The 57,671-nt window shown below is 41.7% G+C and carries 52 protein-coding genes and 1 pseudogene (1 of these 53 running past the window's edge); 44 read left to right on the forward strand and 9 right to left on the reverse strand.

All coding sequences use genetic code 11. The features are described from left to right. The 4 genes and pseudogenes from A3I9_RS13630 to A3I9_RS0111270 all read left to right on the forward strand — a co-directional run. A pseudogene (locus A3I9_RS13630) lies at positions 1-696 on the forward strand (pLS20_p028 family conjugation system transmembrane protein); the annotation flags it as partial. A 447-nt stretch (positions 697-1,143) separates the two neighbouring features. Next, positions 1,144-2,454, forward strand: a complete 1,311-nt coding sequence (locus A3I9_RS0111260; protein ID WP_018377599.1) for an ISLre2 family transposase — start codon at positions 1,144-1,146, stop codon at positions 2,452-2,454. A gap of 331 nt (positions 2,455-2,785) precedes the next feature. Continuing rightward, positions 2,786-3,217 carry a BlaI/MecI/CopY family transcriptional regulator gene (locus A3I9_RS0111265; protein ID WP_018379126.1) on the forward strand — a complete coding sequence of 144 codons (432 nt, stop codon included), beginning with the start codon at positions 2,786-2,788 and terminating at the stop codon, positions 3,215-3,217. A 12-nt stretch (positions 3,218-3,229) separates the two neighbouring features. After that, positions 3,230-3,439: a heavy-metal-associated domain-containing protein gene (locus A3I9_RS0111270; RefSeq protein WP_018379127.1), complete on the forward strand. Its 210-nt coding sequence runs from the start codon at positions 3,230-3,232 to the stop codon at positions 3,437-3,439. An 18-nt stretch (positions 3,440-3,457) separates the two neighbouring features. On the opposite strand, the gene A3I9_RS0111275 is transcribed toward A3I9_RS0111270, so the two are convergent. Next, the gene (locus A3I9_RS0111275; RefSeq protein WP_018379128.1) at positions 3,458-3,847 is read right to left on the reverse strand and encodes an HIT family protein; all 390 of its coding nucleotides are present in this window, start codon (positions 3,845-3,847) and stop codon (positions 3,458-3,460) included. Positions 3,848-3,968: 121 nt separating this feature from the next. Here A3I9_RS0111275 and A3I9_RS0111280 point away from each other — a divergent pair, with 121 nt between their 5' ends. Continuing rightward, the gene (locus A3I9_RS0111280; RefSeq protein WP_018379129.1) at positions 3,969-4,562 is read left to right on the forward strand and encodes a DUF6287 domain-containing protein; all 594 of its coding nucleotides are present in this window, start codon (positions 3,969-3,971) and stop codon (positions 4,560-4,562) included. A 59-nt stretch (positions 4,563-4,621) separates the two neighbouring features. On the opposite strand, the gene tyrS is transcribed toward A3I9_RS0111280, so the two are convergent. Beyond that, the gene (gene tyrS / locus A3I9_RS0111285; protein ID WP_018379130.1) at positions 4,622-5,878 is read right to left on the reverse strand and encodes a tyrosine--tRNA ligase; all 1,257 of its coding nucleotides are present in this window, start codon (positions 5,876-5,878) and stop codon (positions 4,622-4,624) included. A gap of 106 nt (positions 5,879-5,984) precedes the next feature. Between tyrS and pbp1b the strand changes: the two genes are divergently transcribed. The 3 genes from pbp1b (at position 5,985) to rpoC (ending at position 16,231) form a co-directional block, all read left to right on the forward strand. After that, positions 5,985-8,357, forward strand: coding sequence for a penicillin-binding protein PBP1B (gene pbp1b / locus A3I9_RS12885; RefSeq protein ID WP_018379131.1), 2,373 nt, complete (start codon positions 5,985-5,987; stop codon positions 8,355-8,357). A gap of 294 nt (positions 8,358-8,651) precedes the next feature. Next, a complete protein-coding gene (rpoB, locus tag A3I9_RS0111295; protein ID WP_018379132.1) occupies positions 8,652-12,212 on the forward strand; it encodes a DNA-directed RNA polymerase subunit beta in 3,561 nt (1,186 codons plus the stop codon). 383 nt (positions 12,213-12,595) lie between these two features. Beyond that, complete coding sequence (gene rpoC, locus A3I9_RS0111300) at positions 12,596-16,231, forward strand: DNA-directed RNA polymerase subunit beta' (protein WP_018379133.1); 3,636 nt, start codon at positions 12,596-12,598, stop codon at positions 16,229-16,231. Positions 16,232-16,462: 231 nt separating this feature from the next. Here rpoC and A3I9_RS13660 read toward each other — a convergent pair whose 3' ends face one another. Next, a complete protein-coding gene (locus A3I9_RS13660) occupies positions 16,463-17,428 on the reverse strand; it encodes an excalibur calcium-binding domain-containing protein (protein ID WP_018379134.1) in 966 nt (321 codons plus the stop codon). A gap of 154 nt (positions 17,429-17,582) precedes the next feature. Between A3I9_RS13660 and A3I9_RS0111310 the strand changes: the two genes are divergently transcribed. Continuing rightward, positions 17,583-17,930, forward strand: coding sequence for a DUF1033 family protein (locus tag A3I9_RS0111310; protein WP_026217451.1), 348 nt, complete (start codon positions 17,583-17,585; stop codon positions 17,928-17,930). Positions 17,931-17,950: 20 nt separating this feature from the next. Here A3I9_RS0111310 and A3I9_RS0111315 read toward each other — a convergent pair whose 3' ends face one another. After that, the gene (locus A3I9_RS0111315; protein WP_018379136.1) at positions 17,951-18,907 is read right to left on the reverse strand and encodes a S66 family peptidase; all 957 of its coding nucleotides are present in this window, start codon (positions 18,905-18,907) and stop codon (positions 17,951-17,953) included. An 88-nt stretch (positions 18,908-18,995) separates the two neighbouring features. On the opposite strand from A3I9_RS0111315, the gene comGA reads away from it, so the two are divergent. From comGA to A3I9_RS0111360, 9 genes are read left to right on the forward strand one after another with little or no spacing between them, the layout of a single operon-like run. Beyond that, positions 18,996-19,946, forward strand: a complete 951-nt coding sequence (gene comGA / locus A3I9_RS0111320) for a competence type IV pilus ATPase ComGA (protein ID WP_018379137.1) — start codon at positions 18,996-18,998, stop codon at positions 19,944-19,946. After that, positions 19,867-20,895, forward strand: a complete 1,029-nt coding sequence (gene comGB, locus A3I9_RS0111325; protein ID WP_083903986.1) for a competence type IV pilus assembly protein ComGB — start codon at positions 19,867-19,869, stop codon at positions 20,893-20,895. The genes comGA and comGB overlap by 80 nt, the downstream gene beginning before the upstream one ends. Before the next feature lies 1 nt (position 20,896). Next, positions 20,897-21,211: a competence type IV pilus major pilin ComGC gene (gene comGC, locus A3I9_RS0111330; protein WP_018379139.1), complete on the forward strand. Its 315-nt coding sequence runs from the start codon at positions 20,897-20,899 to the stop codon at positions 21,209-21,211. After that, the gene (comGD, locus tag A3I9_RS0111335) at positions 21,171-21,599 is read left to right on the forward strand and encodes a competence type IV pilus minor pilin ComGD (RefSeq protein WP_052310514.1); all 429 of its coding nucleotides are present in this window, start codon (positions 21,171-21,173) and stop codon (positions 21,597-21,599) included. Before comGC ends, comGD begins: the two co-directional genes overlap by 41 nt. Next, positions 21,571-21,864 (forward strand): competence type IV pilus minor pilin ComGE, encoded by a 294-nt coding sequence (gene comGE, locus A3I9_RS0111340; RefSeq protein WP_026217453.1) that lies wholly within the window; start codon positions 21,571-21,573, stop codon positions 21,862-21,864. Before comGD ends, comGE begins: the two co-directional genes overlap by 29 nt. After that, positions 21,848-22,288: a competence type IV pilus minor pilin ComGF gene (gene comGF, locus A3I9_RS0111345; protein WP_018379142.1), complete on the forward strand. Its 441-nt coding sequence runs from the start codon at positions 21,848-21,850 to the stop codon at positions 22,286-22,288. Before comGE ends, comGF begins: the two co-directional genes overlap by 17 nt. Next, on the forward strand, positions 22,266-22,631 hold the full coding sequence (comGG, locus tag A3I9_RS12890; RefSeq protein ID WP_018379143.1) for a competence type IV pilus minor pilin ComGG: 366 nt from the start codon (positions 22,266-22,268) through the stop codon (positions 22,629-22,631). The genes comGF and comGG overlap by 23 nt, the downstream gene beginning before the upstream one ends. A gap of 58 nt (positions 22,632-22,689) precedes the next feature. Further along, positions 22,690-23,640 carry a class I SAM-dependent methyltransferase gene (locus A3I9_RS0111355; RefSeq protein WP_018379144.1) on the forward strand — a complete coding sequence of 317 codons (951 nt, stop codon included), beginning with the start codon at positions 22,690-22,692 and terminating at the stop codon, positions 23,638-23,640. Positions 23,641-23,695: 55 nt separating this feature from the next. Then, positions 23,696-24,889, forward strand: a complete 1,194-nt coding sequence (locus A3I9_RS0111360) for an acetate kinase (RefSeq protein WP_018379145.1) — start codon at positions 23,696-23,698, stop codon at positions 24,887-24,889. 55 nt (positions 24,890-24,944) lie between these two features. On the opposite strand, the gene pepA is transcribed toward A3I9_RS0111360, so the two are convergent. Continuing rightward, positions 24,945-26,012: a glutamyl aminopeptidase gene (pepA, locus tag A3I9_RS0111365; RefSeq protein ID WP_018379146.1), complete on the reverse strand. Its 1,068-nt coding sequence runs from the start codon at positions 26,010-26,012 to the stop codon at positions 24,945-24,947. 176 nt (positions 26,013-26,188) lie between these two features. Between pepA and A3I9_RS0111370 the strand changes: the two genes are divergently transcribed. Genes A3I9_RS0111370 through ytpR form a run of 3 tightly spaced genes read left to right on the forward strand, consistent with a single transcriptional unit; the run spans position 26,189 to position 27,413 of the window. Beyond that, positions 26,189-26,476 (forward strand): DUF4651 domain-containing protein, encoded by a 288-nt coding sequence (locus tag A3I9_RS0111370; RefSeq protein WP_018379147.1) that lies wholly within the window; start codon positions 26,189-26,191, stop codon positions 26,474-26,476. Further along, positions 26,470-26,787: a thioredoxin family protein gene (locus A3I9_RS0111375; RefSeq protein WP_018379148.1), complete on the forward strand. Its 318-nt coding sequence runs from the start codon at positions 26,470-26,472 to the stop codon at positions 26,785-26,787. Before A3I9_RS0111370 ends, A3I9_RS0111375 begins: the two co-directional genes overlap by 7 nt. 2 nt (positions 26,788-26,789) lie before the next feature. Beyond that, a complete protein-coding gene (ytpR, locus tag A3I9_RS0111380) occupies positions 26,790-27,413 on the forward strand; it encodes a YtpR family tRNA-binding protein (RefSeq protein ID WP_018379149.1) in 624 nt (207 codons plus the stop codon). A gap of 42 nt (positions 27,414-27,455) precedes the next feature. Here ytpR and A3I9_RS0111385 read toward each other — a convergent pair whose 3' ends face one another. Both A3I9_RS0111385 and A3I9_RS0111390 read right to left on the reverse strand, forming a co-directional pair. Continuing rightward, positions 27,456-28,235 (reverse strand): DUF2785 domain-containing protein, encoded by a 780-nt coding sequence (locus tag A3I9_RS0111385; protein ID WP_018379150.1) that lies wholly within the window; start codon positions 28,233-28,235, stop codon positions 27,456-27,458. 98 nt (positions 28,236-28,333) lie between these two features. Beyond that, the gene (locus A3I9_RS0111390; protein WP_018379151.1) at positions 28,334-29,044 is read right to left on the reverse strand and encodes a class I SAM-dependent methyltransferase; all 711 of its coding nucleotides are present in this window, start codon (positions 29,042-29,044) and stop codon (positions 28,334-28,336) included. 81 nt (positions 29,045-29,125) lie between these two features. Between A3I9_RS0111390 and A3I9_RS0111395 the strand changes: the two genes are divergently transcribed. The 6 genes from A3I9_RS0111395 (at position 29,126) to A3I9_RS0111420 (ending at position 34,763) form a co-directional block, all read left to right on the forward strand. Continuing rightward, a complete protein-coding gene (locus A3I9_RS0111395; protein WP_018379152.1) occupies positions 29,126-29,518 on the forward strand; it encodes a single-stranded DNA-binding protein in 393 nt (130 codons plus the stop codon). A gap of 183 nt (positions 29,519-29,701) precedes the next feature. Continuing rightward, positions 29,702-30,493, forward strand: coding sequence for a Cof-type HAD-IIB family hydrolase (locus A3I9_RS0111400; RefSeq protein WP_026217454.1), 792 nt, complete (start codon positions 29,702-29,704; stop codon positions 30,491-30,493). An 11-nt stretch (positions 30,494-30,504) separates the two neighbouring features. Further along, a complete protein-coding gene (locus tag A3I9_RS0111405; protein WP_018379154.1) occupies positions 30,505-31,470 on the forward strand; it encodes a substrate-binding domain-containing protein in 966 nt (321 codons plus the stop codon). Then, a complete protein-coding gene (locus A3I9_RS0111410; protein ID WP_018379155.1) occupies positions 31,467-32,786 on the forward strand; it encodes a sensor histidine kinase in 1,320 nt (439 codons plus the stop codon). Before A3I9_RS0111405 ends, A3I9_RS0111410 begins: the two co-directional genes overlap by 4 nt. Next, a complete protein-coding gene (locus A3I9_RS0111415) occupies positions 32,783-33,463 on the forward strand; it encodes a response regulator transcription factor (protein WP_018379156.1) in 681 nt (226 codons plus the stop codon). Before A3I9_RS0111410 ends, A3I9_RS0111415 begins: the two co-directional genes overlap by 4 nt. Next, positions 33,456-34,763: an ABC transporter substrate-binding protein gene (locus A3I9_RS0111420; protein ID WP_018379157.1), complete on the forward strand. Its 1,308-nt coding sequence runs from the start codon at positions 33,456-33,458 to the stop codon at positions 34,761-34,763. Before A3I9_RS0111415 ends, A3I9_RS0111420 begins: the two co-directional genes overlap by 8 nt. 176 nt (positions 34,764-34,939) lie before the next feature. Here A3I9_RS0111420 and A3I9_RS12895 read toward each other — a convergent pair whose 3' ends face one another. Further along, positions 34,940-36,787: a leucine-rich repeat domain-containing protein gene (locus tag A3I9_RS12895; protein ID WP_018379158.1), complete on the reverse strand. Its 1,848-nt coding sequence runs from the start codon at positions 36,785-36,787 to the stop codon at positions 34,940-34,942. Between the two features lie 279 nt (positions 36,788-37,066). On the opposite strand from A3I9_RS12895, the gene A3I9_RS0111430 reads away from it, so the two are divergent. The 15 genes from A3I9_RS0111430 (at position 37,067) to A3I9_RS0111505 (ending at position 54,562) form a co-directional block, all read left to right on the forward strand. Then, positions 37,067-37,504: a PTS sugar transporter subunit IIA gene (locus A3I9_RS0111430; protein WP_018379159.1), complete on the forward strand. Its 438-nt coding sequence runs from the start codon at positions 37,067-37,069 to the stop codon at positions 37,502-37,504. Positions 37,505-37,549: 45 nt separating this feature from the next. Beyond that, positions 37,550-38,044 carry a PTS sugar transporter subunit IIB gene (locus A3I9_RS0111435; RefSeq protein WP_018379160.1) on the forward strand — a complete coding sequence of 165 codons (495 nt, stop codon included), beginning with the start codon at positions 37,550-37,552 and terminating at the stop codon, positions 38,042-38,044. Positions 38,045-38,086: 42 nt separating this feature from the next. Then, positions 38,087-38,935 carry a PTS mannose/fructose/sorbose/N-acetylgalactosamine transporter subunit IIC gene (locus A3I9_RS0111440; protein ID WP_018379161.1) on the forward strand — a complete coding sequence of 283 codons (849 nt, stop codon included), beginning with the start codon at positions 38,087-38,089 and terminating at the stop codon, positions 38,933-38,935. A 1-nt stretch (position 38,936) separates the two neighbouring features. Continuing rightward, the gene (locus tag A3I9_RS0111445) at positions 38,937-39,770 is read left to right on the forward strand and encodes a PTS system mannose/fructose/sorbose family transporter subunit IID (RefSeq protein ID WP_018379162.1); all 834 of its coding nucleotides are present in this window, start codon (positions 38,937-38,939) and stop codon (positions 39,768-39,770) included. A gap of 16 nt (positions 39,771-39,786) precedes the next feature. Beyond that, on the forward strand, positions 39,787-40,071 hold the full coding sequence (locus tag A3I9_RS0111450; protein ID WP_018379163.1) for a hypothetical protein: 285 nt from the start codon (positions 39,787-39,789) through the stop codon (positions 40,069-40,071). 220 nt (positions 40,072-40,291) lie between these two features. Continuing rightward, complete coding sequence (gene groES / locus A3I9_RS0111455; protein ID WP_018379164.1) at positions 40,292-40,576, forward strand: co-chaperone GroES; 285 nt, start codon at positions 40,292-40,294, stop codon at positions 40,574-40,576. A 126-nt stretch (positions 40,577-40,702) separates the two neighbouring features. Further along, positions 40,703-42,325, forward strand: coding sequence for a chaperonin GroEL (groL, locus tag A3I9_RS0111460; protein ID WP_018379165.1), 1,623 nt, complete (start codon positions 40,703-40,705; stop codon positions 42,323-42,325). Between the two features lie 447 nt (positions 42,326-42,772). After that, positions 42,773-43,186 (forward strand): 30S ribosomal protein S12, encoded by a 414-nt coding sequence (gene rpsL, locus A3I9_RS0111470; RefSeq protein ID WP_018379166.1) that lies wholly within the window; start codon positions 42,773-42,775, stop codon positions 43,184-43,186. 17 nt (positions 43,187-43,203) lie between these two features. Continuing rightward, complete coding sequence (rpsG, locus tag A3I9_RS0111475) at positions 43,204-43,674, forward strand: 30S ribosomal protein S7 (protein ID WP_018379167.1); 471 nt, start codon at positions 43,204-43,206, stop codon at positions 43,672-43,674. Positions 43,675-44,190: 516 nt separating this feature from the next. Continuing rightward, on the forward strand, positions 44,191-46,272 hold the full coding sequence (fusA, locus tag A3I9_RS0111480) for an elongation factor G (RefSeq protein ID WP_018379168.1): 2,082 nt from the start codon (positions 44,191-44,193) through the stop codon (positions 46,270-46,272). Between the two features lie 379 nt (positions 46,273-46,651). Beyond that, positions 46,652-50,041 (forward strand): EndoS/ChiA family endoglycosidase, encoded by a 3,390-nt coding sequence (locus tag A3I9_RS0111485; protein WP_156809205.1) that lies wholly within the window; start codon positions 46,652-46,654, stop codon positions 50,039-50,041. A 594-nt stretch (positions 50,042-50,635) separates the two neighbouring features. Continuing rightward, positions 50,636-51,646 (forward strand): type I glyceraldehyde-3-phosphate dehydrogenase, encoded by a 1,011-nt coding sequence (gene gap, locus A3I9_RS0111490; RefSeq protein WP_018379170.1) that lies wholly within the window; start codon positions 50,636-50,638, stop codon positions 51,644-51,646. Positions 51,647-51,786: 140 nt separating this feature from the next. Next, entirely contained in the window at positions 51,787-52,476 is a 690-nt protein-coding gene (locus A3I9_RS0111495) for a GntR family transcriptional regulator (protein WP_018379171.1), read from the forward strand. A 34-nt stretch (positions 52,477-52,510) separates the two neighbouring features. Beyond that, on the forward strand, positions 52,511-53,707 hold the full coding sequence (locus tag A3I9_RS0111500; RefSeq protein WP_018379172.1) for an iron-containing alcohol dehydrogenase: 1,197 nt from the start codon (positions 52,511-52,513) through the stop codon (positions 53,705-53,707). A 12-nt stretch (positions 53,708-53,719) separates the two neighbouring features. Then, complete coding sequence (locus A3I9_RS0111505; RefSeq protein WP_018379173.1) at positions 53,720-54,562, forward strand: aldo/keto reductase; 843 nt, start codon at positions 53,720-53,722, stop codon at positions 54,560-54,562. Between the two features lie 98 nt (positions 54,563-54,660). Here A3I9_RS0111505 and A3I9_RS0111510 read toward each other — a convergent pair whose 3' ends face one another. Next, on the reverse strand, positions 54,661-55,212 hold the full coding sequence (locus tag A3I9_RS0111510; RefSeq protein ID WP_018379174.1) for a TetR/AcrR family transcriptional regulator: 552 nt from the start codon (positions 55,210-55,212) through the stop codon (positions 54,661-54,663). 156 nt (positions 55,213-55,368) lie between these two features. Here A3I9_RS0111510 and A3I9_RS0111515 point away from each other — a divergent pair, with 156 nt between their 5' ends. Together A3I9_RS0111515 and A3I9_RS0111520 are read left to right on the forward strand one after the other, a co-directional pair. Beyond that, on the forward strand, positions 55,369-57,246 hold the full coding sequence (locus A3I9_RS0111515) for a heavy metal translocating P-type ATPase (protein WP_018379175.1): 1,878 nt from the start codon (positions 55,369-55,371) through the stop codon (positions 57,244-57,246). 75 nt (positions 57,247-57,321) lie between these two features. Further along, a protein-coding gene (locus A3I9_RS0111520; protein WP_018379176.1) for a phosphoglycerate kinase crosses the window boundary here: on the forward strand, positions 57,322-57,671 show its start. 847 nt of this gene lie beyond the right edge of the window; only the first 350 of its 1,197 coding nucleotides appear in the window; it begins with the start codon at positions 57,322-57,324; its stop codon lies beyond the right edge, outside the window.

A 57,671-nucleotide genomic window follows, 5' to 3' on the forward strand; every position in this document is an offset into this window, starting at 1 on the left:
AGTCTAGCCATGGGTGCTGGACAACTAGGGATGGATGTCGCTAGTAAAGCTCCAGGAGCCATTGCTGCAGGAACTAAGAAATTTGGGGATAGTCTAGCTGTAACAGGTGGAGGTCTTCGAGGAGCCTTCAATGCTGTGAGAGACCAAGGTGTCGCAGGTGCCACCAAAGGAGGAGTAAGCAACATGGTTGATTTAGCAGAGGTTATGGGTAAAGAAGCTATCGGTAAGACCAAAGATTTTGCAGGTGGAGTAGCTGATCACTTAGGGCAAAAAGAACAAGCAGCTCATGATGCGGTATACCGAGGTCTGAAGGATTATAGTCTTCCTGAAGAACCAAAACCTGTCTCTCCATTTGATCCCGATGCCTTAACAGGATTTGATGGTCCTAGCGATATGAATGAAGATGCTGGACCATCTGGAGGAGGAATCTCAGATCCTACCGTAGCTCCTACTGAACCATCAGGAGAAGCTTTTGGAGGCATTAGTGAACCAACTCCGCCAGCTGGAGAAACTGCTCCTTTCAATGTGACGAATAATATTCCTCAAAAACCTGCACTAGAATCTTCTTCCAAACACAATTTCCAGCAATCTATGAATCAAATGCACTACATGAACCAACAATTACAGCAATCGGCTCAACGTATGCAAGGGCAATCACATATCAGAGGTGCTGAAATCGAGGAAGACGATAGTTAGTGTTGACGTTTTTTCTCAAAAAAGGCAGAGTGTTAACATGGCATTGAAGACTTGAATATGGTAAAATATAATAAATGAGAGGATAGTGTAGGACGACTGGTAACAGATCGTTCTAATGGTACGGGTGCGGGACTGCCTTCAGCTTCGGGCTGTAAAGACCCCAGACTACCATTGGTCCTCTCGTTTTTTTTGTTGCTATAAAAATGTATTCTTGCTAGAATATAAGAAAACATTGGCAGGAAAATCAGGTTGAGCTTGTTGCTCAACGGGCTGCGGTGCTGTCCCTGGAGATTCGTCTCCTAAAAAACTGGAATTGCGATTCAATAGTTCGCCCCAAATGTTTAGCTCTTGGCATTGCCCAGGAGCTTTTTTTGTAGAATTAAAATAAATTTGCCTTCTGTTCTATCTGCTTTGTACAATAGCTTTATTGCTTTGGAGGTAGCAGATATGATTGACGAGAGAGAACTTAAGGAACAATTACTCGAAAACACCAACAAGGGCTTCCTAAGTTGGGTCAAGACCTATGATGAATCATTAGTCCCATCTATGCAACAAAGAGGCTATACTTGTATCCACTCTATGGAGCGGACAGTCGCTTTTACATTTGGAGAATTTACCTTCAGAAGACGTCGATGGAAGAAAGGGGATACCTGGATTGTACCGGTGGACGAAAAATTGGGGTTAGAGAAAAATACCAGGTATTCTAAAGAATTCATGTATCAAGTGGCTAAATTGTCTACCATGATGTCTTATGACAAGGTTGTCCGTGTGATTGAGATGACCTATCACATTGTTATTACAAAGCCAACGGTTGTCAAAGCTGTTAAGCTATGTGCTGACTTACTGGAAGAACAAAAAGATTATCAAAACTATCAGGAAGATAATATCACTAAAGAAAAAGTAGATATTATTTATGTTGAGGGGGACGGAGTGATGGTCAAAACTAGTGAGGAAGATCTGGAGAATCGTCGTATTGATCTCTCCCATTTTGTTGTGCATACAGGAAGTCAGAAAGTGGGAAATAACCGATTTGAGCTCCAAGACAAGAAAGAGTTTGTTTCTCTTAGTAACCGCCAAGCACGTGATCAGGTATTAGATTATCTTTACCACCATTTCGAAATGACTAAAGATGCCCTCCTTATCACAAATTCAGACGGTGGGCATGGCTATACTCCCTATGTTTTTAAAGAAATGGCTAAAGCTCTTAGGATAGGTCGTCATGAGCATTTTTGGGACGAATACCATGTGAATCAAAAGCTCCAGACCTTTTTTAAACCCTATCCAGATGAACTCTTGGATAAGGCTTTTCAGGCCATCCAAGAACATGATAAAAGCCTCCTGCGTACGGTATTGGACACGACAGAAGGCCTTATAGAGACAGAGGAGGAATGGGAACAGTTTGACAACTTTAAGCGTAAACTTCTTCAAAATTTTCAATATACCAAACCAGCAAAATTGAGAGGGTTTAGCCATTCAGGAATTGGTATCATGGAAAGTCAGCATCGAAAAATCACCTATCGCATGAAAAAGGGTGGGAAGTATTGGACGATCAGAGGGGCTGAAGCGATGAGTCAGATGATACTATTGGATGATAAAGACGAGCTTAGAGAACTCATGTTAGGGTCATGGCGAGAAGACTATCATAAAATTCAAGCACTAAAAGGTTTGTCTGGAGGTGAGATTAAACGCTTAGAATCAAAAAAATCTAGTCAACCCATGCCGACTGGAAGAATTACCTGGAAACAATTTAAGCCATGAAACGTCAGAAAAGTTTGCATGAGGAGCGAAACCGTGGTATAATGATACCAAATTAAGCGAATAAAAAAAGCCGTAGGGATTGCAGTCCGTACGGCACCGAGTGAGAATCACTATAAGGAACAGACAACTCACTCAGTCTTAACCCTATGATAAAGCATAATGAGTAGGAAGTCAAGACTGGGATAAGAGAAATCCTGGTCTTTTTTCTTAATCGGTGGGAGCTCTCTCGTAGGGATTGAGGACTTCTAAAAAATTTTACCACTTACGCTCTCCCATTTTTACTTGACAAAAAATGATTACAAGTGTAAACTATTTTTTATAGGGGGCAATTATGGAAGCAATGATTTCGCCGTCAGAATGGCAAGTAATGCGAGTTCTATGGGCTCACCCAGGAGCGACATCGCAATTTATCATTCAGGCTTTACAGGAAGGGTTTGATTGGCAGCCAGCTACGATAAAAACTTTGCTTGGTCGATTGCGCAAAAAATCTTATTTGCGAATGGACAAAGAAGAGAAAAAATATCGTTATTGGCCTTTGGTAGATGAAGAAGAACATCTTCGTTTACAACTACAAACCATTTTAGAGAATAGTTGCTCGACGAGGAATGTATACTTGTTGCTGGAATTATTGGATGCAGGAACCTACTCTCGGAAAGATCTAGAGCAGATTCATGAAAGAGTCAAGGAATCGATTCCTAAGGCACCAGAAACATTAATTTGCCATTGTTTACCTGGTCAATGTACCTGTGGTCACGATCATTAAGGAGGAAATAAGATGAAACAAACCGTTCATGTAGAAAATATGTCTTGTCAAAATTGTGTTAAACATGTGACGAATCACTTTTTGGAATTAGCAGGTGTTTCTGCTGTAGAAATTGATTTGGATCAAAAAGAAGCTGTTGTTACAACGGATGTTGTTCATTCTTTAGAAGAGTTTCAAAACAGTCTAGAAGATACTGTCTACGAAGCGACAGCTGTTAGCTAAAAAGATGAGCGAAAAAGCTCATCTTTTTAGTTTGTCCAGAAAATCATTGACTGGGAAGTCCTCGTTTTTCAAGTTCAACGAATTCCAAAAGCCATCGTTGGATGTACGAGGAATGAGGTGGACATGAAAGTGCGTCCCCTTATCCATCAGGTTCTTATCATTGCTGGCCAGTGTCACTCCATCAATCGGCAAGGTTTCCTCTAACATGGATATGAGATAGGCTTCGGTTTCAATTAAATCGTGCAGTTCGTCAGCTGATAATTGCGTGATACTGGTATAGTGCTCTTTACTTATCAGTAAGAGATGCCCAGTTTGAATGGGGTCAATATCAAGAACTACTTTGAAATGTTTGGTTTGATAGAACACAGCGTTGTCCTGGATTTGGTTGCAAAAAATACAGTTTGTCATCGAATCTCCTTTTCTTTATTGTATCCTAATTTCTTTGATGTTAAAAAAATTTTGCAAAAATGCTCTTCTTTCTTGAAAAATTACGAATAGAATAAATAGAAAGACATTAAAGGAGGCAAACATGAAGGCAAAAAAGATAGTAGCAGGGGTTGGATTGGGAATAACACTGATGATTGGTATGTGGATGTTTGGACACGGGGATAAAGATGGCGAGGTTGTGTCGGGAAGTCTAGCGAGAACAACCACTCAGTCTATCACACGAGTTGTGGATACTGGGGTGGTGACAACGCCAGTACCGTCTACATACGAAGCACCAAAGAACGCAGCAGTACCAAAGGCACTCAAAAGAACAGGGATGCAGGTATCTCAACTTGCAGCAGGTGATTTTTCCAGTGTCGAAGGGAGCTGGGCAAATAGTAGTGGGCATGTCCTAACTTTTTCGAAGCATGGAGTAATCTCAGAAAATGAAGAGGTTTCAGGACTTGTGGAAAGTGAGGATGGTACCGCTAAAGGGAACTACTTTTTAATGCCAATAGGTGGTGGTGTGATTGAGTTTGTTCCGGCAGGTCTGAGTTTAAAAGACTACACCTACGAGAAGGATGGGGAGGTAGTTGTCCTATCTGATGTCTCTGATGCACGTGTAGACCGTTTTTGTATTGGGCAGGACGTTACGATGATAGGAAGTGTAGACAATTTCTATTATCGAGTGGAATGATGAAAAGAAACTCTGACAAATGATCTAGAGTTTCTTTTTGGGTTTACATAGATTGTATTTTAGTATGTCAAGACAGAATATTTTTTCTTACCACGGCGGATAACAGTAAGTTCGCCGTCGATTTTATCTGTATCTGAAAGTGTGTAGTCTAAGTCTTGCACACGGTCGCCGTTGATGTAGATGGCACCGTTTTGCACATCTTCACGGGCTTGGCGTTTAGATGGAGATACACCTGCAGTTACCAAAATGTCTATGAGATTGAGATTATCTTCACTTTGCACATCATAAGTTGGAATACCGTGTAGGGCTTGTTTTAATTCTTTAGCTGAAAGAGCTTTGATGTTACCGGCAAAAAGTTGTTCTGTAATGTTGAGAGCTTGTTGGTATGCCTTTTCTCCGTGAACAAGGATAACAACTTCACGGGCGAGAACCTTTTGAGCTAAACGTTCGTGGCGAGCTGCATCAAATTCTTTTTCAATCTCAGCGATTTCCTCGAGTGAAAGGAATGTGAAAATTTTCAAGAAACGAACAGCGTCATCATCCATGACATTGAGCCAGAATTGGTACATTTCATATGGTGAAGTTTTTTCAGCGTCAAGCCAAACAGCATTGCCTTCTGATTTACCGAATTTTTTACCCGTTGAATCAGTAATCAATGGAACGGTCATTACGTGACCGGTTTTATCTGCTTTACGACGAAGCAATTCGGTACCAGCAGTCATATTTCCCCATTGGTCTGAACCACCAATTTGAAGAGTAACATTGTGCTTGTCGTTGAGTTCATAGAAATCGTATCCCTGCATGATTTGGTAAGCAAACTCGGTGTATGAAATCCCTGTCTCAATACGTTTTTTAACAGAATCCTTACTCATCATGTAGTTGACAGTGAAATATTTCCCAACATCACGCAAGAAATCGATAAAGCTAATATCACTAAACCAATCGTAGTTATTGACCATTTCAGCCTTGTTATCGCCATTTTCAAAATCAAGGAAACGTGATAACTGACCTTGGATTTTAGTGACCCAACCGTCAACGGTATCTTTGGTTTGAAGGCTGCGCTCTGCATCTTTAAATGATGGGTCTCCAATAAGACCAGTCGCCCCACCGACAAGTGCGTAAGGTTTGTGACCAGCCAATTGCAAACGACGTGAGGTTAAAATAGCCACTAAATGTCCCAAATGAAGGCTGTCAGCTGTTGGGTCATAACCTGTATAATAGGATACTTGCCCTTCTGTTAATGCTTTGACGAGGGCTTCTTCGTCAGTTGTTTGGAAAACCAAACCTCGTTCTTTTAATTCTTCAAAAATATTCATGATACATCCATAGTCTTTCTAAGTCTTGTTACTATATTATAACAAATAGGAAAATTTCGTCAAATAACAAAAAGTATGGTAAAATATGTAGGATAAGGAGTTATTTATGGCGAATGAAGCAAGGAAAGAACAAACATCAAAATTAGAGGAAAAGGAAGCGTTAACTGCTAGTGATGTAGTGGGGATTGTTTTACGTACCTTAAAATTATTGACAGATTTTATAGGTATTTTGTTGTTTCTAGTAGGCTTGTTCGGAGCCGGTGTAGGTTTTGGCTATGTTGCTAGTTTGTTTGACAGTGTTAGTGTGCCAGAAGAAAAGGGGCTGGTTAGCCAAGTAACTGATTTAAGCAGAATTTCTAAGGTAGTTTATTCAGATAATAGCCTAATTTCAGAAGTTAACTCTGATTTATTGCGGACGCCTGTTGATAGCGCAGCGATTTCAGAAAATGTTAAACAGGCCGTCATTGCAACAGAAGACGCGACCTTTCAATCGCATAATGGGGTGGTCCCAAAAGCGGTGATTCGTGCGGCGCTTGGATCAGCTGGTGTGGGTTCTTCGAGTGGTGGATCAACGCTTACTCAACAATTAATCAAGCAACAAATTGTCGGCGATGCCCCAACATTCACGCGTAAGGCGAGTGAAATTGTTTCTGCACTTGCACTAGAGCGGACGATGAATAAGGAGGATATCTTAACAACCTACCTTAATGTTTCTCCGTTTGGTCGAAATAACGAAGGAAGAAATATTGCCGGAATAGAAGAAGCTGCACAAGGGATTTTTGGAAAATCGGCAGCAGATTTAACGGTGCCACAAGCTGCTTTTATCGCTGGTTTGCCTCAAAGTCCGATTGTTTATTCTCCGTACTCTTCGGATGGACATTTTAAAGATGATGAAAATCTATCGTATGGTTTAAGTCGACAAAAGGATGTTCTATACAATATGTACCGTTCCGGCTACTTGACGAAGGAAGACTATGAAACTTATCGTTCGTATGATATAAAGAATGATTTTATTGCCCCAAATCCAGTTACGGAAGATACTAAAGATTATTTGTACTATGCTGTCATGGAAGAGGCAGAAGAGGTCATGTACAATTATCTAGTGAAACGGGATCAAGTTAGTGACAATGATTTAAAAAATGATAAAACAGTTACTGCCTATGAAGAGCTGGCTCAGCAAGAATTAAGTCAAGGTGGCTATACGATTACAAGTACGGTAAATAAGAATCTATACAGCGCTATGCAAGGGGTTGTTGCGAATTATGGGGCAGTACTGGATAGTGGTGGTGGTCTGATTGAGACAGGTAGTGTTTTATTAGACAACCAAACAGGAGCCATTCTTGGCTTTATCGGTGGTCGCGATTATAAGAGCAACCAAAACAATCATGCATTAGATACAAAACGATCGCCCGGTTCAACTGTGAAGCCATTTTTGGTGTACGGAGTAGCCATTGATCAAGGTTTGATGGGTTCTGCTAGTATTTTGTCAAATTATCCAACTTCTTTCTCGGATGGGACACCCATCATGCACGGGGACAGTAAGGGAACAGGAATGATGAATCTTCAGAGTGCTCTGAATGCTTCTGCGAATATTCCGGCCTTCTGGACATATAAGTTGTTGCAACAAGAAGGTGTCAATGTTAAAGACTACATGGAAAAGATGAATTACCACATTCCTATGTACGATATCGAAAGTTTACCGCTAGCTGGTGGAGTTGAAACTACCGTTGCAACCAATACGAATGCTTATCAAACATTGGCAAATGGTGGAGTTTACAACAAAAACTATATTGTCGAAAAAATTACAGCACCAGATGGAACGGTCATTTACCAGCATGAATCAAAACCAGTGCAGGTGTATTCGCCGGAAGCTGCTAGTATTATGACGCAGCTATTAAGAGGAGTGATTTCTTCTGGTGCGACCTCCACATTTGCTAGTCGTTTGGGAGCCTTAAATCCAGCGGCAGCAAGTAAGGATCTTATTGGGAAAACAGGAACAAGTAACGACACAGCAGACGTTTGGCTGATGTTATCAACGCCTCGAATCACGGTAGGAACTTGGGCGGGGCACGATGATAACACGGGGATGGAGCCACTGACAGGGTATAATAATAACGCGGCATATGTATCGTATTTGATTAGTACACTGTATGATACGGATCCTAGTCTGTTTGACGGGCGCTTCGAACTTGCAAATGGAGTCATAGCTTCCAATGTATTGACTTCAACTGGGCAGCGTCCTGGGACCGTTCAGCATAACGGACGCACTACGACTGTATATGGAGCACAGACAACTAGTTATTGGGCGAAGAATGGTGCGCCAGTGACTAGCTATAACTTCATGGTCGGTGGGACAGATAGCGATCGTGCGAAAGCTTGGAATAGTTTGTTTGGTTCATCTACAACGAAACCGTCTTCTTCATCTTCATCGAAAAAACCAAGTAATTCCTCTACCACAGCTGGTGGCTCTGGGAATTAAAATAGTTGAAAATAACCTTGGGTTATGATATAATATTAAAAATATTTGTCGTCTGCCTTATTTGAAATATTGTCCAAATAAGGCTTACAGCAGTTAAATCACACTTTAAAAGGGAAGATTTAGCTGCTCTTTTTGTGCTTATTTTTAGGAAAAATTAGATTTTGTTACATAAATTTAAAGATTCTAAAAATTCTGAAAAGGACAAAGCTTGTGTAGACAAGTGAATGAAATATTGGAATTGGCCACAGACTGCAAGGTTCTGTATGGCCCTATCTTATACAAAGGAGTTATAACTTGGCAGGACATGACGTTCAATACGGGAAACATCGTACCCGTCGTAGTTTTTCAAGAATCAAAGAAGTTCTTGACTTACCAAATTTAATTGAAATCCAAACGGATTCGTTCCAAGAGTTTTTAGATCACGGTCTGAAAGAAGTGTTTGAAGACGTGCTTCCAGTATCCAACTTTACGGATACTATGGAATTGGAATTTGTTGGGTATGAATTGAAAGAACCTAAGTACACATTGGAAGAAGCGCGTGCACATGATGCCAACTATTCAGCACCGATTTTTGTAACTTTCCGCCTTATCAATAAAGAAACAGGTGAAATCAAGACACAAGAAGTCTTCTTTGGTGAATTCCCAATCATGACAGAAATGGGGACTTTCATCATTAATGGTGCGGAGCGGATTATCGTATCTCAGCTTGTCCGTTCACCAGGTGTGTACTTTAATGATAAAGTCGACAAAAATGGCAAGGTCGGCTATGGTTCGACAGTGATTCCAAACCGTGGTGCTTGGTTAGAATTAGAAACGGATTCAAAAGATATTGCCTACACTCGTATCGACCGTACGCGTAAGATTCCTTTCACAACGCTCGTTCGTGCGCTTGGATTCTCAGGTGATGATGAAATCTTTGATATCTTTGGTGATAGCGAATTAGTTCGCAACACTATCGAAAAAGATATCCACAAAAATCCAGCAGATTCACGTATTGATGAAGCGTTGAAAGAAATTTACGAGCGCCTTCGTCCAGGGGAGCCAAAGACAGCAGAGAGCTCACGTAGTCTCTTGACAGCTCGTTTCTTTGACCCGCGTCGCTATGATTTGGCACCTGTTGGTCGCTATAAAATCAACAAGAAGTTGAACTTACGCACTCGTTTGTTGGGTCAAACACTTGCAGAGCATGTCATCAATGGTGAGACAGGTGAAATTATCTGGGAAGCTGGAACTGTCTTAACACGTGATTTGATAGAAGCCGCAGAAGATCAATTTGACGAATTGAACTTGGTAGAGTACATTCCAAATGATGCAGCAGTCTTGGTAGAACCATTCTTCTTGCAAAAATTCAAGGTGGTTGCACCGACTGATCCGGACCGCGTGGTAACAGTTATCGGAAATGCTAACCCTGCTGAAAATGTGCGTACTATTACCCCAGCTGATATTTTGGCGGAAATGTCTTACTTCCTAAATCTTGCTGAAGGTTTGGGTCGAGTAGATGACATTGACCACTTGGGGAACCGTCGTATTCGTGCGGTAGGTGAGCTTTTGGCAAACCAAGTACGTATCGGTTTGACACGTATGGAGCGTAATCTTCGTGAGCGTATGTCAGTTCAAGACAACGAAGTCTTGACACCACAACAAATCATCAATATCCGTCCTGTTACTGCTGCTATCAAAGAATTCTTTGGTTCTTCGCAGTTGTCACAGTTCATGGACCAACACAATCCGCTGTCTGAGTTGTCTCACAAACGTCGTTTGTCTGCCCTTGGGCCTGGTGGTTTGACACGTGACCGTGCAGGTTATGAAGTTCGTGACGTACACTACACCCACTATGGTCGTATGTGTCCAATTGAAACACCTGAGGGACCAAACATCGGTTTGATTAACAACTTGTCTTCTTATGGTCACTTGAACAAGTACGGATTTATCCAAACACCGTACCGTAAGATTGATCGGTCAACTGGTACGGTCACCAATGAAATCGTTTGGTTAACAGCTGATGAAGAAGATGCCTATATCGTAGCTCAATCAACTTCTCCACTTGATGAAAACAACCGTTTCATTGATGAAATCGTCATGGGCCGTCATCAAGGTAACAACCAAGAATTCCCAGCAGCTTCTGCGGACTTTATGGATGTGTCACCTAAGCAGGTAGTTGCGGTCGCGACAGCATGTATTCCTTTCTTAGAAAACGATGACTCTAACCGTGCCCTCATGGGTGCCAACATGCAACGTCAGGCTGTGCCACTCATTGATCCAAAAGCACCATATGTTGGTACTGGTATGGAGTATCAAGCAGCCCATGATTCAGGTGCTGCGATTATTGCCCAGCATGATGGGAAAGTGACCTATGCAGATGCAGATAAGGTAGAAGTTCGTCGTGAAGATGGTTCACTTGATGTCTATCATGTGTCAAAATTCCGTCGTTCAAATTCAGGTACAGCTTATAACCAACGTACCCTGGTAAAAGTTGGCGATATCGTTGAAAAAGGCGACTTCATCGCTGACGGACCTTCCATGGAAAAAGGTGAAATGGCGCTTGGTCAAAATCCTATTGTTGCCTACATGACATGGGAAGGTTACAACTTCGAGGATGCGGTTATCATGAGTGAACGCTTGGTGAAAGAAGATGTCTATACATCTGTTCACCTGGAAGAATACGAATCAGAAACACGCGATACCAAGTTAGGCCCTGAAGAAATTACCCGTGAAATTCCAAACGTTGGGGAAGACGCCCTTCGTAACTTGGATGAGATGGGAATTATCCGCATCGGTGCGGAAGTCAAAGAAGGCGACATCCTGGTTGGTAAGGTTACTCCTAAGGGTGAAAAAGATCTGTCAGCTGAAGAAAGACTCCTTCACGCTATCTTTGGTGATAAATCTCGTGAAGTGCGTGATACCTCTCTTCGTGTTCCACATGGTGCCGATGGTGTCGTTCGTGATGTAAAAATCTTTACCCGTGCCAACGGTGATGAATTGCAATCTGGTGTGAATATGCTGGTGCGTGTTTACATTGCTCAGAAGCGTAAAATCAAGGTCGGAGATAAGATGGCCGGTCGTCACGGAAACAAGGGTGTCGTATCCCGTATCGTTCCTGTGGAAGACATGCCTTATCTTCCTGATGGCACACCAGTTGATATCATGTTGAATCCGCTTGGGGTACCGTCTCGTATGAATATCGGTCAGGTTATGGAGCTTCACCTTGGTATGGCAGCTCGTAACTTGGGTATCCATATTGCAACGCCAGTCTTTGATGGTGCAAGTTCTGAAGACCTTTGGGCTACCGTTAAGGAAGCAGGTATGGATAGCGATGCCAAGACGATTCTCTACGATGGCCGGACTGGTGAGCCATTTGACAACCGTGTGTCAGTTGGTGTCATGTACATGATTAAACTTCACCACATGGTTGACGACAAGCTTCATGCTCGTTCAGTTGGTCCTTACTCACTCGTTACCCAACAACCACTCGGAGGTAAAGCTCAGTTTGGTGGACAACGTTTCGGTGAGATGGAGGTTTGGGCCCTTGAAGCTTACGGTGCGTCAAATGTCCTTCAAGAAATATTGACTTACAAGTCAGATGATGTGACAGGTCGTCTCAAAGCCTATGAAGCTATCACAAAAGGCAAACCAATTCCAAAACCAGGTGTTCCAGAATCATTCCGCGTTCTTGTCAAAGAATTGCAATCACTTGGTCTCGACATGCGTGTCCTTGACGAAGATGATAACGAAGTAGAACTACGTGACCTTGATGAGGGTGAAGATGATGACATCATCCACGTAGATGACCTTGAAAAAGCACGTGCAAAAGCTGCAGCTGATGCAGCGGCGGCCTTCGCAGAGTCGGATGAGTAGTGCTATACTCTGGAGGAGTGTTGCAGCTAGCGCCTAGAAATAGGAAAGCGCTAAGTCTGGGGAGTAGTTGCCTGGCTCTTTGCAACACAAGAGAGTTGGTAACTCCGAGGGAGTGTTTCGGTCCGAATTTGAAAATTGAAATGTTCGGGAATTCGGCACTAAGGAAACCAACAGTGTGGAAAGTCTAACTGACTGTTTCAGTAGTAGTTTAGAAACAGGAGACAAGGGAAATCTTCCTTGATAAGAAATGTAAAAGTGCTAATGCACTCATGCAAAAAATGATAAAAATATGGCGTCTGAGTTCTGTAGGACTCAGACAGGCCATTTGATTTCGTGCTAGTCCCTTCAAGATTAGCTGAACAAGAATAAGAAAGGGAAAATTAGTGGTTGACGTAAATCGTTTTAAAAGTATGCAAATCACTTTAGCCTCACCAAACAAGGTCCGTTCATGGTCTTATGGTGAAGTTAAAAAGCCTGAAACCATCAACTACCGTACGCTCAAACCAGAGCGTGATGGCCTCTTTGATGAAGTCATCTTTGGCCCAACAAAGGACTGGGAATGTGCCTGCGGTAAATATAAGAGAATTCGTTACAAAGGAATTGTCTGCGACCGTTGTGGTGTTGAAGTCACTCGTGCAAAAGTTCGTCGTGAACGCATGGGACATATCGAATTGAAAGCTCCAATCTCACATATCTGGTATTTCAAAGGAATTCCTTCACGTATGGGTTTGACTTTGGATATGAGTCCGCGTGCCTTGGAAGAAGTTATCTACTTCGCAGCTTATGTGGTCATTGATCCAAAGGAAACGCCACTTGAGCATAAATCAATCATGACAGAACGTGAGTACCGCGAACGTCTTCGTGAATATGGACATGGTTCATTTGTCGCGAAAATGGGAGCAGAAGCGATTCAAGATCTCTTGAAGCAAGTTGATCTTCCAGCTGAAATCGCTGCACTCAAAGAAGAATTAAAGACTGCCTCTGGTCAAAAACGGATTAAAGCAGTTCGTCGTTTGGATGTTTTGGATGCTTTCCAAAAATCAGGCAACAAACCTGAATGGATGATTCTAAATATCTTGCCAGTTATTCCACCAGATCTTCGTCCAATGGTACAGTTGGATGGTGGACGCTTTGCGGCGTCTGATTTAAATGAATTGTACCGCCGTGTTATTAACCGTAATAACCGTTTGGCGCGTCTCTTGGAATTAAACGCACCAGGCATTATCGTCCAAAATGAAAAACGGATGTTGCAAGAAGCGGTTGATGCTTTGATTGACAACGGTCGCCGTGGTCGTCCAATTACTGGACCAGGTAGCCGTCCTTTGAAATCTTTGAGCCACATGCTCAAAGGGAAACAAGGTCGTTTCCGTCAAAATTTGCTTGGTAAACGTGTAGACTTCTCAGGACGTTCCGTTATCGCCGTTGGTCCAACTCTTAAGATGTACCAATGTGGTGTGCCACGTGAAATGGCGATTGAACTCTTCAAACCATTCGTTATGCGCGAAATCGTTGCCCGTGAAATCGCAGGAAACGTCAAAGCTGCAAAACGCTTGATTGAACGTGGGGATGATCGTATCTGGGATATCTTGGAAGAAGTCATTAAAGAACACCCAGTTCTCTTGAACCGCGCACCTACTCTTCACCGTTTGGGGATTCAAGCGTTTGAACCTGTCTTGATTGACGGGAAGGCGCTTCGTCTTCACCCACTTGTCTGTGAAGCCTACAATGCCGACTTTGATGGAGACCAAATGGCCATCCACGTACCATTGTCAGAAGAAGCACAAGCGGAAGCACGTATCTTGATGCTTGCTGCTGAGCACATCTTGAATCCAAAAGATGGTAAACCGGTTGTAACGCCTTCTCAGGATATGGTTCTTGGTAACTATTACCTCACAATGGAAGAAGCAGGTCGTGAAGGTGAAGGAATGGTCTTCAAGGATGCGGACGAAGCTGTGATGGCATATCGGAACGGTCATGTTCACTTGCATACCCGTGTTGGTATTGCGACAGACAGCTTGGATAAACCATGGACTGATGCACAAAAACACAAGGTCATGATGACAACAGTTGGTAAAATCTTGTTTAATGCGATTATGCCTGCGGGCTTGCCATATTTGCAAGAACCAAACAATGCCAACTTGACAGATGGTACGCCAGATAAATATTTCTTGGAACCAGGTTCTGATATCAAGGCAGCTATTGCAGAATTGCCACTCAACCTTCCATTCAAGAAGAAAAATCTTGGAAATATCATCGCTGAAATCTTTAAACGTTTCCGTACGACAGAAACATCTGCTCTCCTGGACCGTTTGAAAGACTTGGGTTATTATCATTCAACGCTTGCTGGTTTGACAGTGGGGATTGCCGATATCCCAGTGATTGACAACAAGGCTGAGATTATTGAGGCGGCTCACGAACGGGTAGAACAAATTAAGAAACAATTCCGTCGTGGTATGATTACTGAAGACGAACGTTATACAGCTGTAACAGATGAATGGCGTTCAGCGAAGGAAAAATTAGAGAAACGTTTGACGGAATCACAAGATCCGAAAAACCCTATCGTTATGATGATGGACTCAGGGGCTCGTGGTAACATCTCTAACTTCTCACAGCTCGCGGGTATGCGTGGTCTGATGTCAGCTCCGAATGGACGTATCATGGAATTGCCGATCCTTTCAAACTTCCGTGAAGGTCTTTCAGTACTCGAAATGTTCTTCTCCACTCACGGTGCGCGTAAAGGTATGACCGATACGGCCCTCAAGACAGCCGATTCAGGTTACTTGACTCGTCGTCTCGTAGACGTAGCGCAAGATGTCATCATTCGTGAGGACGACTGTGGAACAGACCGTGGTTTGGATATTACTTCTATCACTGATGGTAAAGAAATGATTGAGCCACTTGAAGAACGTTTGCAAGGTCGTTACACGAAGAAATCTGTGAAACATCCTGAAACTGGTGAAGTAATCATTGGTGCCAATGAATTAATCACTGAAGATATTGCCCGTCAAATTGTTCAAGCTGGTGTAGAACAAGTGACAATCCGTAGCGTATTTACATGTAATACTCGCCATGGTGTCTGCCGTCACTGTTACGGTATCAACTTGGCGACAGGTGATGCAGTTGAAGTCGGTGAAGCAGTTGGTACAATCGCAGCGCAATCCATCGGTGAGCCTGGTACTCAGTTGACAATGCGTACCTTCCACACAGGTGGTGTTGCCTCTAACAGCGATATCACACAAGGTCTTCCTCGTGTCCAAGAAATCTTTGAAGCCCGTAATCCGAAAGGGGAAGCGGTCATCACTGAAGTCAAGGGTGAAGTCATTGACATTCAAGAAGACGCTGCTACTCGTACGAAGAAAGTCTTTGTCAAAGGTCAGACAGGCGAAGGCGAATACGTGGTACCATTTACAGCTCGTATGAAAGTTGAAGTGGGCGATCAGGTAGCCCGTGGTGCAGCTCTTACAGAAGGATCTATCCAACCAAAACGCTTGCTCGAAGTACGTGACGTCTTGTCTGTGGAAACTTACCTTCTTTCTGAAGTACAAAAAGTTTACCGTAGCCAAGGGGTAGAAATCGGTGACAAACACATCGAGGTAATGGTTCGTCAAATGCTTCGTAAAGTGCGTGTCATGGATCCAGGAGATACAGACCTACTTATGGGTACTCTCATGGATATTGCAGACTTTACGGATGCCAATGCTGAAACAGTTATTTCTGGTGGTATTCCAGCGACAGCTCGTCCAGTCCTTATGGGAATTACCAAAGCATCGCTTGAAACCAACTCATTCTTGTCAGCTGCTTCCTTCCAGGAAACAACTCGTGTCCTTACAGATGCAGCGATTCGTGGTAAACGTGATAACCTTCTTGGTCTTAAAGAAAATGTTATCATCGGTAAAATCATCCCAGCTGGTACTGGTATGGCCCGTTACCGTAATTTGGAACCACAAGCTATCAATGAAGTTGAAATCGTTGAAGAAGATACAACAGCAGAAGTATCAGAAGAATTGGTAACAGAATAAAATACAAAACTAACAGCTTGAAGAATACAATCTTCAAGCTGTTTTTACTATTTCCACTGTATGAAGAGGAACCTCGTTTTGGTGCTCAACATGTTCTATAATCTAGACAATAATAGCTTTCATCTGTTTCAGAAATGATAGAACTAAGAAGAACCCCTGGCTATAACTCCATATTCTTATCTATGTCGACTATGGATAAGAATATAGGAACATTAAAATGTTCTAAAAAATTTAACGGTCGCAGGCAGTACCATCTCCATCACGGTCTAACCCTGGACGGTAACCAGGTTCCCCTCTATGAAGAGGAGCACGACCTGCAGCCCGTACGGCGGCACAGTTAGGATAATAGGATTGTGCTGGTTGTTGTACGACTGGAGGAGTTGGATTTGTACGAGGAGCTGGTGCAACGACTTTGGGCGCAGGTTTTGGTGCGGGAGGGGTTGCAAATTGGGTACGAATAGGTTCACCCATTTTTACTCCATAGAATTTGATTCCCTCTTGTTTCCATCCGTGTTTTGGTAAAACGTTGTATTCGTTTCTATCCGTTGTCCAGTGATGAAGTCCGCGGAGTTTTGGATTATAAACACGATAAATAGCAATAGTACCGTCAGAATAAAAGACTGGACGTCCGTTGTTGTCAGATTTCCAACCATGGCGGCTCGTAAGGACTTTTACTTCATTGGTATCTGTTGTATAGAGGTGGTTTTGTAAACCGGCATTATATAGTCGATAGACTGGTGTTCCAGAAGATGGGCTATACCATCCAATTCCTTCATAACCCCAACCATGGCGACTGTAAAGAACATTTTTTTCGTTGGCATCCGTTGTATAAAGATGCTCACCATTTCTTGGGTTATAAAGTCGATAGATTGGTAAAAGTCCTTCAACAGATTCAGTCTGTGATGTTGGAGTAGGCTGGTCGCTTGAACTAGATGCTGGAAGCGTACTTGTCGTTGTAGATACAGGTTCCTCGGCAACTGTTGTAGTAGAAGTTGGCAGTTGGTCACTATCAGAATCTGTACTACTTATTGTTGTAGAAGTACTGTCCACTGGGATTTCTGTTGTAGCTATCTCAGTAGGTACTTGTATAGCCGCTGGCTCATTCCCCTCTTCAGCCCAGATATTTACAGGGGTCAATGTTCCAGCAACGAGGGTAGCTAGAGCAAATGCGCAAAGCAAGAAAGTTTTCTTTTTCATGATATCTCCTTTTCTCAAAAATATAACGCTTACAACAATAATTTTACTACTCTTATCTAAGAAAATCAATGGCTTGTGAAAATATTCATAAGCTGAATAATTCCGTATTTCTGGAAATTTGTCTATAATGATAGCTGTAAAGGAAGTAAGAGTTATGTATCATGTAGTAAAGATGTATGGCGACTGTGAACCATGGTGGTTCCTGGATGGCTGGGAAGAGGACATTGTCACAAATAAAGAGTTTGAACATTATGAAGAAGCGTTGAAGTACTATCAACGAGAATGGGTTCACCTATCAGAGACCTTCTCCAAGTGGAAAAAGAAGACTGGCATGATGACAGCCTTTTGGGATCCGGATGACCAGGTCTGGTGTGAAGAATGTGAAGAATATCTTCAACAGTATCATTCCATCATGTTGATGGAAGGTGATGAGCAACTACCAAAGGGGTTGAGAACTAAGAGGACAGAAAACAGAGTTCGTCCTTGTCGTATTAAAAATTAAAAAACGCCAGCTGGCGTTTTTTAATTTGCCTTGAAATGAATGGAGAGCGTATTTGTATCTAGGCTGACCTGTCCACCGATGGTGATAGTAAAAAGTGGTTGGGTGTGGGCGAAGTCTAGGTCATAGAGGACAGGGATGGATTTAAGAATAGGATGCTTGTGGAGAATGGCTAGCAAAATCTCCTCTGTCATTTCACATTCTTTAGGGAAGCGTCCAATAATGACTGCCCGAGGGTTGGGGTAGGCTTGGAGAATGGCCGCGAGGTGTCTTGCAAACTCGATGTAGTCATCTTCCTCGGCTTCTTCTAAAAAGAGAATATAGTCTTTTGGCTGAGGGGCGTAGGGAGTACCTCGCAGTAGTCCAAACGTTGATAAATTGCCACCGATGGCAATGCCAGAAGCCTTTCCTGCATTGTAAACTTTCCATTCGGTCGGCATAAAGTGGCGAGGCTGCGTCGGGTCGTACCAAGGGTCACTAGACCATTCTTTACTTGGGACCAAGTCATAACTGTCTTGTGTTAGGGCGTTGAGCCACATCTTGGTCTGGTAGTCTTGCCCTTCTTTCATCTTAAAACTGGAATAAGATGGTCCCATATAGGTTTCCATTCCAGTCTTGGCATAGATGGCGTTGAGTATCGCAGAGGTATCGGAATACCCACAGATGATTTTTGGGTTCTGGGTAATGAGGTCGTAGTCTAGGTAGGGAAGCAATTCATTGGAGTTAAAGCCACCAATCGTTGCCAAGATGGCCTCCACAGCCTCGTCCGCAAAGGCTTCATGCAAGTCTTCTACACGGCTGGCAATACTGGCAGAACCAAAGAAATCGTGCTCGAAGTAGTTGCGAGAAAAAGAAACTTCAAAGCCAAGGTCTTCTAGTTTTTCTTTGGCAGTAATGTTAGCATCAAAACCGCCGATGTGTTCAATAGAGGACGATGGGCTGACAATGCGAATGTGGTCGCCTTTTTTCAATTTTTTCATAGAACACCTCCTTAAAATTTTTACTATTTTAACAAAAAATTTTTCAAAAGACAAGCTGACTTGCGAATAAATAAGATGAGGGGGAATTATGATACAACATTTAGCTAAAAAATTGATTGCTGAAGCAGTAGAGAAACATGTCAGTGACCTTTACTTAGTGCCTCGGGCAGATACCTATCAACTCTTTGAACGTTATGATGATGAGCGACATTTTGTGGGTGAGTATGATGAGGCGGAATTTGCCGCCTTAATCAGCCACTTTAAGTTTGTGGCCGGAATGAATGTCGGAGAAAAACGCCGAAGTCAACAGGGGTCATGTGACTATGATTACGGAGAAGGACAAATTTCGCTTCGTCTATCAACAGTGGGTGATTACCGAAACAAGGAGAGTTTGGTCATCCGTTTTCTCTACGAAGATGTGAAAGATTTGCGCTTCTGGTTTGACGCAGTAGAGGAAGTATCGAAGGAAATCAAGGGACGAGGGCTCTACCTTTTTTCGGGTCCAGTCGGCTCTGGTAAGACAACGCTTATGTACCATCTTGCCAGGCTGAAATTTCCACATCAACAAGTATTGACCATCGAAGATCCTGTGGAAATCAAGCAGGACAATATGTTGCAGTTGCAATTAAATGAAGCCATCGGTGCTACCTATGACAATCTGATTAAATTGTCACTCCGTCATCGGCCTGACCTATTGATCATCGGAGAAATTCGTGACAAAGAAACAGCGCGTGCTGTTATTCGGGCGAGTTTGACTGGTGCTACTGTGTTTTCAACCGTCCATGCCAAAAGTATCTCAGGTGTGTACGCACGGCTTCTGGAATTGGGTGTCAGTGAAGAAGAATTGAAGAATGCCCTACAAGGGATTGCTTACCAGCGTTTGATTAAAGGAAGGGGGATTGTAGATTATGCCAGCCAAGACTACCAAAGCCATAGCGCAGACCAATGGAATCAACAGATTGATCAACTTCTTGCGGCAGGACATATCACTCTTCGGCAAGCGGAAACCGAAAAAATTATCGATTCTACGCCAGCGTAAGGTCATCGAACTTTTTAATAATCTCTTTGCCAGTGGTTTTCATCTGGTGGAAATTGTTGATTTTCTAAAGCGGAGTCAGCTGTTAGCAGACCGCTACACAGACATTTTGAGCCAAGGACTCATGGCTGGAAAACCTTTCTCAGCCCTCTTATCTGATTTACAATTTTCAGATAATGTGGTGACACAAGTGTCGTTGGCAGAAGTACACGGCAATACCAGTCTGAGTTTGCAAAATATCCAAGGCTACTTGACAAAGTTAGAACAGGTACGCAAGAAATTGCTGGAAGTCGCGACCTATCCGATTATTCTCGTGGCCTTTCTGGTGCTCATTATGTTGGGCTTGAAAAATTATTTATTACCCCAACTAGAAGAGGGAAATGCTGCGACGACGATCATCCAGCAGTTTCCAACGATTTTTTTAGGGAGTGTATTAGGAGTGGCCTGTTTTATTCTACTGGCCATGGTCTGGTATCGCAAAACCGAGAAAATGAAGGTGGCTCGTTTCTTAGCCAAGTTACCACTGGTAGGCTCTTTTGTTCGCTCCTATCTAACAGCTTATTATGTGCGTGAGTGGGGGAATTTAATTGGACAGGGGCTGGAGATGACAGAGATTGTTACCTTGATGCAGGAGCAAGATTCGCCTCTTTTTCAGGAAATCGGACGGGACTTGTCGACTGCCTTGCACAATGGACAATCCTTCTGTGACCATATTCTGACCTATCCATTTTTCCGGAAGGAGTTGAGCCTGATTATTGAATATGGTCAGGTCAAGTCCAAGTTAGGGAGCGAGTTGGCTCTCTATGCAGATGAATGTTGGGAAGAATTTTTTGCCAAGGTCAATCGAAGTATGCAGTTGATTCAGCCACTGATATTTCTACTCGTTGCCTTGATGATTGTCTTAATCTATGCAGCTATGTTGCTGCCAATTTATCAAAATATGGAGATGTAAAATGAAAAAATTATTGAACTTAAAAACAAAAGCTTTTACTTTAATTGAAATGTTAGTTGTCCTTGTTATCATCAGTGCCTTGTTATTGCTCTTTGTGCCAAATCTTAGCAAGCAAAAGGAAACTGTAAAAGAGACGGGTGGAGCAGCTGTTGTCAAGGTGGTTGAAGGCCAGGCAGAATTGTATGGACTGAACAATAAAGGAGAAGCGACCTTGGGACAATTAGTGGAAACAGAATCGATTACTGAGGAACAAGCACAATCATATAAAGAATATTATGCAAAACATACAGATAAGACTCCGACTGTCGCGCCTTAAAGCCTTTACTTTATTTGAAAGTCTCGTGGTCCTCAGTGTGGTGAGTTTTGTTGCCTTGTTCTTGTCAGGGTCTGTGCGGCAGATTTTTCGACAGACAGAGGAGACAATCTTTTTTATGAGTTTTGAGCGATTGTATAAGGATAGTCAGCAGCTGGCAATTGCTTCGCACCAGAAGGTGTCCTTGCAGATTAGGGAAGATAGGATTTCCAATGCCTATCAAACACTTTCGATTCCAGATTCGGTAAGAGCTACAAAGCCTATTCGGATTGAGTTTGCGGAGCATGGTGGCAATTCATCCCTGGCGGCAGTTCACTTTGACACAGAGGAACATCAAGTCCAATATCAGTTGTATTTGGGGAGTGGTCGATATAAAAAAACAATCCGTTAACGCCTATATTTTACTAGAGAGTTTGGTGACCTTGTCTGTTTTTGCGATGATCACAAGTCTTTTGCTGACATCTGTGATTCAAGGACGTAAGCAACAACTTCAAGATACGAAACAACAGGAAGTCTTGAACGTGGCTAAAATGGCTGTGCAGACAGGGCAGTCAGCCCTTTCTTTAAATGGGGTTCATGTAGATATTCTGCGCAATGAGAAAAGGATTCAGGTTGTGCATGAAGGGAAGGTAGTCTTAGATGTGGAAAAAGAGTAAGGCAATGGCAGCTTTTACCCTCTTGGAATGTCTCGTTGCCCTCGTTGTGTTATCGGGTGGTCTCCTGGTTTTTGATGGTTTAAGTCGTTTACTTTCTCAAGAAATTCACTATCAAACTCATCATTCCGAGCAAGGATGGCTCCTTTTTTCTGAGCAACTACGCATAGAATTAGAAGGTGTACGCTTGGTCAAGGTGGAAGATAACCATCTTTATGTAGACAAGGATGGACAGACCTTGGCTTTTGGGCAATCGAAATCGGATGATTTCCGTAAAACAAATGGTAGGGGACGAGGTTACCAGCCCATGCTTTATGGTGTCACATCCAGCAAGATTTCCCAGTCAGGCAATCGAATCACAATTAGCCTCGTGTTTGAAAATGGTTTAGAAAGGATCTTCCTCTATGATTTTTCGGAAAAAAGTTAGGGCAGGGACTCTCTTATATGCCTTGTTAATGTTAGGGATTTTCAGTTTGCTGTTACAATTTTACCTGCAAAGTCAGGTAGCGATTGCCCATGGAACAGTGGCCAGAAAAGAAGAGGGACAAGCCTATCTGATGGCGGTGTTGACGCGAGATGAAGTCCTGTCCGCTAAGGGATCAGAAGATAAAGAAATCTCTAGGAATTCTCTGTCTGGCGAGGTGGACTTTACTGCTGGAAAAAGTCACTATTCTAGAACGAAAGAAGAGATTCAAGTCAAGGTGACCATGGACTCGGGTAAGGCATATACTTATCGCTTTTTGACCTTAAAAGGGAAAGACAATCAATGAAAAAGACGTTACAATTAGGATTGTAGCGCCATTTTCATTTTTTTGATATGATAGAGGTATGAATTTTGAAAAGATTGAACAGGCTTATGACCTGCTATTAGAAAATGTCCAAACAATCCAAAATCAGCTTGGGACAAATATTTATGATGCCATGATTGAACAGAATGCAGCTTATGTATCTGGGGCAGAAGCTGAAGTCGTAACGAATAATAATGCAGCTTTGAAGCAGCTTGCTCTTACAGCAGAGGAATGGCGCCGTGCCTACCAATTTCTCTTTATCAAGGCTAATCAGACAGAGCCGATGCAGTATAATCATCAATTTACACCTGATAGTATTGGTTTTCTCTTGACCTTTTTGTTGGATGAACTGACAAAAGGAGAGAAGGTAACAGTGCTGGAAATAGGGTCTGGTACTGGGAATCTAGCCCATACGATTCTTAACCACAGTCAGAAAGAGTTGGATTATCTAGGTATTGAAGTGGATGATTTATTGATTGACTTATCGGCAAGTATTGCAGAAGTTATGAATTCATCCATTAGTTTTGCGCAGGGGGATGCGGTGCGTCCGCAGATTTTGAAAGAAAGCCAAATAATCCTTAGTGATTTGCCGATTGGTTATTATCCAGATGATACGATTGCCAAGCGGTATGAGGTGGTTAGTCCAGAAGGCCACACCTATGCACATCATTTGTTGATGGAGCAGTCGTTGAAATATTTGAAACAAGATGGTTATGCCATTTTCCTTGCGCCAAATGATTTATTGACCAGCGAGCAAGGTCCTCTCTTGAAAGAATGGCTACGTCATCACGCTAGTGTCGTAGCGATGATCGCCTTGCCAACTAACCTTTTTGGGGCTCAAAATATGGCAAAATCTATTTTTGTCTTGCAAAAAAAGATTGCTGTATCAAACGAGACCTTTGTTTACCCACTTCAAGATTTGCAAAATGCGGCAGAATTGAAAGATTTTGTAACCAATTTCAAAAATTGGAAGGCAGTGCATGCAATTTAGCAAAAAATTTGATATACTAGTTAGGAAAACGCTTAAAATTTAAAAGGGGTACATTATGTCAAAGACAATTGCAATCAATGCAGGTAGTTCAAGTTTGAAATGGCAGCTTTATCAAATGCCAGAAGAAATCGTATTAGCAGCAGGGATTATTGAACGGATTGGGTTGAATGATGCCATCTCAACTGTAAAATACGATGGGAAAAAAGAAACAGAAACACTGGACATTCCTGACCATACGGTCGCAGTTAAAATCTTATTGGAAGATTTATTGAAACACGGAATTATTAAAGAATATACTGAAATTACAGGTGTTGGTCACCGTGTGGTTGCTGGTGGTGAAATCTTTAAGGAGTCAACTGTCATTGGCGAAAAAGAAATTCAGCAAATCGAAGAATTGAGCGCCCTTGCTCCTCTCCATAACCCAGCCCACGTAGCAGCTATCCGCGCTTTTGAAGAAGTGTTGCCAGATGTATTGAATGTTGCAGTATTTGATACGGCCTTCCATACAACGATGCCAGAGCACGCATATTTGTATCCAATTCCACGGAAATACTACAAAGAAAATAAAGTTCGTAAATATGGTGCGCACGGGACAAGTCACTATTATGTTGCACATGAAGCAGCTAAAGTTTTGGGACGTCCGCTTGAAGAATTGAAGATTATCACAGCTCATATCGGAAATGGTGTCTCTATCACGGCTAACTACCATGGAGAATCCATGGATACTTCAATGGGCTTTACACCACTTGCAGGTCCAATGATGGGAACCCGCTCAGGGGATATTGACCCAGCTATTATTCCGTATTTAGTAGCAAATGTACCCGAGTTGAAAGATGCAGCAGATGTTGTCACGATGTTGAATAAGCAATCTGGTTTGCTTGGGGTATCTGAAATGTCAAGTGATATGCGGGATATCGAGGCAGGTTTGCAAGCTAAAAATCCTGATGCAGTGTTGGCCTACAATATCTTTATCGATCGCATCAAGAAATTCATCGGTCAATATTTTGCAGTCTTGAATGGTGCAGACGCCATCGTCTTTACAGCTGGTATGGGTGAAAATGCACCATTGATGCGTAATGATGTGATTGCAGGTTTGTCTTGGTTCGGTATTGAATTGGATCCAGAGAAGAATGTCTTTGGTAATTTCGGTGACATTTCAACACCAGAATCCAAAGTACGTGTCCTAGTCATTCCAACCAATGAAGAACTTGTCATTGCGCGTGATGTAGAACGTTTGAAAAATGCATGACCTATAATATAAAACCAAAAGAACCAGTCAAACTGAACTGGTTCTTTTTAATGGCTTAATATGTCTTAATCAAGTCCACTGTTGAGCGGTCGAGCTTTTTGACAATGGCCTGTAAGAAGGCTTGCGCTTGCAAGAAATCATCCATGCTGTAGAGGGTTTGATGTGAATGAATGTAGCGGGCACAGACTCCAATAGTAGTGGATGGAACGCCATGGTTTTTGAGATGGGCTGCTCCGGCGTCGGTGCCTCCTTTGGCACAGTAGTATTGGTATTTCACGCCAGCTTCTTCAGCGGTTGTGAGGAGGAAGTCACGCATGTTTGGAAGCATGATGTGACCTGGATCGTAGAAGCGAATGAGAGTGCCATCTCCAATGGCTCCTTGGTCACCGAAGACATCACCTGCTGGGGAGCAGTCCACAGCAAGGAAAAGCTCTGGATCAAATTTGGTGGTTGAGACATGAGCACCACGCAAACCAACTTCTTCTTGGACGTTAGCCCCTGCAATCAGTTGAGAGTTAAGTGCTTGTCCAGAAAGACTTTCAAGAAGTTCTGCTACCATGAGGACACCATAACGGTTGTCCCACGCCTTGGAAATGACATTTTTTCCATTGGCTGTTAACAAGGCTTCATTTCGTGGAATGATGACATTGCCAGGACGGACACCAAATTCCCAAGCTTCTTCTTTAGAGGCGAAACCAGCATCAAAGATAATATCTTTAATAGAGGGTAGGCTTGGAGTACCATTTGTGCTACGGAAGAGATGAGGTGGCATTGAACCAGAGATGACAGGGATTTGACGACCATCCGATAAAAGGAGTTGGAAGGCTTGGCTTGATACGACAAGCGGGTTCCAGCCACCGAGTTCAACAACGCGGAAAGTTCCATCTGCTTTGATATCGCTAATCATAAAGCCGACTTCGTCCATATGGGCTGCGACAAGTACGCGTGGAGCATTTTCGGCAGCAGAATCTTTTATACCAAAAATGCCACCCAATCCATCTGTCTCGACACGGTCTACATGAGGTGTGATGCGTTGGCGTAGATAGTCACGAACTGGACCTTCAAAACCTGCAACGCCTTGTAGTTCGGTCACTTCTTTTATTTGTGCAAATAAATCGTTCATAAAGTTCCTCGATTCTGTAAGAGTAATCTCCTTATTTTACCACTTTATCAGAAAAATAGCAGGATTTTCTATTGGGGAGAACATTTCTAAACACGGTTTCTCTGGGTGAAAGAATTTAGAGGGGATGAGGCTTGTAATAGTCGTCATAAGTCGCATTTTATGATAAAATAAAGGACATGAAGAATAAAAAATCAGCCTGGCTAGCGGGCTTGTTGGGAGCAGGAGTGCTCGCAGCTAGCGCGAAATACTATATGGATGTTCAAGAAGAGCGGCAAAAATCTGTTGCCCTTCAACAAGTGCGGGATTTTTTTGCGGACTTTGGAGAGATTGCGACAGTCTTTGTAGATGAAAGCCGGTCAGATAAACAGGTCTTGGTTGGTGGCGTCGTAATGGAAGAAGGGGCAGTCTATCTTTTTAAAAATCGCCACGGAAGAATACTCTATGAGGAGGAAAAAACATGTTAACACCAGCAACTTATGAAGAATTAGCAACTGCTATTGAGGAAAGTGGGACCAAGGTTCTCTTTTTTACAGCGGATTGGTGTCCTGATTGTCAATTTATCTATCCAGCTATGCCAGAAATTGAAGCGGCATTCCCAGACTGGACCTTTGTCCGTGTAGACCGCGATGAATTTATGGAAGTGGCACAACAATGGGATATTTTTGGCATTCCAAGTTTTGTTGTGGTTAAAAATGAAGAAGAAGTGGGACGGTTTGTGGATAAAAACCGCAAAACAAAAACTCAGATTATTGAATTTTTAGAAGGATTGAAGTAAAAATGATTTTTGCATACAATAAGGAACAAGTTGGCGATGTCTTGATGGTTTTGTTAGAGGACAAAAAAGATATCAAACGCCAAGTGGAGCGAAAAGGAAATGTGGCGCGTGTCTTTGCGGAAGAAACTGGAAAAACAGTAGCTTGGAATATTTTTGATGTGTCCAGCTTGATGGATGTTCAAGGAAATGGGCAAGTTTTCCCAACAGAAGAAGATATCGCGGTATTGAATGCTGAGTTGACTAAGGAAGGATTTGATGAACAGTTAGAAAAACCAGCTTATCCAGTCTTTGTAGTGGGTCAGATTGTCGAAATGGTGGCTCACCCAGATAGCGACCACTTGAACATCTGCCAAGTCAATATTGGTGAGGAAACTATACAAATTGTCGCAGGTGCACCAAATGCAGTAGTTGGTCTCAAAACGATTGTAGCGCTGCCGGGTGCCATGATGCCAAGTGGTAGCTTGATTTTCCCAGGGAAACTTCGTGGTGAAGATAGCTACGGGATGATGTGTAGCCCGCGTGAGTTGGCATTACCAAATGCACCGCAAGTCCGTGGCATCATTGAATTAGATGATACAGCGGTTGTTGGCGAAGCCTTTGATGCAAGTAAGCATTGGAAGGGATAAAATTAGTTAAAAAGGAATGCGCGGGCATTCCTTTTTTGGTATCTAATAACCGTTCCATTTTCCTAAGATCGTATGTTTCAGAAGAGGAGTGAGAGCCTCTTCTTTTTCGAGATAGGTAGAAATAGCGAGTAGAAAATTTTCAAAATTGACTTGTTCGAAATAGTCGGTGGCTGTTTGGTCATGGAAAGTTGTTTGCTCAATCCATGAAGCTAGATCGGTTTGAGAAAGTTTTTGCTGAAGGATAAGCTGGCTGATAAGAAGTGCCAAGCGTCGTTCTTCACCAGCTGAAAAAATAGTTGCCTGTCGTTTTAAAAGCAGGATTGTCGTTTGCCAAACAGTCTTGATTTTAGAAGAAGGGAAATCTTGGTGCAAGCTAGCTGCTAATAGAAATTCAGCGCCATGTGCGATAGCATGAATCCAGCCGATGCTCTCCTCCCAGCCTCTGCTGTCTGTTTCCCTTTCTAAAAATAGGAGGGCTTCATCGAACAATTTCTGTCGATCGGTAGGGGACAGTTGCTGGTAGTAGGGACTATTTTCTTGGTTATCCACGAGTAAGACGAGTGAACATAACAGGGACGTAAAAGAGCGTGTCAGTGTGGGTGCAGATGAGGCTAATAGTCCTGTATTCAAGGCAGTAGTCGCTAACCACTGGAAATCGGTTGTAGATATTTGGTGGTCCATCAAGGCGTGGCCGAAGCTGACGTAGACGAGTTCATCTCGGATTTCTGGATTTGGATCTCCGATATGAGCCAACAGCCATTCTAACTCTTCTCTTGTATATGGCAGAGAGAGAGCTAATTTTTTTGATAATCTTTCTTTCATAAGTTTTTCCTTTCATTTAAAAATCTTGAAAACTTATGATGCGCTTCTCAGTAGCCTCTTTTGAGTGTTTCTCATCAAAAACATTTGATTCTCCTATTCTATTTCTTCAACCATACATGTTGCAGAAAACTGATATCTTTGTAAGGTTTTAAGTTGCAGACAGCCAGTTCCATCTCGGTCATCTTTTCCAGCCAACCTTCCTCTGTCTTAAAATCGTTGGGTTGGAGACTGTAAAAGGTACGGATGGCTTGGTAGTTTTCCAAGGTCAGTCCACTCATTTCAATCAAGTTCTCAATGGAGTAGGTGCTTCCCTGTGCAAAGGATTGGCTGTGAAATTCACCACCGTTTAGCAGGTGTAAGGCAGTGTCAACATCATTTGAAAAGACAACACTTTGTAAGATTTTCCCCGCTTGGTTGTGCTTGATAATGGAGAGTTTTCCATCAGTGTTCAAAAGTCGCTTAAATTCCGCTAGGTAAGCAGGTAGCTGATTGGGTTTTACATATTCCAAGACATTATGGCAGAGAATCAGGTCAAAGCTTTCATCAGGAAAATCGGTCAGTTGTTCGATACTCCCTAAGATTTTCTGATAGTTGGTTTGAGTTTCCAAGTCCAACATCTCAGTGTTCGGTTCAACAGCTGTAACCTCATTCCCAAGGTCAGCAAGAAATTGGCTGACCAAACCAAAACCTGCTCCGAAGTCCAAAATTCGTTTGTTTTTTAGGTGCGCGAGTTGGGAAAAGGTGATGTCGTATTGAATTTTACCCCAAGGTTGTTGAAGCATTTCCCTATAAGTTGTAATATTGACCATAAGTTCTCCTTTTGCAATATTTTATCAAAAATGAGTCGATTTTTCCTACTTTTTGCGAATAGATAAGTAGGAGGATAAAAAATGAATAAAACATTATTGATTGGTCGCTTAACGGCCAACCCTGAGGTTGCTCAAACGCCTAGTGGCAAAGCAGTGGTTCGAGTGACGGTTGCGGTAAATCGCCGTTTTAAGAAGGAAAATGGAGACCGCGAAGCAGATTTTATCACAGTTGTTGTTTGGGGGAAATTAGCTGAAACTCTGGCTTCCTATGGTGGAAAAGGGAGTCTGATTTCTATTGAAGGAGAATTGCGGACCCGTCGCTATGAAAAAGAGGGGCAAGCCCACTATGTGACAGAAGTCCTCTGCCAAGCCTTTCAGTTATTGGAAAGTCGTGCCCAACGAGCCATGCGTGAAAACAATACCGGAGAAGATTTAGCGGATATTGTTTTAGAAGGGGAAGAATTGCCCTTCTAAATCATCTTATCGAACCTACTTCCTTTTATTTTTATAGAAGTCTCTGCAAGTTGCAGGGGCTTTTTGTGTATAGGGGGCGCGGAAAGTTGACAATTGTCATCACTTTTTAGGTCTCCTAGAAACCCCTTTCAAAAAATGGTATACTAAAAATGAGAAGTTGTGCCTTGAATTCAGGAGGAAATAATAGTGAAAATTATATTTAGCGATATCGATGGAACACTGATTAACAGTGAATTTCAAGTAACAGAAGCGACCCAAATCGCGATTCGAGAGGCAATACAACAAGGAAAGCTTTTTGTTCCAGTTTCAGCTCGTATGCCAGAAGCCATTCAGCCGATTATAGACAGTATTGGGATTACAGGGCCTCTCATTGCTTTTAATGGCGCCTTAGTTCAAGGACAACAGGGAGAAGTTATCGCTTCTTATCCAATGGCGACAGCCTTGGCCTTGGAGATTTGTGACTATGTAGTTCAGGAAGCACCTGCTATTGCTTGGAATGTGTATAGTTTTCATGATTGGTATTCTATGGATAGAAAGCATCCATGGATTAAAAGAGAAGAAGGTATTGTCCAACTGGCATCGCAAGAGGTTACCTTATCAGAGTTGGCAGGTCTAGAGTCTGTTCACAAATTACTTTTTATGGGGGAACCGGGTCAGATTGCACCTTTGGAAGTTCAGTTAAAGAAAAAATATCCAGATGTGTCTATTGTTCAATCAGCTCCTTACTTTATTGAAGTAATGGCTAAGGGAATTCGGAAAGGGCCAGCTGTCAAGTTGCTGGCAGACTCCTTGGGGATAACCATGGAAGAGGCGATTGCATTTGGTGATAACTATAATGATGCAGATATGTTGGAGACAGTTGGGAAAGGATATCTGATGGGGAATGCTCCACTGGACTTGCAAAAGCGCATTGGCAACGTCACTGCGGATCATAATCATGATGGAATTGCGCAAGTGCTAACAACCTATCTTTAGAAGGGAGTTCTATGCTCAAGAAATTCAATGTCAAATATGTGTTGACTATCGGAGTAGCCCTTCTGTTTGTTCTGGGGATTTATGCCCACTATCGGACAGTTCCGATTTTTCCAGAGCAACGTAAGATTGGTACCACCTATATGACCATGAACAATGCCTTTTACAAGATTGTCAATGCAGAGGTGGAAAAGGCTGTGGATAGCCGAGGTGACATCCTTTACACGCGCGATCCTGCCTTAAGTGTAGACAAACAATGTGAGCAAATAGAATCCTTTATCGACAAGGAGGTTGATGTCATTATTATCAATCCTGTGGATAGTGGTAGTCAAAAAATCACAAAAACATTAAAAAAAGCTCGCCAAAAAGGGATTAAAATAGTAGTCGTAGATAGCCAGTTGAAAGATGATCAAGTAGTGGATGTCACGGTAGTATCGGACAATTATAGGGCAGGCGTACTGAACGCCCAGCACATGATAGAAACAATGCCAAAAGCAGACATTTTGCTCTTAGAACACGCAGACACCCTATCAGCAGTTGACCGTATCAATGGCTTTTTAGATACTATTAGAGGTCGGGGGAATTATCGTGTTGTGGCTAGACGGGAATCGCTTGGGCAGACAGAAATTGCCATGCCTGAAGTGGAATCTGTTATTGAATCAGGAGTTCATTTCGATGTCATTATGGCCTTGAATGATCAAAGTGCTTTAGGTGCCTTAGCAGCAGTAAAGGAGAATGCTCTCGAGCACAAGGTTGCGATCTATGGAGTGGATGGTTCTCCTGATATGAAAAACATTCTACGCTATACAAATGATGTTGCTGCAACAGTGGCCCAATCTCCTGTAACTATGGGTGAAGAGGCGGTTGAATCAGCCTATCAATTATTGGAAGGAAAAAAGACGGACGTCGTTATTACGATTCCAGTTAGTCTATTAGACAAGAAGACTATCCAAGATGTGAATATTGCGGGGTGGCAATGATGACACATATAAAAAGAACTCGCTTTCTACGTTTTGTCCTCATTGTGATTAATTTCGTCGCAGTAGTCTATAATGCCTCTCTTTACTTATTTGCCAGTAAATACATTGTGGCGAAGGGATTTAGTCATTCCCTGCTAGAAAAGTTAACAGTTGTTCCTGCAAAACCAACCGTTATTTTTTGGACGTCCATTCTTTCTTTTGCCTTACTCTTATTCGTGATGCAGATAAGAAACCACGTAGCAGAAGAAAAAGGTAATCTCGTTCGCTGGTTGTTAGGATTAGAGATAGGCTTACTCTTAGTGACGTTTATCGCGTTGCAATCCTCTTATAATGGTTTGATTCTATTGGTCTTCTTAGATATTTTCTATACCTATACAGACTTTTATATCATGCAACAAAGACGATACTGGCTCGTGTTTATCGTGTTGAGCTTTGGTGCTTTATTGCTGTCCAATTTTGATATTTTGTCACTTGTTGTGCGGATTCCTTCGGTGGATGCCTATGTTGACTTTTTCCCTGCTTCTCTACGTTTAGCAACTCTTTTTGTTAAAAATCTTTTAGCTTCTCTAAACATAGTCGTCTTTATTACTTCCTTGATCACCTATATTATGCACTCGGTGTCTGAAAATCATAAAATTGAGGAAGAATTACGCATGGCGGCTCAGGCCAATACAGAGTTAAATAATTACGTAGCAGTGACAGAGAAAATTGCAGAGGATAGGGAGCGTAAGCGGATTGCTAGGGAAATCCATGACACACTAGGTCACGCCCTTACAGGAATTTCTGCTGGAATTGATGCCATTACGGTCTTGGTCGATTTGGACCCTAATCGGGCAAAGCAGCAACTTAAAAATGTCTCTCAAGTGGTTCGGGATGGGATTCGTGATGTAAGGCGTTCTTTAGAAAAATTACGACCGGGTGCTTTAGAGGGACGTACCTTGAAAGCCGGTCTTGAAAAGATGATTGCAGATTATCAAGAATTATCTCGTCTGGATATTCGGTTTGAGTATGGTTGGGGCGATGTTGACTTGGAAGTCACCAAGGAAGATATTATTTTCCGGATGATTCAGGAATCCATTACCAATTCGCTGCGTCATGGGCATGCGAGGCGGGTAGGTATTCAGTTGACCGGTGATGACTGTTATCGTATTTGCATTCAAGATGACGGAATTGGTTGTACCGACCTACATTATGGGTATGGTTTGACACAGATGCGCGAACGATTGGCTATCATCGGAGGAACGGTTGAGTTTTTCAATGAAAATGGATTTAAGACAGTAGCAACTATTCCGAAAAGCAAGGGGGAGGAAGAATGATAAAGGTATTAATAGCAGATGATCAAGCATTGATTCGAGAGTCTTTACAGATAGTGCTCTCTGCTCATCAAGACATCCATGTGGTAGGCACAGTTGGAGATGGTTTAGAAGTGATAGATGCGCTAAAGACTTGCCATCCTGATGTCATTTTGATGGATATTCGAATGCCCAAAATGGATGGGGTCCTCTGTACCAAGCAGGTCAAGGAACTGTATCCAGACATCAAAATCATTATTCTGACGACTTTTGATGATGACGATTTTATTTTTAGTGCTTTGAAGTACGGGGCCTCTGGTTATATGTTAAAAGGTGTTTCAACTGAGGAATTGCATCAAGCTATTGTGACAGTAAATAGTGGTGGAGCCATGATTAACCCTGATATTGCGACTAAAGTTTTTAAGATTTTTTCTCATATGGCCCAATCTAATTTTGCGATTCAAGTGGAAGAGGACAATGTAGTCGATTTGTCAAAAATTGAATGGAAGATTATTCAGCAAATTGGTTTCGGACTGTCGAATAAAGAAATTTCTGGCAAACTCTTTCTTTCAGAGGGGACCGTACGCAATTATTTGTCCACTATCTTGTCGAAATTACGTTTACGTGATCGGACGCAATTAGCGATTTGGGCTGTACAGACTGGGGTGACCACTCGTGATTTTGGTGACAGTCATGAATAAAACGTTTCTGTCAAAAGGAAAGCGATGGGGGCTTATAGCGATACTGCTGGTAGTACTTGCGGCTTGGTATGTTTATGATGCGACGAGCCGTTCTATTACGTTACGGTTAGGAATCTACGCTGGAAGTAGTTGGGATGTGCCCAATGGAAATGAATATAAACTGATTGATCAGGTGATTGCTCGTTTTGAACAAGAGCATCCCCGCGTTCGAGTGGTCTATGAAAGTGGTGTTGCAAAGGAAGCTTACTCATCTTGGTTGTCAGATACGATTGTCAATGGGGAACAGCCAGACATTTTTGTCCTACCTGAAAATGATTTTAACCTGCTCGCCTCAACCGGCTCATTAAAGAAATTAAACCATTTTGTAGAGAAAGATTTGCGTGTGGCAGATTTTTACAATTCAGCTTACCAAGCTGGGACATATGGAGATATACAGTATGCTCTCCCCTACGAAAGTAATCCGACTATGATGTGCATCAACAAAGATTTGCTTGAAAAAGAGGGGATTGACGTACCAACAACTGGCTGGACATTGGCAGAGTTTTATCAGATTTGCCGGCGCGTGACAAAGGACACCAATGGTGATGGTGTTTTGGACCAATATGGCTTGATAGGATATACTTGGGAACAAGCTCTTGCGGCCTATGGAGTGCAACTCTTTGACGAATATGGAAGTGAGAGCTATTTTAATACAGAAACTGTCAAATCAGCTCTTTCAATGGTTGCCAAACTCCATGCGCTAAATGGGCAATATCAGGTGACTACAGAAGATTTTGATAAGGGAAATGTTGCTTTTTTGCCGATGACCTTGGCCCAATATCGAACCTATAAACCTTATCCTTATCACGTTGCGAAATACTCCTCTTTTGCTTGGACCTGTGTGCAAATGCCTGCTGCTACTAGAGATATCAATGCAACCCAAGTCAGTACCTCTCTTTATGGAATCTCTGCCAAGACAAAACATGACCAATTAGCATGGGATTTTCTTAAATTGTTAACGGATGATAAGGAAACACAACAAGCGCTTTTTGAAACGTCGCAAGGAACTTCAGTCTTAAAGGGGACGATGGCACACACAGCAACCAAAGAGATTTTAAAAAATGATGATTTTGGCTCGTCGGCGTTGACGGTGGAAACCCTTCATTCCATGATGGTAGATGCAGCGATTGAACCAAAATTCAAGACCTATAATCGAGTTCGTGAACAAGCAGATTATTTGATTACACGTGCTTTGGACAATCAGACAGTAGACAGTGATTTGGCAGATATTCAGCGGATGATGGAGGATCAATTGGAGTGACAAAAAAGTGCGAACAGGTTGACAAGTTTTGTCATGCGCCAACGTAACACAAAAAGAAGAAAATGGGAAGCAAACTTTGCTGGCATCTATTTGCTGACAACCAATTTCTAAGGATAAAGTCATATAAAAAACGAGGAGTTCATCTCTAGAAGTAGAGTGGGCTCCTCGTTTTTTGTTTATTGTGTGCTATACCAAGCAATTCCTTCTTGTTTCCAACCGCGTGATGCTAGTGTCTTGTATTCATTGGAATCTTTGGTAAAGTGATGTTTTTTAATACCAGGATGGTAAAGGCGATAAACAGGAATATCGCCCTTTGAGCGATAAGCAACACCTTCCTGTCTCCAACCGCGAGTAGCTAATACCTTATATTCGTTGGCATCAGATGTGTACAGATGGACACGGAGGCCAGAGTGATAGAGGCGATAAACAGGAGTACCAGCCTGTGTTGCTGTTTTCCAAGCTTCTCCCTCGTATGTCCAACCACGATGTTTTAGGGTATCACGTTCGTTGGTATCTGTAGTGTACAGGTGTACTTGTAAACCAGAGTGGTACAAACGATAGACTGGTTGAGTAGCTTCTTTGGTTTTAGGAGATGAGATGTTTCCAGAATGTTGTGTTGATGTTGTAGAGGATGTCGTTACAGTTGTCTGTGGTGAAGGTTGTGGAGCAGCTGTATCGACGATACTGATTTTGTCGGCTGCAATTCCAATATGAAGGAGCGCAGCCTTGGCCTCTTCAGTTGCAACGATGAATTGAACACTAGGGAGTCTATCAAAATCGAAGGCTTCTTTTTCAATGGAAATATCTTTTGATCTTGTACGAATTTCAATGATTTGAATGTCTTCAATCGTTTCAGAAGGACCCGATAAAAGCTTACTTGGAATGACAGTAACGCCTTCTCCAAGGACTAATTTTTCTAATTTTGGTAATTTGTGGAATGCAAATGTATTCACATGTGTCACACTATCAGGAATAATCAGTTCCTTTAAAGCCCAATTATCATAAAAAGCTAACTTTTTAATTGATTTTAAGGTAGAAGGGAAAGAAATTTTAGACAGTTTTAGGTCACGTTGAAAGGCGAATTCACCGATTTCTTCGACTCCTTCTGACAATGTAACTTCCTTCAAATAGTTTTCGTTTAAACCAAAGGCGTATGGGGCGATGGATGTGACTCCATCTGGTGTTGTGTACTGGCTATCTTCTTTTTGGGCAGGATAGATGAGAAGCTCAGAGAGATCTTTCTTGAAAAGAACATCGTCTTTAGCGGTAAAATTCGGATTGTCATCTGCTACAGTGATAGATTTCAGGTTTTTAGTGTAACTAAAAGCGCCTCTGCCCAATGTGTCAAAGGTTTTAGGAAGAGAAATACTAGTTAGACTTTCTGCATTAGCAAAAGCCATATGTCCGATGACCTCTAAATGGGAATCATCGCTAAAGTTTAATGATTTGATGTCTGAAAATGAAAAGGCTAGATTTCCGATATATTCAAGACTATTTGGAAGTGTCACGCTAGAAATTTTTGAAAAACGAAAGGCACTTTCTTCGATTTTGGTCAATGCGCTGTTGGCAGGAAGTTCAACAGTACGAATGGTTTTAGAGTTGAAAAAGGCTTTTTTATGGATGGTCGTAATGGTCTCAGGAAGAATGACTTTCTCAGCCCTTACTGTGGAATAATAATTTCCTTCCTCATCTTCAAAGCCTGTAAAGGCTTGTTCAGCGACTTCAGTGACTGTAAACATGAGATTACCTAGGGAAAATACGTTTGGAATGACGATTTCAGTCTTGTCGCTAACAACTGCTTTCTCTCCATTTCCGACTTGAACAGTAGCGTTCGTTCCATCAAGGGACAAGACTTTGTAGTCAATCCCTTCATATTGTACAAGAGTACCAACGCTAATTTGATTGTCAGTTACTTCTGCGGAAACTTCCGTTGTGTTTGCAAAAACAGAGGGTTGCATTGGATATTGGTAGGCCAAAATGATGCTACTCGCTAGCAACAGAGTCATTGTTTTTTTGTGCTTCATTTCACACTCCTTTTTATAGTTTATTTATAGAGCGCCTTGCTCTAATGTTTATTATTTTACAATAAATTTAAAGTTAAGTCAACCTAAAAATAAAATTAGGTAAATTTAAAAAACAAGAAGTGGTGAAAATGACAAATGTCATCTGCCAGATGACATTTGTCCATAAAAAGGTATGACAATCTGCAGTTTGAAAACGATTACGATCTTGTTAGAATATAGGAGAAAAAGCCAAACAAGGGAAAATCCTTTGATTTCAGTAACTATTTAGGAGGAGAAGAAATGAAGTATTTGTTGCTAGTCAGCCATGGCGGTTTTGCTGCTGGCCTGAAAACATCACTTGCCATGTTTGCCGAAGACAAGATAGATCAAGTCATTGCAGTTGGCCTTGAAAATGGCAAATCAGTGGATGATTTTGCAGTGACTTTTCGTGAAGCCATTTCCGGTTTGACGCAAGAGGATTCAGTGGTTGTCTTGGCAGATATTGTTGGCGGAAGTCCATTAACAACAGCTTGTAGCGTCTTAGCGGAGCTTGGAAAATTGGATAGTGCAGTCATTCTCGGAGGAATGAATTTACCGATGGCAGTGACATCCATTGTCATGAAAGATGTATTAGAAGGTGCAGATTTTGTAGCAGCTGTTTTACCAGAAGCGCAGGCAGCCCTTCAAGAATTTAAGGTAGCCTCGGACGACGATGAGGACGAAGACGACGATATTTAAAGGATAAGGTGGAAATATTCCAACCAACTCTAAAGGAGGAAAAAAATGGTAGTAACATTTGTACGGATTGACGACCGCATGATCCACGGTCAAACAGTAACACGTTGGGCAAAAGAGCATCCTTGCGATGGCTTGATTGCGGTGAATGATGCAGCAGCTAGTAACAAGGTCTTGACTCAGGCTTATAAAGGTGCATCAGATAAGAAGACCTTTGTCTGGACAGTGGATGCTTTTGGTGAAAAGTCACAAAAAGTATTGGATTCTGATACGCGTTATTTTGTGATTACAAAAAACCCAGTCGATATGAAGAAAATTTTGGTCGATCAAGGTTTCGTACCAAGCGATGTAAAAGAAATCATCGTTGGTCCATGTAATGACCGTCCCGGAGCGGTGAAATTAGGAAATAACCAATCGATCACGCAAGAAGAAGCAGATGCAATCGAAGCGATTGAAAAAGCAGGCTACCGCGTACGCTTCCAACTCTTACCAGATGTTTCGATTGGTTACTGGTCTGATTTCAAATCAAAATTCGGCTACTAAAAACTCCCTAAATGGAGAGAAAAAAATAGATAGGAGATTATTATGACAATTTCTTGGTTCCAAGCTGCCTTGCTCGGCTTGTTCGCATGTTTGTCTTCCATGCCTGGTCTTGGGGGAACTTCATTTGGTAACTACACTTTGGGACGTCCCTTAGTTGGTGGGTTGGTCTGTGGCTTGATCCTCGGCGACATTAAAACAGGTGTCATCTGTGGGGTTGCCATGCAGCTGGTTTATATCGCCCTTGTTACACCGGGTGGTACGGTTTCTGCAGACGTTCGTGCTATTTCTTATATCGGTATTCCTTTGGCCATGGTGGCAATTCATTCACAAGGCCTTTCAGCAGATTCTGCTGATGCAGCTAACTTGGCAAAATCAATGGGTACTCTTGTAGGTACAGTTGGTACAGTGCTTTTCTACGGAACTGCAACGATGAATTTGGCTTGGCAACATATCGGTTGGAAAGCTGTTGAAAAAGGGGATTTCCGTAAAGTCTACCAAGTTGACTGGCTTTATCCTTGGATTTCTCATTTTCTTTTCTCGTTTATCCCAACATTGATTATGTGTAAATTGGGAGCAACAGCCGTTACAGCATTGAAAGATGCCCTCCCAATGGATGGTATTCCAATGAAGACCCTCTTCACAGTCGGGGCCCTTCTTCCATGTGTGGGGATTGCGATCCTCTTGAAACAAATTGCCAATAAAGCAGTTGATTTCATTCCATTCTTTGTTGGTTTCACATTGGCTGCTTCTCTTGGATTGAACCTTGTAGCCTGTGCAGTGATTTCATTGATTTTCGCTGTTCTATTCTACGAATTGGAAATGGCAAAAAATGTCAGAGCGACTGCAGCAGTAGGCGGCGCTGACTTTGATGATGAAGAGGAGGACATCTAAGATGGCAGTAAAGAAAATTTCTCAAAAAACCTTAACAAAATCATTCCATCATTGGTACTATGGAAACTTGACTTGCTTCACGCAAGAACATATGCAAACCTTCGGTTACTTGGCTTCTATGTTGCCAATCATCGAAGAATTGTACGATAAAAAAGAAGACCAAGCACGTTCTATGCAAACTTATACAGCCTTCTTTAATACAGAACCACAATTGGGTGCCCTCGTTGTCGGTATCACAGCAGGTCTTGAAGAGGCACGTGCGAATGGTTCAGAAGAAGTAACAGACGAAACCATCAACGGACTTCGTGCAGGTTTGATGGGGCCTGTTGCTGGTATCGGTGATTCCCTCGTTGTCGGAACATTGATTCCAGTTATTTTGGGGATTGCTATTGGCTTGTCAACAGGTGGCTCTCCAATCGGTGCGATTTTCTATACAGTCGTTTGGAATCTCTTGGCTTACTTCGGTATGAAGTTTGCTTACTTCAAAGGATACGAACTTGAGGATAAAGCGGTCGAATTTCTTGTAGGGGCACAAGGGCAAGCTATTCGTAAAGCTGTCGGAATTGTCGGCGGTATGGTTGTCGGTGCAGTTGCCGCAACATGGGTATCTGTTAAGACTTCCTTCACACTTGGTAGCGCCAAAAATCCGTACTTGGTTCTTCAAGACAAGTTGGACTCTGTATATCCGGGTCTCCTAACTGCTTGCTTTATTCTCCTTTGCTGGTGGTTAATGGCTAAGAAAAACTTGTCGCCAATTAAAGTAATGTTGCTTCTTGTTGTTATCGCGCTTGTCGGTGTTGTTCTAGGATTCTTCGATCCAGGCTTGTCTTACTAAGAAAAGGAGAAATTGTATGACAAAGAATACATGGCTTCAGGGTTATGAAGAGGAAATTCGTTACCAAAAGCATATGCTGGACAATCTGGGGAGATGGTTTTCTCTACTATCTTTTGTCGCTAGCCTCGGCGTCCTGCTCGTGTATTTCTTCCATCAGACGATTTTCCCACTCTTTCTAGTTGGACTCATCTTTCTCATCCTTGGGGTGCTTGGAATGCTAATTTTTGGATATGGCATTTACAAGGGAAAGAAGAATTTGTCCAAAGTTATTGACGCTTTTGAAACAAACCATTCAATTTAACATTGTACATAGCTATTCCCTGTTGAGGTGGGGAGTAGCTTTTTTCCGTCTTTTGACCTATTTTTGAGAAAATCTGTTTCTTTTTCTTGACTATTTTTGACCAAGTGATAGAATAGTTTTTGTAAGAATTAGCACTCATGTAGATAGAGTGCTAACGAATAGGTCGGACGCTTGAAAGAAGCTCTGCCATTTTAAAAAAGAAGAATGATGGAGGTCAGATATGTTAAAACCATTGGGCGATCGTGTGGTCGTAACATTTGAAGAAACAGAAGAAAAAACAGTAGGTGGCTTTGTGTTGGCCGGAGCCAACCATGATGCGACACAAACGGCAACAGTTGTAGCCGTAGGAGATGGCATCCGTACTTTGACGGGTGATTTGGTAGCGCCAAGTGTAGCAGTAGGGGACACTGTCTTGGTAGAGCGTGGTGCAGGAATCGAAGTTAAAGACGGTGAGGACAAAGTGTCTATCATCCGTGAATCAGATATTGTCGCGATTGTGAAATAATAGAGAAAGAAAGGATTTGAACCCGACCTGTAATTATCGGGAAATAGATAGTCTTCCTTGGAGCAAGGCTCCTGTGTCAGACTCCTAATTTTCTGTTCAATTACGGGCGGTCTTGGTATCATTATTATGGCAAAAGAAATTAAATTTTCAGCAGATGCGCGTGAAGCGATGGTGCGTGGTGTCGATATTTTAGCAGACACAGTGAAAGTAACATTAGGTCCAAAGGGCCGCAATGTGGTTTTAGAAAAATCCTTTGGTTCACCCCTTATTACCAACGACGGTGTAACCATTGCCAAAGAAATCGAATTGGAAGACCATTTTGAAAATATGGGAGCAAAACTCGTTTCAGAAGTGGCTTCAAAAACCAATGATATCGCTGGTGACGGAACAACGACTGCAACAGTCTTAACACAGGCGATTGTCCGTGAAGGCTTGAAAAACGTGACGGCTGGTGCTAACCCAATCGGCATCCGTCGTGGGATTGAAACAGCGGTTGCGATAGCAGTTGAAGAATTGAAAGCTATCGCACAACCAGTGGCCAACAAAGAAGCTATTGCGCAAGTTGCTGCTGTATCATCACGATCTGAAAAAGTGGGAGAGTACATCTCAGAAGCCATGGAACGTGTGGGCAAAGATGGTGTCATTACTATTGAAGAATCCCGTGGAATGGAAACAGAACTGGAAGTGGTTGAAGGGATGCAATTTGACCGTGGCTACCTCTCACAATATATGGTAACAGACAATGAAAAGATGGTCGCAGATCTTGAGAATCCATTTATTTTGATTACAGATAAGAAGATTTCAAACATCCAAGATATTCTGCCATTATTAGAAGAAGTTCTCAAAACCAGTCGTCCGCTCTTAATCATCGCAGATGATGTGGATGGCGAAGCCCTTCCAACGCTTGTCTTGAACAAAATTCGTGGGACATTTAACGTGGTGGCTGTCAAAGCACCGGGCTTTGGCGATCGTCGTAAGGCTATGCTAGAGGATATTGCTGTTCTCACTGGCGGTACTGTCATCACAGAAGACCTCGGTCTTGAGCTCAAGGATGCAACAATGGCTGCGCTGGGTCAAGCTGCCAAAGTTTCTGTAGACAAAGACAGCACTGTTATCGTAGAAGGTGCAGGCTCTGCTGAAGCCATCACTAACCGTGTCAACCTTATCAAGTCGCAATTGGAAACGACAACGTCAGAATTTGACCGTGAAAAACTCCAAGAACGCTTGGCAAAATTAGCAGGTGGTGTAGCGGTGATTAAGGTCGGTGCAGCAACTGAAACCGAGTTGAAAGAAATGAAACTTCGCATCGAAGATGCCCTCAATGCGACACGTGCTGCGGTTGAAGAAGGAATCGTGGCTGGTGGTGGTACAGCGCTTGTTCAAGTGATTGAAACAGTTGCTGCGCTGGAACTTGAAGGGGATGACGCGACAGGACGCAACATTGTTCTCCGTGCCCTTGAAGAGCCAGTTCGTCAAATCGCAAGCAATGCAGGTTACGAAGGCTCAGTTGTTATTGACAAATTGAAAAACAGCGAAGCGGGTATTGGCTTTAATGCTGCTACTGGTGAATGGGTGAATATGGTGGAAACAGGAATCATTGATCCTGTCAAAGTGACACGTTCAGCTCTTCAAAATGCAGCATCTGTTGCTAGCCTCATCTTGACAACCGAAGCAGTTGTCGCTAACAAACCAGAACCAGCTGCTCCAGCAGCGCCAGCTATGGACCCAGGAATGATGGGTGGATTTTAAAAGAAAATCAAAGGAATGCTTGTGTGATGAGCATTCCTTTTTGAATCACTTGCAGGATGATTCAATCAATGTAGGGGTGAATTCGTAGGGAAGGTTCTTGATTTTTAGGTGTTTTTAGATAGATGGAATCAGCATGTTCGTAGAGTGATCCATTTTCCATAGTAGGTTCTCCCTTAATTTCCTATCTCAATTTAAGACTAGTTTTACTCCGAACTAGAACTTACTGTGAGATTTAACACTTACTTGAAATTACCCATGTAAAATAATTGGAGAAATCCGTTGACTTCAATGGTTAGATATGATATTATATTAGACGGTACTTTTTACTTTTGGTCTCTCAAAAGTGTACAGAGACGTGCTGACAAATGTTGCAAAAGTACACACGCGATAAGGGTTGTCACCAAACGCCTTATCAACCAAAAATAAAAAAATTACAGGAGAATGTAGATGCCTACAATTAACCAGTTGGTACGTAAACCACGTAAGTCTAAAGTAGAAAAATCTAAATCACCAGCTTTGAACGTTGGCTACAACAGCCGTAAAAAAGTTCAAACAAACGTGTCTTCACCTCAAAAACGTGGTGTTGCAACTCGTGTCGGAACAATGACACCTAAAAAACCTAACTCAGCCCTTCGTAAATTTGCTCGTGTACGTTTGAGCAACTTGATTGAAGTTACTGCCTACATCCCAGGTATCGGTCACAACTTGCAAGAACACAGTGTGGTATTGCTTCGTGGTGGACGTGTAAAAGACCTTCCAGGGGTACGTTACCATATCGTTCGTGGTGCACTTGATACTGCAGGTGTAACTGATCGTAAACAAGGCCGTTCTAAATACGGTACAAAACGTCCAAAAGGGTAAGAAGGGAGAGTAAATAAATGAGTCGTAAGAATCAAGCGCCAAAGCGCGAAGTATTGCCAGATCCATTGTATAACTCAAAATTGGTAACTCGTTTGATCAACCGTATTATGCTTGATGGAAAACGTGGTACTGCTGCAAGTATCGTTTACGGTGCTTTTGAACAAATCAAAGAAGCAACTGGTAACGAGCCACTTGAAGTATTTGAAACAGCAATGGAAAACATCATGCCTGTACTTGAAGTACGTGCACGCCGTGTTGGTGGTTCTAACTACCAAGTCCCAGTCGAAGTTCGTCCAGAACGTCGTACAACATTGGGTCTTCGTTGGTTGGTAACAATCTCACGTAATCGTGGTGAGCACACTATGGTAGATCGTCTTGCAAAAGAAATCATGGATGCTGCTAACAACACAGGTGCATCTGTTAAGAAACGTGAAGATACTCACCGTATGGCAGAAGCAAACCGTGCATTTGCACACTTCCGCTGGTAAGATAGGATATTTTAGCGTTAAACAAATGCTAGCCAAAATAGGGAAATTGACGCAGAAACTGTAGTTTCTAGGAAATTTTATCTTTTTGGCAGACATTTGTAGCTAAAATTCAACTAAGAACAAGATGTGAGGACGTCAAGAAAATTCTAGGAAAAATAGGAAAATTGACGACGAGTCTTCAGACTCTAGGAAGATTTATCTTTTTTCCAAAATTTTTAGTCCGAACTCAATTATTTAAGATACAGAGACGAAGAGAGTAAGGACAAAATAGGAAATGCGACGACGAAGCTTAGGCTTCTAGGAGATTTTATCTTTTTGTCAGTGACTTGTAGCTCAAGTTCAATTATCATAAGATACGAAGGCGTATAAAACGCATAGTGTTTGAAAATCTGTTACCGAGTATTTCGGAAACCAAATAAATAAAACTTAAGAACGGGTAGGTCCTGCCTATCCGTTTTTTCTAAAATAATGCTATAATGGATTATAAATAAAAAAATAATAGGAGAAACAAACCTCATGGCACGCGAATTTTCACTAGAAAAAACTCGTAATATCGGTATCATGGCTCACGTCGATGCTGGTAAAACAACAACAACTGAGCGTATCCTTTACTATACTGGTAAAATCCACAAAATTGGTGAAACTCACGAAGGTGCTTCACAAATGGACTGGATGGAGCAAGAACAAGAACGTGGTATCACCATTACATCTGCTGCAACAACAGCTCAATGGAAAGATACTCGTGTAAATATCATCGACACACCAGGACACGTGGACTTCACAATCGAAGTACAACGTTCACTTCGTGTATTGGATGGTGCTGTTACTGTCCTTGACTCACAATCAGGTGTTGAACCACAAACTGAAACAGTTTGGCGTCAAGCAACTGAGTACCGTGTACCACGTATCGTATTTGCCAACAAAATGGACAAAATCGGTGCAGACTTCCTTTACTCAGTGTCAACACTTCATGATCGTTTGCAAGCAAATGCTCATCCAATTCAATTGCCAATCGGTTCAGAAGATGACTTCCGTGGTATCATTGACTTGATCAAGATGAAAGCTGAAATCTATACGAACGACCTTGGTACAGATATTCTTGAAGAAGATATTCCAGCTGAATACCTTGAACAAGCAGAAGAATACCGTGAAAAATTGATCGAAGCAGTTGCTGAAACTGACGAAGATTTGATGATGAAATACCTTGAAGGTGAAGAAATCACAAATGAAGAATTGAAAGCTGGTATCCGTAAAGCGACTATCAACGTTGAATTCTTCCCAGTATTGTGTGGTTCAGCCTTCAAAAACAAAGGTGTTCAATTGATGCTTGATGCGGTTCTTGACTACCTTCCAAGCCCACTTGATATCCCTGCAATCAAAGGTATCAACCCAGATACAGACGAAGAAGAAACTCGTCCAGCATCTGATGAAGAGCCATTTGCAGCCCTTGCCTTCAAGATTATGACTGACCCATTCGTAGGTCGTTTGACATTCTTCCGTGTGTACTCAGGTGTTCTTAACTCAGGTTCATACGTATTGAATACATCTAAAGGGAAACGTGAACGTATCGGACGTATCCTTCAAATGCACGCCAACACTCGTAAAGAAATTGACGTAGTGTACTCAGGTGATATCGCCGCTGCGGTTGGTTTGAAAGATACAACAACAGGTGACTCATTGACAGATGAAAAAGCAAAAGTAATCCTTGAGTCTATCGAAGTTCCAGAACCAGTTATCCAATTGATGGTTGAGCCAAAATCAAAAGCTGACCAAGATAAGATGGGTGTTGCCCTTTCTAAATTGGCTGAAGAAGATCCAACATTCCGTGTTGAAACAAACGTTGAAACTGGTGAAACAGTTATCTCTGGTATGGGTGAGTTGCACTTGGATGTCCTTGTTGACCGTATGAAACGTGAATTCAAAGTTGAAGCCAACGTTGGTGCACCTCAAGTATCATACCGTGAAACATTCCGCGCTTCTACACAAGCACGTGGATTCTTTAAACGTCAATCTGGTGGTAAAGGTCAATTCGGTGATGTTTGGATTGAATTTACGCCAAATGAAGAAGGTAAAGGATTCGAATTTGAAAATGCTATCGTTGGTGGTGTAGTTCCACGTGAATTCGTACCAGCGGTTGAAAAAGGTTTGGTTGAGTCAATGGCAAACGGTGTCCTTGCTGGCTATCCAATCGTTGACGTGAAAGCAAAACTTTATGATGGTTCATACCACGATGTCGACTCATCTGAAACAGCCTTCAAGGTAGCAGCATCACTTGCCCTTAAAGAAGCAGCAAAAACAGCACAACCAACGATTCTTGAGCCAATGATGCTTGTAACTATCACAGCGCCTGAAGATAACTTGGGTGATGTTATGGGTCACGTAACAGCTCGTCGCGGACGTGTGGACGGTATGGAAGCTCGTGGTAATACACAAATCGTTCGTGCTTATGTACCGCTTGCTGAAATGTTCGGTTACGCAACTGTTCTTCGTTCTGCAACACAAGGTCGCGGTACCTTCATGATGGTATTTGACCACTACGAAGATGTACCAAAATCTGTACAAGATGAAATCATTAAGAAAAATGGTGGACAAGCTTAATTGTCCTAAGACACTCGCCAAGCGAGTGTCTTTTTTTATAGTTGCCAAAATATATAAATATATTGATTTATTCCTTTGACTATAGTGACTTGATAATCAAATTTTATATATAATTGGTTTAAAATACAACGAATTTCGGGTGTATCTATCGATTGAATATTACAATAATGTATTTATAATCTGTTTATGAGGAAAAAATGATTTGTTGTGATAATCTTCGAAAATTTTGATGAAAAACTTTTTATTTTATGCTAAAATATAAATCGGTTACAACCGAAGAAATAGTTATCATGATCAGGTATTGAGATAATCATTTAATTTAGAGATGAATAGAGAGTCGTGCTATATTAAAAAAATTACAAGTTAGAGGAGTCAATTTATGAGTCAGAAATGTTTAACGAAATATGTGATGAGAATCTGTATGGCATTGCTGGTAGTAACAGTTTCGCTTGCTCTTCCTCATCCTTTAGTTATTAGGGCTCAAGACAGCGAGGTTGTTCAAAATGAATCTGAACAAAGTCCAGAACAAATTGTTTTTGATATTCGTCAAGGATTAAGAGGGCCACTTTACGCAGGATATTATCGAACATGGCAAGATATAAAAGCAACTAAGAGTAAGGAAGCTGCGGAGGCAGATGAGCGACCTGAGACTGAGAATGAACACCTAGGGGGTGTTAATGACATGTCTAAGGTTCCAAGCGCAGTAGATATTCTTTTTGTGTTCGATAGTTATGTGCATGAGAATAGTCCATTTTGGGAGGCGTTAAGAAATCAATATGTTCCAACCTTACATCAAAATGGCACTGCCGTTGTTCAGACATTAGGAGTCAACTTCTTGAATGGAAAAGCTGGGATTTCTAAGAATCAAGAAGCATATCCAAATACAGTTGATGGGAATCGCCAGCTTGCAAAGGATATTGTGGAGACCTATGTTACAAAACGCGGATTAGATGGATTAGATATTGATGTTGAAGCGGATGATTATAATCTGGAAGCAAATAAAGCAGACGCAGATCGAGCACTAGACGTCTTTTTAGAAATTGCTAAATTAATTGGTAAAGCGGGAGATGATTCATCTAAATTATTGATGATTGACACAACTCTTTCTCCTGATAAAAACCCATTTTTCACACATTCCGCAGATAAAATAGATCTTCTCCTTCGTCAATATTACGGTTATCAACGAGGGAAAGATGGTTTTGAAACGATTGAGAAAGAGTGGTTGCAGTTTAAAAAATATATCAAACCTGAACAATTTATGATTGGTTTTTCCTTCTTTGAAGAAAATACTCCTATAGAAAAATTATGGTTTGATGTTGCGCAGGAAGATCCGAACAATCCGAACAAAGGAAAAGAGATTGAGGGGACTCGTGCTAAATCGTATGCTCAGTGGCAGCCTCAAATAGGGGGCATAAAAGGTGGAATTTTTGCTTATGCCATCGAACGTGATGGCGTTGCTCATCCACGAAAACAAGCTTATCATCCTGGGCACCCTTCTAATAAAAAAGTACCGACAGATTATACAGTATCAAAAGCACTGAAAGAGGTCATGCTTCAAGATAGTCGTAACCAATGCATAACTGATCAAGACATTCCAGATGCAGCCCTTCGTGCAGAAATCTTAAAACAAGTGGGTGGGGCTCAAGGAAATTTTGAATCATTTGATGGTGAATTACTGCTTGAGAATCCAGACATTCAGTCTCTTAAAGGACTAGAAAAATTTAAGCAACTTAAAAAACTTGTTATTAGTGGTTTGCCATCTATCACAGAGATTTCTGTGGATAATTTGCCGGCGAATTTAATTCGTCAAAAGGGTGAAGAAGATATAACTTTTGAAGTAAGAAATATGGAAAGATTGGAAACTATTAATCTGTCTGGTTTAAATCGACAAAAACTAGATGGACTTGATTTCAATAGTCTACCAGCATTGAAAACGATTAATATTTCCAATAATGCCTTTGATTTTTCAAATGGAAGCCAAGACTATAAGATTCTGAAAGATCTTTTGGCAAAACATGTGAACGTCATGTTTGAAAATCAGCGCCCGGAAGGGCATGCCGCAAAACGTTTTGGACCTTCAAGAGTATCATGGTCTATAAGTACGATTGAACAAAATCTTATAGACACATTCTTAAGAGGTGGGCAGACAATTAGTGGTAGATTACTGTTGAATGAGCATTCTTTTAATAAAATGAAGTTGGAAACGATAGAGAATCGCACATTCATAGATCCGAATTATACGTTTGCTCAATTCAAGTTTGATTATAGTCTGTACACTGTTGAAGTGACAAATCATAATCAAGTAAAATCCCAATCTAAAAGTTTAGTTCCTTCAGAAAATGCTACCTATCATTTAGTATTTAAAGACCCCACAGGACAAGAAGTTCAGTTTGAAGATGTGGAAACGGGGCAACAAACTCCCCAAGTAGTATTAACTGTTGGTCGAGGGGAAACTGTTTTAGAAAATTTGGCCTTGAATGCAACAGTTTTGCACCATACGAGTTGGGAGCCCACGAGTCCTCTCTTTGATGGTCAGTACAATCAAGGTGAAGGGTATCAAGTGCATCAGAATAATGCAGTTATATTCGAGTTAAAACAGCCAGGAGTTGCTAAGTATTGGAATCTTTACAGAAGTGGCTATCATGGTTCCAAAGGGCGACTTGGGGATGTGATTCAAGCGCATTTAAGTATTTTAAATGACGAAAAAGCCTATTACAACTTACTCTCAACCCCTAGTGCTGCATTAGACTATTTGAAGGACGAGGCGAATTGGCGACCAATAGCAAATTTTGAAAATAGTATAAGTGGAGATACAATTTCCTTACAGATAGATGTGCCAGAGACTCGTGTTTTTAAAGTATATTTTGGACAATCGTCTGATAATTTTGGATTCGAAAGTGCCGAGTTACAAATTGTAGGTCAAAAAAGGAATGTTGGACAAGTTGGTGCTAGTCCTAAATCAGTAGTAACTACCTCAGTTATGAAAGAAGAGACTACGACTACTCAGTCAATTCCCAAAACGTTACTGACTACCTCAGTTGAGAACCCTAAGACTACGGTTACTCAGTCAATTCCCAAAACGTTACCGACCACCTCAGTTGAGAAACCCAAGTCTGCAGTTACTCAGTCAAAATCCAAATCAGTAGTCCCTACTACCATCACGAAGCTAAAAACAATAGTAACAACTACGACCAAGTCTAATCCGAAATCAATCGTTACGACGATTACGAAATCAAACACAACTAGTAAATCGAAAATCACTGCCAAGCCAACAACAGTCAAGGGTACGCAGAGTCAGAAAACGGTGAAGGTTTCAAGTAAATCACAGAAAACTACTAAGCAAACTACTATGAAACCAGTATCACAATCTGGATTGAAAGCAGTTTATCGTCTTTACCATTCAGGACTTAAAGTGCACCTTTACACAGCGAATGTGAATGAGCGAAAGGTATTAAGTCAGCGTGGATGGAAGTACGAAGGAGTCTCTTGGAAGACTGAGACAGCTAAGGGGAATCTTGTCTATCGCCTCTACCACCCAGGCGTTAAATACCACTTTTATACCAAGGATGCCAATGAATACAAGGTATTAGGAAGTCGAGGTTGGAAACAAGAAGGCATTGCGTATCGCTCGCACGGTAGTGTCCCAATCTATCGTCTCTATCACTCGGGAATTAAGAAGCATCTTTATACGAGAGATGTTAATGAGCGCAATGTTCTCAGTAAACGTGGCTGGAAGTATGAGGGAATCGCTTGGTACAGTCAACCATAAATATGTAGAAATGACTTTCAGAAAAGAGTTCTCAAAACGTGAATAAAGTCCTTGAGAATCGGTTTCTAAGGATTTTAGGTGTCAGGAGTTTGTTATGAATAGGGTGAAGAAAACTGATCAGTTTTCTTCACTTTTCATAAAGAATAACCTGTTGTCATTGCGGTAGTACGGATTTTTGCCTCTAAACTAGTTGACGAATGGGATTTTTTGTCAGTGGACAATGTTCCAGTTCTCAAAGTGTTGTACTGAACCATTCTGTATAGTGCCCTGCGTATTGTTGAGGATAGTTTACTTGAAAAAACATTGTAAATCACAAAAATATTTTCACTTTCTTTTGAGAGGGTGTAAAGTGAAATCTATATTTTTATAACATGTACCATTTATAGGTGCTAAATTGTAGCAAATTAGTTAAGGAAACTTTTGATACGTATTATTGTGAAGAGGATGTTTTTAAACTTGCATTTTTTGCTAAATCGGTATATAATGGAAATGTTGAAAAGTGACGTGTGTATTTCCATGTTACGATTTTCACAAATGACTAAAAGGTTCGCCTTTTAAAAAATTTACTCGATTTTCATAAGGAGGAAATCATTAATGGTAGTTAAAGTTGGTATTAACGGTTTCGGTCGTATCGGTCGTCTTGCTTTCCGTCGTATCCAAAACGTTGAAGGTGTTGAAGTAACTCGTATTAACGACCTTACAGACCCTGCAATGCTTGCACACTTGTTGAAATATGACACAACTCAAGGTCGTTTTGACGGTACTGTTGAAGTTAAAGACGGTGGTTTTGAAGTTAACGGTAAATTCGTTAAAGTTTCTGCTGAAAAAGACCCTTCACAAATTGACTGGGCTACTGATGGTGTAGAAATCGTTCTTGAAGCAACTGGTTTCTTTGCATCTAAAGAAAAAGCTGAATTGCACATCCATGAAAATGGTGCGAAAAAAGTTGTAATCACAGCTCCTGGTGGAAATGCTGTTAAAACAATCGTTTACAACACTAACCATGACATTCTTGACGGTACTGAAACAGTTATCTCAGGTGCTTCATGTACTACAAACTGTTTGGCACCAATGGCAAAAGCTCTTCAAGACAACTTTGGTGTTGTTGAAGGTTTGATGACTACAATCCACGCTTACACTGGTGACCAAATGATTCTTGACGGTCCACACCGTGGTGGTGACCTTCGTCGTGCTCGTGCTGGTGCAGCAAACATCGTTCCTAACTCAACTGGTGCTGCAAAAGCTATCGGTTTGGTAATTCCAGAATTGAACGGTAAATTGGACGGATCTGCACAACGCGTTCCTACTCCAACAGGTTCAGTTACTGAATTGGTTGCAGTTCTTGAAAAGAACGTAACTGTTGAAGAAGTAAATGCTGCTATGAAAGCTGCTGCTAACGAATCTTACGGTTACACTGAAGATCCAATCGTATCCTCAGATATCGTAGGTATCTCATACGGTTCATTGTTCGATGCAACTCAAACTAAAGTTCTTGACGTTGATGGTAAACAATTGGTAAAAGTTGTTTCATGGTATGACAACGAAATGTCTTACACTTCACAACTTGTTCGTACTCTTGAGTACTTCGCAAAAATTGCTAAATAATCATTTTATATGATAGAAAAGAAGGGGGTTCCCCTTCTTTTTTTAAAAAATTTTTTCAATAAAAGTATAGTCTTTTAAAAACAAAATGATATAATAATGAAAAAGGAGGTGAGCGTATCGGTAAAGTAACACCAAAGTATTTGCAAATTTGTCAGGATCTTCGTCGTAAAATTAAAGAAGGTATCTATCCTATCAATGGCCGTTTGCCGGAAGGTGGTAGTCTTGCACAAGAATATGGGGTAAGCTTGATGACTTTAAAACGAGCCTTGGATGTTTTGGTAGCAGAAGGTTATATCATTCGGAGGCGAGGGGATGGCACTCTTGTTCGAGATTGGAAGAAACAACAATTGCCGCATCTTTATTCATTAAAGGGGACGTACTACGATTATAAGGAACGGGTTCGTTCAAAGGTCATTCGTTTTGAAATCAATCGGGCTTCTGAAGAAATTGCCGAAAAACTTAATGTGAATCCAGATGATTTTATATATGAAATTATTCGATTGCGTGAATTAGATGGACGGCCAATTATCATGGAGTATACCTATATGCCCATTGATGTGATACCAGGGTTGAAACAAGCTGATTTAGAGCATTCTATTTATGGCTATATCCAAGAAGAACTAGGGCGAAAGGTGCATAGTGCCTTTGTAAAAATTACAGGAGTCCGACCAAATGCTTTGGAAATAAAGTATATGTCGATGCTAGAAACAGATTTTCTGATGGAAGCTGAGAGAATTAGTAGTTTGGATAATTGCCAGACTTTTGAATATTCGATTGCGCACCACCTGCCAGAATTTTTTGATTTTGAAACTGTCTTATTTAATAATTAGGCAATGTTCAATGGTATTGTAGAAAGGAAAGAAAATGGAAAATTTTCGTTTGCAGATCCCGACGGATATTCGCTTCGGGAAAAATCGCTTAGCTGAGTTGCCAGAGGTTTTGGCGACTTATGGACGTCGTGTGTTGCTTGTGTATGGAGGCGGGTCTATTAAAGCATCTGGTTTGTATGACCAAGTAACGACCTTATTATCAGATAATGGGTTTGAAACAGTAGAATTGTCAGGTATTGAGCCTAATCCACGTATCGAATCGGTTCGTGAAGGGGTAAAACTCATTCGTGAAAACGAGTTAGATGTTATTTTAGCTGTCGGTGGTGGCTCGGTTGTGGACGCGAGCAAGGTGATTGCGGCTGCTGTGTACCATGATGGGGATGCTTGGGACTTGATTGAAGACCGAAGTTTAGTTGGTAAGGCTGTGCCAATTGTGGATATTTTGACCTTGGCTGCGACTGGTACAGAAATGAATCGCAATGCGGTTATTTCCAATCTTGCTATCAACGAAAAACGTGGAACGAGCGGCTGGGAATTGATCCCGAGGGCTTCATTCTTAGATCCAACCTTGACCTATACCGTTTCGAAATGGCAAACAGCAGCTGGTTCAGCAGATATGATGAGCCACCTCTTTGAGCAATATTTTGACAGGACTGACGGCGTAGACATGCAGGACCGTGTGGCGGAAGGTATTTTGAAAACTGTTATCCAGCATGCGCCTATTGCCATGAAAGATCCTGATAATTATACGTCACGGGCGAACTTGCTTTGGAGTTCGACATGGGCTTTGAATGGCTTGGTTGGTCAAGGTCGTGCGGGTGCTTGGACTTGTCATGCGATTGAGCATGAATTGTCAGCTTACTATGATATTACACACGGTGTAGGACTTGCTATTATTACACCACGCTGGATGAAGTACTGTCTGGATACAGATGTTACAACACATGCAAAATTCGCAACCTATGCACGCAATGTTTGGGGATTGACAGAAGGTTCTGATGAAGAATTGGCGAGACAAGCTGTGAAGAAAACCTATGATTTCTTCAAGCATGAATTGGAAATTCCAATGACCCTTCCTGAGGTTGGTATCGAAACTCAGGAATTAGTGGCAGAGATGAGTCAAAAAGCCATTGAACATGGGAAATTAACAGAAAATCGTTTTGTAAACTTGCAAGTGGAAGATGTAGAAGCTATCTTGACAGCATCTTTTGCAGAAATGACAGAATTTTAAACGGAGGAAGAAATGGAACATTATACATTACACAATGGCGTAAAGATTCCTAAGATCGGTTTTGGGACGTGGCAGATTCCTGATGGGGAAGAGGCTTATCACTCGGTAGCTCATGCCTTAAAAGCGGGCTATACGCATGTGGATACAGCGCAAATTTATGGAAATGAAGTGAGTGTCGGTAAGGCGATTGCGGACAGCGACTTGGCGCGTGAGGATATTTTCCTGACAACAAAGGTCTGGAATGACAAACACGATTATGAATTGGCTAAGGCTTCAATTGATGAATCTTTGCAAAAATTGGGTGTGGATTATGTAGACTTGCTCTTGATTCACTGGCCAAATCCAAAGGCTCTTCGCGAAAATGATGCTTGGAAAGCAGGAAATGCGGGAGCTTGGAAAGCAATGGAAGAAGCTTACAAAGAAGGTAAAGTGCGTGCTATCGGAGTATCTAACTTCATGATTCATCACTTGGAAGCTCTGCTTGAAACAGCCGAAATCAAGCCTCATGTCAATCAAATCTTGTTGGCACCTGGTTGTCCGCAGGAAGAAGTGACCGCCTTCTGCCGTGAACATGATATCTTGTTAGAAGCTTATAGTCCACTTGGCACTGGTAGTATCTTTGGGAATCCAGTGGCGCAAGAATTAGCAGAGAAATATGGAAAATCAGTGGCTCAAGTAGCCCTTCGTTGGTCTCTGCAAAAAGGTTTCTTACCACTTCCGAAATCAGTGACTCCAAAAAACATTGAAGCGAATCTAGAAATCTTTGACTTTGAATTGTCAGCTGATGATGTTGCTGCTTTGGATACAGTAGAAGGTGTAACAACTCAAAAAAATCCAGACGAAACGAATTTCTAATAAAATGTACATAAAAACGAACAAAGGATACTCTTTAAATATATAAGAGATAACTTTTGTTCGTTTTTTGTTTTATTGTTCAGAGTTTTCCCAGCCTCTTATGCAATCAAAGTTAAATAGTAGTCGCTAACTTCCTCTGCAGTCCGGTCTGGTGCTTCTTTAAGCCACCAATTGAGGCAACTTAAGAAGCAAGAGACGATATGTTCCTTGATGAGAGAATCGGGTAAATGAGATTGTACAAAATAATGGGACTGGATGACTGGTGTGAGATAGGTGTGTAATTGCTGACGCAAGCTCCGTAAAAAATAATCATCGTTGAGGCGGAAAAGGGTTAGTACTTTTTCGTCATTTGCCTTAAAATGATAGAAGAGGTGGGCAATTCGTTCATTGATGGTCCCAAGAGGCAAGTTAGAATGTTCTGGACGATGTTCGGAGTAGGAAGCATTTAAAAAAACATGCTCAAATAGGTGCTGGCAGATGGCGGTAAGCAGGTCATCCTTGCTGCTAAAGTGATTGTAAAAGGTGCTTCTGCCAATGTTGGCAGCCTCTATGATGTCCCCTACGCTGATTTGCTGAAAGGTTCGATCGTTTAACAAGTCGAAGAAGGCCTGAAAAATGGCTTCTTGTGTTTTTTCTGTACGTCTATCCATAGAATCTCCAAATTAGAGACAATTTTTCTCAATTGTCCAATAAGATACAAAGTGTATGATTTGTATCTGTGTTTTCAAAGCAATTTCTGTCATACTTATATTGTAAAAGAGAAAGCGTTTTTTGACAAGTCCTGCTGAAAATAGGAGGAAGGAAATATGAAACGATCTGAAATGAATCAGAGCCTCGTGATGACAGTGGCTTGTATTGTCTTGATTGTATTAGGGTTTATTGTTGAATTTCTTGGATTTGCGAATTTAGGAACTTTTGTGTTTATCCTTTCTCTATTGGCTGGTGGCTATCTATCAGTGAAAGAGGGGCTAAAAGAATTGTTAGTGGACCATCATTTAGATGTAGATATTTTGATGATTTTAGCAGCTTTAGGGGCTGGTTCGATTGGCTATTGGGAAGAAGGGGCTCTGCTAATTGGAATCTTTTCACTTTCTAATACACTAGAAGAATTTGCGACAGAAAAGAGTCGTCGTGCCATTAGTTCTCTCATGTCCTTGACCCCCGATGAGGCAAGAAGAATAGGGGAAAGTGGAGAGATTGAACTCGTAGCAACTGCTGATTTGAAAATTAGAGACCGAGTGCAAGTTCTGAAAGGAGAAGCAATTCCGATAGATGGCTTTCTTGATAGTCACTATGCCTTAGTCGACGAATCGATGATTACAGGGGAACCATTGCCAGTCGAAAAGAAAGTAGGAGATGAAGTTCATGGTGGGACTGTCAATCAAGGTGAAAGTATTCAGCTGACAGTCAGTGTGGAAAATCAGGATACCCTGTTTGCAAAAATTGTCCGAATGGTTGAAGAGGCGCAAAGTCGTCAAAGTCCGACTACTAGCTTGGTCAAGCGGATGGAAAATCAGTATGTCAAGGCTGTTTTGATAGTCGTGCCCCTGTTTATTTTGGGGATGCACTTTATTGGAGGCTGGGATTGGCAGACAGCATTTTATCGGGGGATGATTTTACTAACAGTGGCTTCGCCCTGTGCTTTACTTGCTTCTTCTGCTCCAGCAACCTTATCAGCCATCAGTCGCGCTGCCCGAATGGGAATGATTGTCAAAGGGGGCGATACTGCTGAAAACGTGGGACAACTAAAAGCGATTGTTTTTGATAAGACGGGAACATTGACAGTGGGTCATCCAGAAGTCGTGGATGCCTACGTATTAGAAAATACAGAGGCCACTCTACTTGGGAGAATGGTTGTCACAGCAGAAGGGCAGTCTACTCATCCTATTTCTCAAGCATTACTTCAACATTATGAAGGGCAAGAGTCTCTTTCTCTCGATCGTTTAGAAGATGTGACTGGAAAGGGCTTGAATGTCCATTATGCTGGTGAAGAATGGCGGATTGGGAAGAAAGATTATATTCTGGAAGGGATGGAAGTCGGTTTTTCTTCTGAGGTCTGGGATTATATCAACCGACGCGAAGAACAAGGAAATACGCTGGTATATGTTAGTAGAAGCGGAGAACTTCAAGCAATTTATGCCTTGGCAGACCAATTGAAAGCAGAAAGTCAGATAACGATTGCACAATTGAAAGCGCTGGGATTGCAGACGATCATGCTGACTGGCGATCAAGAGAAAACCGCCCACTTTTTAGCACAGGAATTAGGAATGGACGAGGTAGTGGCAAATTGTTTGCCAGCAGACAAGGTTCAGCACATTCAACAGTTACAAGAAAGGTACGGAAAGGTTGGAATGGTCGGAGATGGCATCAATGATGCACCAGCTCTAGCTCTTGCAGATATTGGTTTTGCAGTTAGTACAGGCAGTGATATTGCCATTGGGAATGCTGATGTAGTACTGGTGGATGATTTGAACCGTTTGAGTTTTGCGATTGGCTTATCTAGAAAATTACGAACCATTATTGTGGAAAATATCATTTTTGCCTTTTCGGTGATTCTTCTTCTAGTTTTGAGTAATTTGTTTCAGAGAGTCACGCTTCCATTGGGAGTTGTGGGGCATGAAGGCTCGACTATCTTAGTCATTTTAAATGGTCTTCGTTTACTTCGTTACAATTATCACAAATAACGCAAAATGTTTAGAAATTTACAGGAAAATGTGCTATAATGAGAAAGATAAAAAATTTTTAAGGAGTTTAACCAAATGGCTAAATTGACTGTTAAAGACGTAGAACTTAAAGGTAAAAAAGTTCTTGTCCGTGTTGACTTTAACGTGCCTTTGAAAGACGGCGTTATTACAAATGACAACCGTATCTCTGCGGCACTTCCAACAATCAAATACATCATCGAACAAGGTGGTCGTGCAATCCTCTTCTCACACCTTGGACGTGTGAAAGAAGAAGCGGATAAAGCTGGTAAATCACTTGCGCCAGTAGCTGCTGATTTGGCTGCTAAATTGGGCCAAGAGGTTGCCTTCCCAGGAGTAACTCGTGGTGCTGAATTGGAAGCAGCTATCAATGCTCTTGAAGATGGTCAAGTTCTTTTGGTGGAAAA

Source organism: Streptococcus ovis DSM 16829 (assembly GCF_000380125.1).
Lineage (GTDB): Bacteria > Bacillota > Bacilli > Lactobacillales > Streptococcaceae > Streptococcus > Streptococcus ovis.

Excerpts from the sequence above, each read along its gene's own strand:
- A3I9_RS0111260 (WP_018377599.1), top strand. The coding sequence starts at position 1,144 with ATGATTGACGAGAGAGAACTTAAGGAACAATTACTCGAAAACACCAAC.
- A3I9_RS0111265 (WP_018379126.1), top strand. The coding sequence starts at position 2,786 with ATGGAAGCAATGATTTCGCCGTCAGAATGGCAAGTAATGCGAGTTCTA.
- A3I9_RS0111270 (WP_018379127.1), top strand. The coding sequence starts at position 3,230 with ATGAAACAAACCGTTCATGTAGAAAATATGTCTTGTCAAAATTGTGTT.
- A3I9_RS0111275 (WP_018379128.1), bottom strand. The coding sequence starts at position 3,847 with ATGACAAACTGTATTTTTTGCAACCAAATCCAGGACAACGCTGTGTTC.
- A3I9_RS0111280 (WP_018379129.1), top strand. The coding sequence starts at position 3,969 with ATGAAGGCAAAAAAGATAGTAGCAGGGGTTGGATTGGGAATAACACTG.
- tyrS (WP_018379130.1), bottom strand. The coding sequence starts at position 5,878 with ATGAATATTTTTGAAGAATTAAAAGAACGAGGTTTGGTTTTCCAAACA.
- pbp1b (WP_018379131.1), top strand. The coding sequence starts at position 5,985 with ATGGCGAATGAAGCAAGGAAAGAACAAACATCAAAATTAGAGGAAAAG.
- A3I9_RS13660 (WP_018379134.1), bottom strand. The coding sequence starts at position 17,428 with ATGAAAAAGAAAACTTTCTTGCTTTGCGCATTTGCTCTAGCTACCCTC.
- A3I9_RS0111310 (WP_026217451.1), top strand. The coding sequence starts at position 17,583 with ATGTATCATGTAGTAAAGATGTATGGCGACTGTGAACCATGGTGGTTC.
- A3I9_RS0111315 (WP_018379136.1), bottom strand. The coding sequence starts at position 18,907 with ATGAAAAAATTGAAAAAAGGCGACCACATTCGCATTGTCAGCCCATCG.
- comGA (WP_018379137.1), top strand. The coding sequence starts at position 18,996 with ATGATACAACATTTAGCTAAAAAATTGATTGCTGAAGCAGTAGAGAAA.
- comGC (WP_018379139.1), top strand. The coding sequence starts at position 20,897 with ATGAAAAAATTATTGAACTTAAAAACAAAAGCTTTTACTTTAATTGAA.
- comGD (WP_052310514.1), top strand. The coding sequence starts at position 21,171 with ATGCAAAACATACAGATAAGACTCCGACTGTCGCGCCTTAAAGCCTTT.
- comGF (WP_018379142.1), top strand. The coding sequence starts at position 21,848 with ATGTGGAAAAAGAGTAAGGCAATGGCAGCTTTTACCCTCTTGGAATGT.
- comGG (WP_018379143.1), top strand. The coding sequence starts at position 22,266 with ATGATTTTTCGGAAAAAAGTTAGGGCAGGGACTCTCTTATATGCCTTG.
- A3I9_RS0111355 (WP_018379144.1), top strand. The coding sequence starts at position 22,690 with ATGAATTTTGAAAAGATTGAACAGGCTTATGACCTGCTATTAGAAAAT.
- A3I9_RS0111360 (WP_018379145.1), top strand. The coding sequence starts at position 23,696 with ATGTCAAAGACAATTGCAATCAATGCAGGTAGTTCAAGTTTGAAATGG.
- pepA (WP_018379146.1), bottom strand. The coding sequence starts at position 26,012 with ATGAACGATTTATTTGCACAAATAAAAGAAGTGACCGAACTACAAGGC.
- A3I9_RS0111370 (WP_018379147.1), top strand. The coding sequence starts at position 26,189 with ATGAAGAATAAAAAATCAGCCTGGCTAGCGGGCTTGTTGGGAGCAGGA.
- A3I9_RS0111375 (WP_018379148.1), top strand. The coding sequence starts at position 26,470 with ATGTTAACACCAGCAACTTATGAAGAATTAGCAACTGCTATTGAGGAA.
- ytpR (WP_018379149.1), top strand. The coding sequence starts at position 26,790 with ATGATTTTTGCATACAATAAGGAACAAGTTGGCGATGTCTTGATGGTT.
- A3I9_RS0111385 (WP_018379150.1), bottom strand. The coding sequence starts at position 28,235 with ATGAAAGAAAGATTATCAAAAAAATTAGCTCTCTCTCTGCCATATACA.
- A3I9_RS0111390 (WP_018379151.1), bottom strand. The coding sequence starts at position 29,044 with ATGGTCAATATTACAACTTATAGGGAAATGCTTCAACAACCTTGGGGT.
- A3I9_RS0111395 (WP_018379152.1), top strand. The coding sequence starts at position 29,126 with ATGAATAAAACATTATTGATTGGTCGCTTAACGGCCAACCCTGAGGTT.
- A3I9_RS0111405 (WP_018379154.1), top strand. The coding sequence starts at position 30,505 with ATGCTCAAGAAATTCAATGTCAAATATGTGTTGACTATCGGAGTAGCC.
- A3I9_RS0111410 (WP_018379155.1), top strand. The coding sequence starts at position 31,467 with ATGATGACACATATAAAAAGAACTCGCTTTCTACGTTTTGTCCTCATT.
- A3I9_RS0111415 (WP_018379156.1), top strand. The coding sequence starts at position 32,783 with ATGATAAAGGTATTAATAGCAGATGATCAAGCATTGATTCGAGAGTCT.
- A3I9_RS0111420 (WP_018379157.1), top strand. The coding sequence starts at position 33,456 with ATGAATAAAACGTTTCTGTCAAAAGGAAAGCGATGGGGGCTTATAGCG.
- A3I9_RS12895 (WP_018379158.1), bottom strand. The coding sequence starts at position 36,787 with ATGAAGCACAAAAAAACAATGACTCTGTTGCTAGCGAGTAGCATCATT.
- A3I9_RS0111430 (WP_018379159.1), top strand. The coding sequence starts at position 37,067 with ATGAAGTATTTGTTGCTAGTCAGCCATGGCGGTTTTGCTGCTGGCCTG.
- A3I9_RS0111435 (WP_018379160.1), top strand. The coding sequence starts at position 37,550 with ATGGTAGTAACATTTGTACGGATTGACGACCGCATGATCCACGGTCAA.
- A3I9_RS0111440 (WP_018379161.1), top strand. The coding sequence starts at position 38,087 with ATGACAATTTCTTGGTTCCAAGCTGCCTTGCTCGGCTTGTTCGCATGT.
- A3I9_RS0111445 (WP_018379162.1), top strand. The coding sequence starts at position 38,937 with ATGGCAGTAAAGAAAATTTCTCAAAAAACCTTAACAAAATCATTCCAT.
- A3I9_RS0111450 (WP_018379163.1), top strand. The coding sequence starts at position 39,787 with ATGACAAAGAATACATGGCTTCAGGGTTATGAAGAGGAAATTCGTTAC.
- groES (WP_018379164.1), top strand. The coding sequence starts at position 40,292 with ATGTTAAAACCATTGGGCGATCGTGTGGTCGTAACATTTGAAGAAACA.
- groL (WP_018379165.1), top strand. The coding sequence starts at position 40,703 with ATGGCAAAAGAAATTAAATTTTCAGCAGATGCGCGTGAAGCGATGGTG.
- rpsL (WP_018379166.1), top strand. The coding sequence starts at position 42,773 with ATGCCTACAATTAACCAGTTGGTACGTAAACCACGTAAGTCTAAAGTA.
- rpsG (WP_018379167.1), top strand. The coding sequence starts at position 43,204 with ATGAGTCGTAAGAATCAAGCGCCAAAGCGCGAAGTATTGCCAGATCCA.
- fusA (WP_018379168.1), top strand. The coding sequence starts at position 44,191 with ATGGCACGCGAATTTTCACTAGAAAAAACTCGTAATATCGGTATCATG.
- A3I9_RS0111485 (WP_156809205.1), top strand. The coding sequence starts at position 46,652 with ATGAGTCAGAAATGTTTAACGAAATATGTGATGAGAATCTGTATGGCA.
- gap (WP_018379170.1), top strand. The coding sequence starts at position 50,636 with ATGGTAGTTAAAGTTGGTATTAACGGTTTCGGTCGTATCGGTCGTCTT.
- A3I9_RS0111500 (WP_018379172.1), top strand. The coding sequence starts at position 52,511 with ATGGAAAATTTTCGTTTGCAGATCCCGACGGATATTCGCTTCGGGAAA.
- A3I9_RS0111505 (WP_018379173.1), top strand. The coding sequence starts at position 53,720 with ATGGAACATTATACATTACACAATGGCGTAAAGATTCCTAAGATCGGT.
- A3I9_RS0111510 (WP_018379174.1), bottom strand. The coding sequence starts at position 55,212 with ATGGATAGACGTACAGAAAAAACACAAGAAGCCATTTTTCAGGCCTTC.
- A3I9_RS0111515 (WP_018379175.1), top strand. The coding sequence starts at position 55,369 with ATGAAACGATCTGAAATGAATCAGAGCCTCGTGATGACAGTGGCTTGT.